Annotated in this window: 43 protein-coding genes, 1 pseudogene and 1 riboswitch (2 of these 45 cut by a window edge); of the genes and pseudogenes, 35 read left to right on the top strand and 9 right to left on the bottom strand. The window is 46.9% G+C overall.

The annotated features are described in order from the left end of the window. The 6 genes from V2P20_RS10860 to V2P20_RS10835 form a co-directional block, all read left to right on the top strand. Positions 1-223, top strand: the 3' end of a protein-coding gene (locus V2P20_RS10860; RefSeq protein ID WP_331818207.1) for a protein-L-isoaspartate(D-aspartate) O-methyltransferase. Its footprint begins 524 nt before the window's first position; the window shows 223 of its 747 coding nt (coding positions 525-747); its start codon lies off the left edge, out of view; it ends in the stop codon at positions 221-223. Next, positions 224-2,656, top strand: a complete 2,433-nt coding sequence (locus tag V2P20_RS10855; protein WP_331818206.1) for an SAM-dependent methyltransferase — start codon at positions 224-226, stop codon at positions 2,654-2,656. A gap of 141 nt (positions 2,657-2,797) precedes the next feature. Beyond that, a complete protein-coding gene (locus tag V2P20_RS10850) occupies positions 2,798-3,232 on the top strand; it encodes a hypothetical protein (protein ID WP_331818205.1) in 435 nt (144 codons plus the stop codon). A 743-nt stretch (positions 3,233-3,975) separates the two neighbouring features. Further along, entirely contained in the window at positions 3,976-5,733 is a 1,758-nt protein-coding gene (locus tag V2P20_RS10845; protein WP_331818204.1) for a GMC oxidoreductase, read from the top strand. An 18-nt stretch (positions 5,734-5,751) separates the two neighbouring features. Then, entirely contained in the window at positions 5,752-7,497 is a 1,746-nt protein-coding gene (locus V2P20_RS10840) for an alpha/beta fold hydrolase (protein WP_331818203.1), read from the top strand. A gap of 12 nt (positions 7,498-7,509) precedes the next feature. Next, positions 7,510-9,162, top strand: coding sequence for a hypothetical protein (locus V2P20_RS10835; RefSeq protein WP_331818202.1), 1,653 nt, complete (start codon positions 7,510-7,512; stop codon positions 9,160-9,162). Between the two features lie 305 nt (positions 9,163-9,467). Here V2P20_RS10835 and maiA read toward each other — a convergent pair whose 3' ends face one another. The 4 genes from maiA to hppD are packed head-to-tail and all read right to left on the bottom strand — an operon-like array spanning position 9,468 to position 13,253. Beyond that, complete coding sequence (maiA, locus tag V2P20_RS10830) at positions 9,468-10,118, bottom strand: maleylacetoacetate isomerase (protein ID WP_331818201.1); 651 nt, start codon at positions 10,116-10,118, stop codon at positions 9,468-9,470. Further along, positions 10,109-11,116, bottom strand: a complete 1,008-nt coding sequence (locus tag V2P20_RS10825) for a fumarylacetoacetate hydrolase family protein (protein WP_331818200.1) — start codon at positions 11,114-11,116, stop codon at positions 10,109-10,111. Before V2P20_RS10825 ends, maiA begins: the two co-directional genes overlap by 10 nt. Continuing rightward, complete coding sequence (locus V2P20_RS10820; RefSeq protein ID WP_331818199.1) at positions 11,086-12,201, bottom strand: homogentisate 1,2-dioxygenase; 1,116 nt, start codon at positions 12,199-12,201, stop codon at positions 11,086-11,088. The genes V2P20_RS10825 and V2P20_RS10820 overlap by 31 nt, the downstream gene beginning before the upstream one ends. After that, positions 12,201-13,253, bottom strand: a complete 1,053-nt coding sequence (gene hppD, locus V2P20_RS10815; RefSeq protein ID WP_331818198.1) for a 4-hydroxyphenylpyruvate dioxygenase — start codon at positions 13,251-13,253, stop codon at positions 12,201-12,203. The genes V2P20_RS10820 and hppD overlap by 1 nt, the downstream gene beginning before the upstream one ends. A 146-nt stretch (positions 13,254-13,399) precedes the next feature. On the opposite strand from hppD, the gene V2P20_RS10810 reads away from it, so the two are divergent. After that, a complete protein-coding gene (locus tag V2P20_RS10810) occupies positions 13,400-14,311 on the top strand; it encodes a hypothetical protein (protein ID WP_331818197.1) in 912 nt (303 codons plus the stop codon). Positions 14,312-14,403: 92 nt separating this feature from the next. Here V2P20_RS10810 and V2P20_RS10805 read toward each other — a convergent pair whose 3' ends face one another. The 3 genes from V2P20_RS10805 to V2P20_RS10795 form a co-directional block, all read right to left on the bottom strand. After that, the gene (locus V2P20_RS10805; protein WP_331818196.1) at positions 14,404-15,468 is read right to left on the bottom strand and encodes an acyltransferase; all 1,065 of its coding nucleotides are present in this window, start codon (positions 15,466-15,468) and stop codon (positions 14,404-14,406) included. 317 nt (positions 15,469-15,785) lie between these two features. Then, on the bottom strand, positions 15,786-17,741 hold the full coding sequence (locus tag V2P20_RS10800) for an acetoacetate--CoA ligase (RefSeq protein WP_331818195.1): 1,956 nt from the start codon (positions 17,739-17,741) through the stop codon (positions 15,786-15,788). A gap of 17 nt (positions 17,742-17,758) precedes the next feature. Further along, entirely contained in the window at positions 17,759-17,995 is a 237-nt protein-coding gene (locus tag V2P20_RS10795) for a hypothetical protein (protein ID WP_194969414.1), read from the bottom strand. A 728-nt stretch (positions 17,996-18,723) separates the two neighbouring features. On the opposite strand from V2P20_RS10795, the gene V2P20_RS10790 reads away from it, so the two are divergent. The 24 genes and pseudogenes from V2P20_RS10790 to V2P20_RS10675 all read left to right on the top strand — a co-directional run bounded on the left by V2P20_RS10790 (position 18,724) and on the right by V2P20_RS10675 (position 49,221). Next, a complete protein-coding gene (locus tag V2P20_RS10790; protein WP_331818194.1) occupies positions 18,724-20,139 on the top strand; it encodes an undecaprenyl-phosphate glucose phosphotransferase in 1,416 nt (471 codons plus the stop codon). Positions 20,140-20,474: 335 nt separating this feature from the next. Then, a riboswitch (cyclic di-GMP riboswitch) is annotated at positions 20,475-20,563 on the top strand. A 40-nt stretch (positions 20,564-20,603) separates the two neighbouring features. Next, on the top strand, positions 20,604-21,149 hold the full coding sequence (locus tag V2P20_RS10785; protein WP_331818193.1) for a VPLPA-CTERM sorting domain-containing protein: 546 nt from the start codon (positions 20,604-20,606) through the stop codon (positions 21,147-21,149). Between the two features lie 123 nt (positions 21,150-21,272). Continuing rightward, complete coding sequence (locus V2P20_RS10780; RefSeq protein ID WP_331818192.1) at positions 21,273-21,803, top strand: polysaccharide biosynthesis/export family protein; 531 nt, start codon at positions 21,273-21,275, stop codon at positions 21,801-21,803. A 30-nt stretch (positions 21,804-21,833) separates the two neighbouring features. Then, positions 21,834-23,087 (top strand): hypothetical protein, encoded by a 1,254-nt coding sequence (locus tag V2P20_RS10775; protein ID WP_331818191.1) that lies wholly within the window; start codon positions 21,834-21,836, stop codon positions 23,085-23,087. Between the two features lie 8 nt (positions 23,088-23,095). Further along, positions 23,096-24,811, top strand: coding sequence for a Wzz/FepE/Etk N-terminal domain-containing protein (locus tag V2P20_RS10770; RefSeq protein WP_331818190.1), 1,716 nt, complete (start codon positions 23,096-23,098; stop codon positions 24,809-24,811). A gap of 783 nt (positions 24,812-25,594) precedes the next feature. Further along, positions 25,595-26,524, top strand: a complete 930-nt coding sequence (locus V2P20_RS10765; protein WP_331818189.1) for a CpsD/CapB family tyrosine-protein kinase — start codon at positions 25,595-25,597, stop codon at positions 26,522-26,524. 857 nt (positions 26,525-27,381) lie between these two features. Continuing rightward, on the top strand, positions 27,382-28,956 hold the full coding sequence (locus tag V2P20_RS10760; protein ID WP_331818188.1) for a hypothetical protein: 1,575 nt from the start codon (positions 27,382-27,384) through the stop codon (positions 28,954-28,956). Positions 28,957-29,175: 219 nt separating this feature from the next. Then, on the top strand, positions 29,176-30,555 hold the full coding sequence (locus V2P20_RS10755) for a hypothetical protein (protein WP_331818187.1): 1,380 nt from the start codon (positions 29,176-29,178) through the stop codon (positions 30,553-30,555). 247 nt (positions 30,556-30,802) lie between these two features. Further along, on the top strand, positions 30,803-30,985 hold the full coding sequence (locus V2P20_RS10750; protein ID WP_331818186.1) for a hypothetical protein: 183 nt from the start codon (positions 30,803-30,805) through the stop codon (positions 30,983-30,985). Between the two features lie 359 nt (positions 30,986-31,344). Next, a complete protein-coding gene (locus V2P20_RS10745; RefSeq protein ID WP_331818185.1) occupies positions 31,345-32,721 on the top strand; it encodes an oligosaccharide flippase family protein in 1,377 nt (458 codons plus the stop codon). A 24-nt stretch (positions 32,722-32,745) separates the two neighbouring features. Continuing rightward, positions 32,746-33,249, top strand: a complete 504-nt coding sequence (locus tag V2P20_RS10740; RefSeq protein WP_331818184.1) for a serine acetyltransferase — start codon at positions 32,746-32,748, stop codon at positions 33,247-33,249. 2 nt (positions 33,250-33,251) lie between these two features. After that, positions 33,252-34,226 carry a glycosyltransferase family 2 protein gene (locus V2P20_RS10735; protein WP_331818183.1) on the top strand — a complete coding sequence of 325 codons (975 nt, stop codon included), beginning with the start codon at positions 33,252-33,254 and terminating at the stop codon, positions 34,224-34,226. Then, entirely contained in the window at positions 34,216-35,229 is a 1,014-nt protein-coding gene (locus V2P20_RS10730; protein WP_331818182.1) for a glycosyltransferase, read from the top strand. Before V2P20_RS10735 ends, V2P20_RS10730 begins: the two co-directional genes overlap by 11 nt. Further along, complete coding sequence (locus tag V2P20_RS10725; protein WP_331818181.1) at positions 35,207-35,791, top strand: serine acetyltransferase; 585 nt, start codon at positions 35,207-35,209, stop codon at positions 35,789-35,791. Before V2P20_RS10730 ends, V2P20_RS10725 begins: the two co-directional genes overlap by 23 nt. Before the next feature lie 107 nt (positions 35,792-35,898). Beyond that, positions 35,899-36,399 carry a helix-turn-helix domain-containing protein gene (locus tag V2P20_RS10720; RefSeq protein ID WP_331818180.1) on the top strand — a complete coding sequence of 167 codons (501 nt, stop codon included), beginning with the start codon at positions 35,899-35,901 and terminating at the stop codon, positions 36,397-36,399. Between the two features lie 12 nt (positions 36,400-36,411). Beyond that, positions 36,412-36,882, top strand: a pseudogene (locus V2P20_RS10715) (transposase); the annotation flags it as partial. Between the two features lie 282 nt (positions 36,883-37,164). Continuing rightward, positions 37,165-38,397, top strand: a complete 1,233-nt coding sequence (locus V2P20_RS10710; protein ID WP_331818179.1) for a glycosyltransferase — start codon at positions 37,165-37,167, stop codon at positions 38,395-38,397. After that, positions 38,384-39,670 (top strand): glycosyltransferase family 2 protein, encoded by a 1,287-nt coding sequence (locus tag V2P20_RS10705; RefSeq protein ID WP_331818178.1) that lies wholly within the window; start codon positions 38,384-38,386, stop codon positions 39,668-39,670. The genes V2P20_RS10710 and V2P20_RS10705 overlap by 14 nt, the downstream gene beginning before the upstream one ends. Position 39,671: 1 nt before the next feature. Continuing rightward, complete coding sequence (locus V2P20_RS10700) at positions 39,672-40,769, top strand: WecB/TagA/CpsF family glycosyltransferase (protein ID WP_331818177.1); 1,098 nt, start codon at positions 39,672-39,674, stop codon at positions 40,767-40,769. A gap of 15 nt (positions 40,770-40,784) precedes the next feature. Then, positions 40,785-42,335: a VPLPA-CTERM-specific exosortase XrtD gene (xrtD, locus tag V2P20_RS10695; protein ID WP_331818176.1), complete on the top strand. Its 1,551-nt coding sequence runs from the start codon at positions 40,785-40,787 to the stop codon at positions 42,333-42,335. Between the two features lie 303 nt (positions 42,336-42,638). Further along, positions 42,639-45,038 carry a tetratricopeptide repeat protein gene (locus V2P20_RS10690; protein WP_331818175.1) on the top strand — a complete coding sequence of 800 codons (2,400 nt, stop codon included), beginning with the start codon at positions 42,639-42,641 and terminating at the stop codon, positions 45,036-45,038. Positions 45,039-45,334: 296 nt separating this feature from the next. Next, complete coding sequence (locus V2P20_RS10685) at positions 45,335-46,573, top strand: GTPase (RefSeq protein WP_331818174.1); 1,239 nt, start codon at positions 45,335-45,337, stop codon at positions 46,571-46,573. Between the two features lie 2 nt (positions 46,574-46,575). Then, on the top strand, positions 46,576-48,042 hold the full coding sequence (locus tag V2P20_RS10680) for a GTPase (protein WP_331818173.1): 1,467 nt from the start codon (positions 46,576-46,578) through the stop codon (positions 48,040-48,042). Positions 48,043-48,303: 261 nt separating this feature from the next. Continuing rightward, positions 48,304-49,221, top strand: a complete 918-nt coding sequence (locus tag V2P20_RS10675) for a DHHA1 domain-containing protein (protein ID WP_331818172.1) — start codon at positions 48,304-48,306, stop codon at positions 49,219-49,221. Between the two features lie 1,061 nt (positions 49,222-50,282). Here the strand turns inward: V2P20_RS10675 and V2P20_RS10670 are convergent. Continuing rightward, positions 50,283-51,596 (bottom strand): hypothetical protein, encoded by a 1,314-nt coding sequence (locus tag V2P20_RS10670; RefSeq protein ID WP_331818171.1) that lies wholly within the window; start codon positions 51,594-51,596, stop codon positions 50,283-50,285. Between the two features lie 373 nt (positions 51,597-51,969). On the opposite strand from V2P20_RS10670, the gene V2P20_RS10665 reads away from it, so the two are divergent. Together V2P20_RS10665 and V2P20_RS10660 are read left to right on the top strand one after the other, a co-directional pair. Beyond that, positions 51,970-52,191 (top strand): hypothetical protein, encoded by a 222-nt coding sequence (locus tag V2P20_RS10665; protein ID WP_331818170.1) that lies wholly within the window; start codon positions 51,970-51,972, stop codon positions 52,189-52,191. 362 nt (positions 52,192-52,553) lie between these two features. Then, positions 52,554-52,742: a DUF6726 family protein gene (locus V2P20_RS10660; RefSeq protein WP_331818169.1), complete on the top strand. Its 189-nt coding sequence runs from the start codon at positions 52,554-52,556 to the stop codon at positions 52,740-52,742. A 77-nt stretch (positions 52,743-52,819) separates the two neighbouring features. Here the strand turns inward: V2P20_RS10660 and V2P20_RS10655 are convergent, their stop codons facing one another. Then, on the bottom strand, positions 52,820-54,058 hold the full coding sequence (locus V2P20_RS10655) for an aminotransferase class I/II-fold pyridoxal phosphate-dependent enzyme (protein ID WP_331818168.1): 1,239 nt from the start codon (positions 54,056-54,058) through the stop codon (positions 52,820-52,822). Between the two features lie 413 nt (positions 54,059-54,471). On the opposite strand from V2P20_RS10655, the gene V2P20_RS10650 reads away from it, so the two are divergent. Together V2P20_RS10650 and V2P20_RS10645 are read left to right on the top strand one after the other, a co-directional pair. Continuing rightward, complete coding sequence (locus tag V2P20_RS10650; protein WP_331818167.1) at positions 54,472-57,396, top strand: UvrD-helicase domain-containing protein; 2,925 nt, start codon at positions 54,472-54,474, stop codon at positions 57,394-57,396. Positions 57,397-57,662: 266 nt separating this feature from the next. Then, positions 57,663-57,671, top strand: the 5' portion of a protein-coding gene (locus V2P20_RS10645; protein WP_331818166.1) for a glycerophosphodiester phosphodiesterase family protein. The gene runs 912 nt beyond the window's last position; only the first 9 of its 921 coding nucleotides appear in the window; the start codon lies at positions 57,663-57,665; its stop codon lies off the right edge, out of view.

The following is a 57,671-nucleotide window of genomic DNA, read 5'->3' as shown; positions in this document are numbered from 1 at the left end:
GCCGTCCGAGTCGCCTTTCGATGCGATAGTCGTCACCGCCGCGGCCAGCCACATTCCGCCGCCGCTGATCAAGCAGCTGAAACCGGGGGGGCGCATGATCATACCGGTTGGCAGCCGCTTCATGGTGCAGCATCTGGTGCTGGTGATCAAGGATGCGGACGGCAAGGTAACGACCCGGCAGATCCTGCCGGTTTCCTTTGTGCCGCTGACCGGTGAGCACTAAATGACCGAAGCAAAACCGGCCCGCTCCTACCTGTTGGCGATAGCCATTATCTCGGCGTCCGCGCTGGCGTATGAGGTATTGCTGATGCGCCTGTTCTCGATCATCCAGTGGCACCATTTCGCCTATATGATCATCAGTCTGGCGCTGCTCGGGTATGGCGTCAGCGGCGTCTTTCTGGCGCTGAACCGCGATGCGCTGCAGCGCCGGTTCCCGGCCGCGGTCACGGCCAACATTTTGTTGTTCAGTTTTTCGGGGCCTGTCTGCTTCGCCCTGGCTCAGATGATTCCCTTCAATCCCGAAGAGATTCTGTGGGCGCCGATACAATTGTTCTATTTACTTTTACTGTATCTGCTGCTGATGTTGCCGTTCTTTTTTGCGGCCAATGTGATCGGTCTGTCTTTTTATCATTACCAGACCCGCGTGTCGTTTGTTTATGGGGCGGACCTGCTTGGCGCCGGTTCCGGCAGCATCGGCATTATCCTGTTGCTGTTCCTGCTGTTTCCCGAAAAGATACTGACCGTTTTGGCCGTGCTGGGCATTGCGGCGGCGGTCATCGTGTCGCATTACAGTTTTCGGGCGCAGCCGGAAGAGACGAAATTCCGGTTCAGTGCCGGCATTATTGTTGGTTTGGCGGCGACTGTGGCGATGACCGGCTGGCTTAGGCTGAATGTTTCGCCGTACAAAGGCGAGAGCCAGATGCTGAGAGTGCCGGGCACGAAAGTCATCGATCGCTATTCCAGTCCGTTGGGCTTGATAGATGTGGTAAAAAGCGCCATTACGCCGCTGCGCCACGCGCCGGGGTTGAGCCTCAATGCCACGACCGAACCGCCCGAACAGCTGGCCGTCTTTACCGACGCCGACAATATGACCGCGATCGACCGTTACGACGGCAATCCGGAAACGTTAAGTTATCTGGACCAGACCACTTCGGCACTGCCTTATCATCTGCGCTCGCTGCAGAATATCCTGATCCTGGGGGCGGGCACCGGCAGCGATATCCTGCAGGCGCATTATCACACCGTTCAGCGTATCGATGCGGTTGAACTCAATCCGCAGGTAGTCGGCCTGGTCGAGAAAAAATACGCCGATTTCGCAGGCCGTATTTACCAGAATCCGCATGTCAGCCTGCACATAGGCGAGGCGCGCGGATTTGTGGCTACCAGCAATGAACGCTACGACCTGATCAACATTTCCCTGCTGGATGCGTTCGGGGCCTCGGCGGCGGGGCTTTATGCGCTGTCCGAGAGTTATCTTTATACCGAACAGTCGATACAGGCTGATCTGCGGCATCTGTCGCCGGACGGCTATCTGAGCATCACCCGCTGGATCAAGATGCCGCCGCGGGATACGTTAAAACTGCTGGCGACGGTCGTGAATGCGTGCAAGGCGTTAAAGATAAAAGATCCCGAGCAGCGTATTGTGCTGATCCGCAGCTGGCAGACTAGCACGCTGCTGATTAAAAACGGGCCTTTTTCAGATCAGGAAATCAGTAATCTCAAGCAGTTCAGCAGCGAACGCAGTTTCGACCTGGCTTATTATCCCGGCATCAAGCCCGAAGAGATCAATCGCTTCAATATCTTGTCGCAGCCGTATTTCTATCAGGCGGCAACAGCCCTGTTGGGTGCTGGCGGCGAAGCTTTCATAGATGATTACAAATTCAATATCGAACCGGCGACGGACGATCGGCCTTACTTCTTCCATTTTTTCAAATGGAAGACCCTGCCGGAGATTGTGCCGTTATTAGGGCAGGGCGGCATGTCGCTGCTGGAAAGCGGTTATCTGTTGCTGGTCGCCGCATTGCTGCAGGCTGTGCTGGCCAGCCTGGTTCTGATTGCGCTGCCGCTGGTCCTGGGCAAAGACAGACTGGGCATAAAATCCGGCATCCAGGGCTATCGGCAGGTTGTGGTTTATTTTGTCTGTCTGGGTCTGGCTTTTTTCTTTATTGAAATAGCCTTCATCCAGAAATTCATCCTGATTCTGCATCATCCGATTTATGCCGTTACGGCGGTATTGTGTACGTTTTTGCTCAGCGCCGGCGCGGGCAGCCTGTTTTCAAAAAGATTATGCGATCACAAAGCAAAATCGATGGTTCGATGGCCGGTAGCCGGTATTGCCTTGTTCAGTGCGATCTATATCCTTGGTTTTGAAGCCTTGACCGGCTTCTTGCTGGAATTGGGCGGCAGCAGCCGGCTGGTGTTTTCGATATTGCTGATCGCGCCGCTGGGCTTTTTCATGGGCATGCCGTTTCCGATGGGGATGGACAGCCTCGGACGGACCGCGCCGGCGCTGATTCCATGGGCCTGGGGCATCAATGGCTGCGCCTCCGTCATCAGCGCCATACTGGCGACGCTGATCGCCATGCAATTCGGTTTTACCGTACTGGTTTTTATGGCCCTGCTGCTGTATGTGGCTGCGGCGTTCAATTTTCCGTGAATGAAGGCAAGCGCTTTTTCCCCGCCTGACATTAAATTTGATCTTGGCATCCGACTCGCCCTCTGCAATAAATTCATCAATGGTTCAGATTTGCGGTACTATGTTACTGTTTCAGATCATTATTTACTGAGAGTGAGACTCATGCGAAACAAAGCAATTTTATTCGGTTCCTTGTTGATGGCGTCCGGCGCGGCGCTGGCTGGAGATAGTTTACTGGAAGCGGTGACCAAACAATTGGCAGTCGATGCCGCTAACTCGGCGGAGCCGGAGAAGGCCAAAAGGGCGGCTGAAGCCCAGCAGCTACTGCAGCAAGCTCAGCAGTTAAAAGAGAATGTTAAAAATACGCCGAAAGCCGTTAAAGAGCAGACGCTGGATGCGGCAAAGGAAACGGCCAGGCAAAGGCTGGAGCAGGCCAAGCCCGAACAAATCAAAGCCATAGAGGACGGTGCGGCAACCGTACAGCAACTGAAAGTTCAGGTTGAAAACGCGCCTCAGACTACCGAACAGGCTGCCGAGGCGGCCAAGACCAAAGCCAAGCAGAAAGCCGCCGAGAAGGTGCTAGAATTTTTGCGCTGATTGTTGTCATCAGATTTACTACGAACAGAAAGGCCGGTTTATCCGGCCTTTTTTATTTGGCAATAAGGTCGGCGTCATGCTGAAAAACGTCAGACTAAGCATTGTCTGGCCGTGAAATCGGCTCAGGCAATGACACAGCCCTATCTGCCCACTTTGATAAATTGGCAAGACTCGCATTGATCAATAAAACAGCAAAAAACCATAGGATATACAATGAATATCCGTTAAATCAGGGGGTTACGAATAGCTTTTTTTATTGATGAGAATGAGTATATAATCCAAAGATCAAGTAGAGGCTATCTAAATTATGAACATCTCAAAGCCCTCAGCAGGCATGGGGATAAATCAGCGCCATCAGGTTTTTACACTAGAAGTCTCTTAAGCTTATCTGGAAATTGCAACGAGAAAATTTCAAGGGAAATCCCGTTTTAGTTCATGGGGCTTGTTTCAGCGCAGATTCGTCATCATAAGTCAGAATCGCAGCGTCTCCAGAGTTACAAACAGCCGGCCAATCGATTATCTGCGGTTAAAGCTTGCAGAATGTTTTTTAATTCGATTGCAAGTATTTGCCGCCAAATCAATTTCATAGCCTCTTGCTCAGGAGGTTATATCGTTTTTATGGAAGTAAGGGATATTGCTTCTCCAAGCAATAGCATTTCAAGGACCGATCTCGCAGGGAAATTTACGCACAATAACAATAAACGCAACGCGAAACGCATTGCATAAGCGACTATGGAGATATCATGAGCATGCAAAATAAGAAATATGAGGCGGTTATCATCGGCAGCGGCTTCGGCGGGGCTATCAGCTGCTGTCGGCTGGCGCAAAAATGGAAGGGCCAGGTATTACTTCTGGAGCGCGGGAAGCGCTATCCGATGGGATCGTTCCCGCGCTCACCTCATGATATAGCGGCCAATTTCTGGAATCTGCCCGATGATCGGGCGCAACGCCCCGATCCCATCAAAAAGCGCGATTTGCGCGGGCTGTTCGATGTCCGTACATTCGACCGCATGGATACCGTGGTCTGTGCCGGACTGGGCGGCGGCTCCCTGATTTATGCCAATGTATTTCTTGAGCCGCCGGAACAGGTATTCGAACGACAATGGCCGAAATCACTCAATAAAGCCTTCCTGCAGCCGTATTATGACGTTGCCAAGTCCGTGCTGGGAGCACGTCCGATTCCGTCATGGAGCGATGAACCGCGCCGCCGCGTCATCCGCACTGAACTGTTCCAGCAATTTGCCCAGAATCAAGGACGTGATTCAAAACTGGCCGATCTTTGCGTATTCTTCGGCAACGACTTCCAACAGCCGACTCAGATCGGGCTCCAAGAAAAAAACCGCTATGGCGCCGTGCAGACTTCATGCACTTACTGCGGAGAATGCGACGTAGGCTGCAATACCCATTCAAAAAATACCCTCGATCTCAATTATCTTTACGTCGCCGAGCATGTGCATAAAGCGCAGATACAAACCGATTGTCTGGCGGAGAAAATCGTGCCGCTGAATGAACGGGGCGAGGAGGATTCTACCGCCAATGGCGCGCATGGTTACCGCGTGTATTATCGCCATCTCGACGATGGCCCTGCTTACGTCGATACCCAGCGCATCGTGATTTCCGCCGGTACGCTGGGCTCCGCCGAGCTGCTGCTGCGCTGCCGCGATGAACACGGCACGCTGCCTCGCCTCAGCCAGCAGCTGGGCAAGCGTTTTTCCGGCAATGGCGACTTTCTGTCATTCGTTGTGGACGGGAAAACTCCGGCTAATCCCAATTATGGGCCGGTGATTACCCAGTACACTGATTACAATCTGTTCAAACAGCATGATCCCGACCGGGCCTTCGTGCTGGAGGACGCCAGCTATCCGGCGTTTGCGGCATGGCTCGTGGAAGGCTTGCAGCCGAGCCTGAATCCGATCGGCATGCTGAAAAGAATAGGGCGTATCCTGGAAACACTGTGGAATTATATCTGGCAAAACCTGAGCGGGGGCAAGTGGACAGGGTCCGTAGGCAATTTGCTCTACCAGGTGCTCAAGGACGATGTGTCCTACCGCAGCAGCGTCTTATTGTGCATGGGGCTGGATAAAGGGGACGGCGTACTGGCGCTCAAAAACGGCAGACTGGACCTGGACTGGCCCCAAACGACCAGCATGCCATTGTATGAGGCCATTCTCGACGCCGGCAGAAAATTCAAGTCGTTCGTCAAGTCCTGGCTGTTTACGGCGTTGCCCACCTGGAACTGGCCGATGCGCAACAACGTCACCGTGCACTCGCTGGGCGGCTGTATTCTTGCCGACAGTCCGGAGCAGGGCGTCGTCAGCGCCAATGAACACGACCGCGGCCAGGTTTTTGGCTATCAAGGGTTGTATATTGCAGATGGCTCGGTGCTGCCCAGCGCCGTTGGTTCTAACCCGATAGCGACGATTTCAGCCGTATCGGAATGGATCGCCGAAGGTATTACCGGCCTTAAACCCACCGATGACCTCGGTATCAACCAACGCTAAGCCACAGGAATATCCGTCATGAATACGAATACACAAGCTCCTATTGCCTTTCAATTCACTGAGGAGATGAAGGGCTATCTCGCCGCCGGTCAGACCTCTTTCGACGATGGTTACAAGCAAGGACAGGCCGACGACTCCTACTTCATGTTCCATCTGACGATCAAGACTGACGATGTGGATCAGTTTCTGGCGTCGCCGGAGCATCGGGCGCAGGCGATCGGTTATGTCGAGGGCGATCTGGTCGGCGGACGCCGTCCGGTGCTGCTCGGCGTATTTAACCTGTTCGTGGATACCAGCGATAGAAACCGCAAGGAAATGCGCTACCGGCTGTTTTTCGAGAATGCTGAAGGCAAACCATTCACGCTGAGCGGCTTCAAAAGTATACAGAACGACGTCGGTCCGGATGTGTGGGGCGACACCACGACCTTGTTCACCAATCTTTATCAGGGCCATTTACAGGCGGATCAGGAAGCCGGCGCGACACCTTACGCCTCCGGCATTCTGCACATTCAGCTGGCCGATTTCATGCACCAGCTGACCACGATGCGCGCCGATGCGCCCACCCTTCCGGCTCGGCTGGGTGCAGTGGAGCGTTTCGGCCGGTTCTTTTTCGGTGCGCTCTGGGAAACCTACGCGCCGTCACTGATGCCAAAGGCAGGCGCCTTCGAACGCGAGATTCCGCTTTATACCACGGAAGGGGTGCACGGCGCCGAGATCACCACGCACCCTTTCACTACGGCCGATGGCTTAGGCTTGAGCCTTCTGCGTTTCCAGAAGGCGCCCTGCGACGATGTCGTAGTCATCATTCACGGTCTGACCACGTCCAGCGACATGTTCATCATGCCGGAACATTACAACCTGGTGCAGTACCTCCTGGACAACAATTTCACCGATGTCTGGACCTTGGATTACCGGATGAGTAACCGGTATTCCTATAACCTGCACCGCAATCGCTACAACATGGACGACATCGCCCAGTACGACCATCCTGCGGCCATTGCTGCGGTGCGCCGGGCCGTCGGCGAGGGGCGGCGCATCCACGTTATCTGCCATTGTCTGGGGTCGGTGTCGTTCATGATGAGTCTGTTCGGCAAGTCAGTCACCGGTATCCGCAGTGTCATCGCCAACAGCGTATCGCTGACGCCGCGCGTGCCGGCCTGGTCGAAAATCAAGCTTAACGCAGGCCCTTTCCTATGCGATTATCTGCTCAGCGTCGAGTACATCAATCCTTACTGGCGGCGCGAGCCGGGCTGGTCGTTGGGAAAAGCCCTCGGCTGGCTGATTTCCGCCTTCCATCGTGAATGCGACTCACCTGAATGCCATGTACTGAGCTTCATGTGGGGCACGGGTTTTCCGGCCTTGTACAACCACGACAATCTGCTGGATGTCACCCACCGGCGCGGAGGCGACTTGTACGGCGGCGTCGGCGTGCATTACTACCGGCATGTGCTCAAGATGGTGAACGCCAATAATACGGCCGTAAAGTTCGAGACCGGCAATCCCAAGTATCAAAACCTGCCCGACGATTACTTCGCTTATGCGGACGAGATCGAAACGCCGGTGCTGTTCATGACCGGCCAGCAGAACCGCGTGTTCACCGACTCCAACATCGTCTGCCATGAGCGTTTGGAAAAAATCGTTCCAGGCCGGCACCAATTGCAGGTATTTCCCAACTATGGCCATCAGGATGTGTTTATGGGCAAGAATGTCCATGTGGATATTTTTCCGCGCCTTCTGGAATTCCTGGAAAGTCAGAGAAATTAGGAGATCATCGTCATGAGCACCATCCCTGCCGAAAAAACTGATCTGCCTAAAGGGTTCTATCTGCTGAAAGAAGCCGGTTTTTCCGATCCGGATGAGCCAAACCGTCCCAACCGGTTATGTATCTGTTTCAGCGATTTGCATTTCACTGACGGCACCGTGGGCAACCAGAGCGCTGACGATGTCGTCTGGGAAGAGGTTTTCGACAACATCGTCGATCTCTGCGGGCATTTCAATATTGATGAACTGACCATTGTACTGGTGGGCGATGTGGTCGACATGATCCGCACCCAGCGATGGGCCGAACACGGCGTATATCCCTGGCAGCGCCAAGATCCTCAATTCAAAACGATCTTGCACGAGATTCTGCAGGGCATCATAGAAATCCACACCCGGCCGCGAACGCCCGGCGAGAAAACCGGTTTTTTCCATTTGCTCAAGGAGTTTCAAGGCTCACCCGAACAATATTCCTTTAAAAGTGAAAAGCACGAAAATAAGCCTTGCCGGGCAAAGGTCAGGACGCTGGTTCTGTTCGGAAATCATGACAAGGAAATCCTCGCCGACGGCGAGGCGCTGAAACTGTTTTACGAAAAGTGTCTCAATCAGCCTGTGGAAACCCTGTCGGATGATTACCGGCGTTGGATCGGCAAGATGTATTTCGATAATGAAAACCATTATTTCGATCTCAGCAGCGTTCCCTGGCTGCCGTTTTATTGGGCGGATCGTGGATTCCGGCTGCTTGTGACCCACGGCCAATGGCGGGATCAAGACAACAGCCGCTCTTTCAGCGTTCAAGGTCCGGAGCCTGGCTGGACTGTCGGGGACGGCTGGCAGCTCGATTTATGGCGGAGCATGGCCTATAAACCGTTCACCGAAGCTTGTTTCGGCGATACGGTCGCCGCCGGATTATTGTCGGGATTCATTTTCCGCGCGAAGAAAAGATTGGCCGCAATGGAAATAGATTTGCACGCGCTGAATCCGGATCAGGAAAAAAGCATCCGCCGGCTGGAGAAGGTTCTGGAAGAGCTGGATCTTTACCGGCCTACCTTTACGGCGATACAACGCATTATTGAGGAGACGCAGAAACTCAGAAAGGAGGATAAATGCCTAAGTCAGGTCAGAAAGATCATTGAAGACGAATTGCTGAATTCGGTCCATGGCTGGCTCAGCTGGGACTTTACATTTGACAGTGCCCCAGCGACACGCCGCTGGATACTGCGCACTGCCAAGCCGGTCATGAATGTGCTGAAGCTGCTCAACGCCAGGATCGAGCTGGGATTCATCTACGTGGTCATGCGATTATTGGCCAAATTGCAGAAGTGGCAACGGTCTGCGCCTTCTTATAAGGAAATGTTGGCGTTTCCGTCATTTCTGGACGAATACCGCAATTACGGTTTCCGTATTCACGGCGAAGGACATACCCACATTCCCTTAGAGGAGGAATTGGATTTTGATATGCCGGAGAAGTCGCAGAACTATACCTATATCAATTTCGGCACCTGGCGCGATCAAATGTTGCCCAAGCAGAAGCAAGGGTATCGGCGCCGGGGGATCGGACGGGCTTTGATACTGTTCGATAAAGCCGCTGAAAGCCCAAACGGTCCGCGCAATTTCTCTTACTGGGTTCAGGATCTTGTAAGCTGGGGGGATCGTCAGGATAAACTATAACTGATGTTATGCACGGGTGGTTTTATCCCGTTTGCCGCGCTGCGCACCGCAGCTTTTAGCGGCTGGCAGGCTCATTTGGAGTCTTCCAATCTTCGTAGGGTACGCATCGCGTACCTTTCCAGACTTGTGGTGTACCGAAAAGCCCTGAACAGGTACGCGGTGCGTACCCTACCGTGGATTTTGCCTTGATCTTGGCAAAGCAGGGGGGAGGCTGGGTTGCTAAACCCAGCATTTCGGAGCTGCCCATGCCGGGTTTCCGCATTATTAAAAGTGAGGCGCACAAAGGCGAAGCGCATCCAAAACGCTTATTTTACCGCATCAGGCTGATTTTCAGGCGCGGCATTCAGGAAAGCGGACTGCTGCATGCAGTTTTCATAAATATGGCTGATCAGCGGGAATTCATGCATCGGGCAGTTAAAGCGCAAGGCGTTGTAAACCTGCGGAACCAGAAACACATCGGCCATGCCAGGACCGTTGCCCAGGCAGGACAGGCCATTGCAGTCATGCTGTTCCAGCAGCAGTTCCATGGCCGAAAAGCCTTTCTGAATCCAATGGCAATACCAGGCGTGCTGCGCATCATCGTAATTCAGCGTCTCCTTGAGATATTGCAGCACGCGTAGATTGTTCAGCGGATGGATGTCGCAGGCGATCAGCTGTACCAATGAGCGCATATAGGCGCGGTCAACGGCCGACTTGGGCAGTAATGCAGGGGTTGGGTAAACTTCTTCCAGGTATTCGACAATCGCCGAGGACTGAGCCAAAACGGTGCCTCCATCGATCAAAGTCGGCACCAGACCTTGGGGATTGATTTTCAGATAATCCTCACGGTGTTGTTCGCCGCCGTCTCTCAACAGATGCACGGGGCGGATTTCATAATCGATCCGTTTGATGTTCAGCGCAATCCGTACCCGGAACGAGGCAGAGCTTCTGTAATAGCTGTACAAGATTATGGACATGGCTTGACGACCTGCTCGATAGCACCAAAAATGGACTGTCCCTGCGGGGTCAACATCTCTATTCTTACCCGATCGCCATAACGCATGAACGGCGTCACGGCCGTACCGGACTCAATGATTTCAACGACACGCTTCTCTACAAGGCACGAATGTCCGGCCGATAGGTCATAATTGCTGACCGTGCCCGAGCCGACAATCGTGCCGGCGCCCAGGCACCGCGTTTTGGCGGCATGGCTGATCAATCGCGCAAAATCGAACTGCATGTCGGCGCCGGCATCGGCCTGGCCGAATAACTGATTATTCCAGTGTACGGTCAGCGGCCGATGCAGTTTATTGTCCTGCCAGGCGCCATCCAGTTCATCAAGCGTCACGGCGACAGGCGAGAAGGCGCTGGCCGGCTTGCCGTGCAGAAAGCCGAATCCCTTGGCTAATTCCCCTGGAATCAGGTTGCGCAACGATACGTCATTGACCAGCGTAATCAGCTGGATATGGGCGGCGGCATCAGCCGCCGAGACACCCATCGGTACGTCATCGGTAATGACGGCGACTTCGGCTTCAAAATCGATGCCGTAATCCTCACTGGCGGCAACGATAGCCTCATGCGGGCCGAGCAATGTATCGGAGCCGCCCTGATACATCAGCGGGTCGTCGAATAAACTGGGCGGCAAAGGTACGCCTCTGGCTTTGCGCACACGCTCGACATGGCTCAGGTAAGCGCTGCCGTCCAGCCATTGATAAGCTCTGGGCAACGGAGCGGCCATTTGCTCCGGTTCAAACGGCATGGAGGCGCAGGCGCCGCTGTTCAGCAGTTGATACACAGCTTCCAGCCTGGGCCTGATGTCACGCCAGTCGTCCAGCGCCGCCTGCAGCGTCAAGGCGATATCGGGCACCATGACGCAGCGTGTCAGCTGCCTGTCGACGACAATCAGCGTGCCATCCCGATATCTTGTTTTAAGCGTGCCCAGTTTCATTTCCAGGAATCCACGTACTCGGGCCATTCGACAGCGGCGGCCTGCTCGGATACGGTCAGCGCATCGCGAGTATCGACCATGACGGCCACCTCATCGGTCATGCCGCTGCGCTTGCTGTCGGCGTTCTTTAGCGCTTTCGGGTGCGGGCCGTGCGGAATGCCGCTCGGATGCAGCGTCAGCATGCCCGGATAAATATGATCCCGGGAGAAAAACTGGCCGTAATGGTAAAAAATCAACTCGTCATAGTCGTCGTTGCTGTGGAAGAACGGCACATTCAGGACATGGGGATCGGACTCGAACGGCCGCGGCACAAACGTGCAGACGACGAAACGGCTGGCGACAAACGTGCTGTGCGCCGACGGCGGCACATGATAGCGATGGCTCATCAACGGCCTGATATCGAGCCAGTTCAGGCGCACCGGCATCAGCGTGCCGTGCCAGCCGACCGCATCCAGCGGGTTGAATGGGTAGGTGATGGTGCTCAATTGCTGCCGGCGCTTGACGATGACGCGCCATTCCTCGTTATCCTGCTGGTCGATAAAGGCGTCATCGATGGCCGGCGCGTCCAGCACGGCCGGGTCGAAAATCGCCTGCTGGCTGACCAGGCCTTTGTCCGGCAGCTGGTAGCTGTCATTGGTGGCCTCGATCATCAGTGCCTGGATCGGTTCCATCACGTTCATGCGCCATTGCGTGCCGCGCGGCAGCATCAGGTAGTCGCCTTCGCGGAAACTCAAATGGCCGTAATCGCAGAACAGATCGCCTGAGCCCTGATGGATAAAAATCAGTTCATCGCCGTCGGCGTTGCGCACCAAATGATCCATGCTGGTCTGCAATTTCAAAAAACGGATCTGCACATGGGCATTGCTGAACAGCAGGCTCGCATGCCAGGGGCAATCGGTAAGCGAGGCCAATTTCTTCGCATCGAAGGCGCGCGGCCGCAGAGGGCCTTCGATCGATTTCCAGCCTGTGGGCGGGTGGCGATGGTGCATTTGCGTCGCCGGCCCGTAAAAGCCTTCCTTGCCCAGTTCGCGTTCGAAGGTGCCGGCCGGCAGGTCGGCATGCGCCTGCCGTGAGGCGCGTCCTTCTGTTTTGGGTATGCGTATCCAGCTCATCAGATGACTCCGCGTTTGATCTGGTCGAGTTCAATCGCTTCGAAAAGCGCCTGAAAATTGCCTTCGCCAAAGCCTTCATTGCCTTTTCTTTGAATGATCTCAAAGAAGATCGGCCCGATGACGGTATTGGTGAAAATTTGCAGCAATAGGCCGATGCCGCGCTCCGGCGAGCCATCGATCAGTATGCGGTCGCGTCGCAGCCGCTCCAGGTCTTCTTCGTGGCCCGGCACGCGCCGGTCAACGGCCTCGTAGTAAGTATCGGGCACATCCATAAAGCCAATGCCGTTGGCGCGCAGTTGTTCCACGGTGGCGTAGATGTCATTGGTATGCAGGGCGATATGCTGAATCCCTTCGCCATGATAGGCATCCAGGTATTCCTGAATCTGGGATTTGGGATCGGTCGGCTCATTGACCGGAATGCGTATCTTGCCGCAAGGGCTGACCATGGCCCTGGACTTTAAACCGGTGGCTTTGCCGTGAATATCGAAATAGCGGATTTCGCGGAAATTGAATAACCGCTGGTAAAACTCGGCCCATTTGTCCATGCCGCCATGGTAGACATTATGGGTCAGATGATCGATGTCGGTAAGCCCGAGGCCGGCAGGTTTTAACTCGACGTTTTCAAACGGCACGAAATCGACATCGTAAATGGAATGATCGCCGTAACGGTCTACGAAATAGATCAGGCTGCGGCCAATGCCCCGGATGGCTGGAATATTCAGTTCCATAGGTCCGACATCGCTGCGCTGGGGTTCCGCGCCGAGGCTAATCACGTGGGCCAGGCATTCGGCGGCATCCTTGACGCGAATCGCGAACGCGCAAATGGACGGGCCGTGCACTTTGGCAAAAGCCTGGGCAAAACTGCTGGGTTCGTGATTGATAATAAAATTGATATTGCCCTGCCGGTACAGTACGACATCCTTGGACCGATGCCGAGCGATGGCGGTAAAGCCCATCTGCATAAACAGATTTTCCAGCTCTCGGGTGTCGGGCGCTGTATATTCCACAAACTCAAAACCATCAGTGCCGACGGGATTGGATGCACTATTCATGGCACTATCTCCCTCGCAATCTATACACCCTAAGATTAACTTAAGTGCCATTAGTTTCCAGGCCACCTGATGCTGTTGTGGTGTGCAACTTATCTCATAGAGATTTAGTCTTAGGTGACAACCACTTTAATATTCAGAGGTGCATCATGCGAGACGTTGCTTGCGAATCGTTGAAAAGCCTTGCACAACAACACCATATCGAAGGATTGAGCCTGTCGTCCCTGGCGGCTCTCAGTGAACACCAAATCGGGTATTCAATCGATAAAGCCAGGCAGTTCCTGAAATTTCAGCAGCGCATTAATAAGGAACTGCTTCAGCACCGGGTGATCATGCACAATCCCTATACGCTATGGTTTGAACAAGGCGACCAAAACCTGAACCAGATTAAAGCGTTTATCGTTCAGTTTTCCGTATTTTCCAACCAGTTCCTGATCGCTCAACTCAACAAGATGATTCATGCCGATACGCTGGAAACCATGCGGGCATCGAAAGAAATCCTGGCCAACGAACTGGGCGTCAGCTTCAAATCCACTGTGCAAAAAACCGATGATCATGATCTGGGGTCTACCGACGGCAGCATAGAAGGCAGTACATTTCATTTTTCCGCAGGCCATTTTGAATGGTTATATGCCATCGCCAAAAAGCTGGATCTGAATTTTGCCGATATAGGGCAGCCGAAACACGGCACTGATGCCACGCTGTTTTTCTGCAATGAATTAATCCGGCTATACGGCGGCGATAACTACCAGATTTCTCAGGCAGCCAGTTACGCGGTAGAAAACTGGGCCGCTGCCGGATTCTGGGGGCAATTGATCACTGGTTTTAAACGTTTCAGCGAGCGGACTGGCGTTAAGCTGCCCTTAGGCTTTTTTGTCTGGCACGATAAACTGGAAGCCCAGCATGCCACGCACACGCAGGAAGAACTGGAGGAACTCTATTTTACCCAGCAATTGGATGAAGACCAGTTCATTCATTACGGTTGTGAAATGCTTGATGGCGTTGCGGCATTTTGGGACGGGCTGGATGAGCAGCGGCGTGAATTGATGACTGCCCATTAGCAGTCATCAAGGGTCCCTAGACTGGACAAAATCTTTTGCTTTTATCTTTAGGTAGCTGCTCAACCGTACGATTTATGCCATAAAACTTTAATTCAACGGAAGGATTTCCGCAGATCTTTAAAGAATCGCTCTACATATTTGTCCATTATTGCTGCATAAGCTATGGCTAAAACTGCAGAAAGCGCAAATATAATTATAGGCGAATTGGTATGGGGGTTGATCAGTTTAATAAAAATATAGTGTATTAAGTAGATGGAGTACGAATAGACGCCCACTATTTTAATAGGTCTTACATTTAGAAATTTGAAAGGGGTACTGCGCCAGAATTTAATTGATAGGTAAAAAAGTGGCATTAGAGCGATGCCTTGTAGAGAGTAGCGAAATGTTTCTCGGAACTGTGGATCTCGGTATAAAATTGTGAATGCAAGCGCTATGAGGCTGATGATGAAAACAATTTTGTGATGTTTTTTCATCATAGCATGTCTCTCGGTGGGGAATGCTGGATTCTTGACTAAGGCGAGAACACAGCCGTAGAGAATAGAATCAAAGCGTGTATCTGTTGCATAATAGGTTCGGTTTGGGTTGAAGTCCACTGCTCCTGAAAGATGAACTCGCCAAACTAAAGCGCCGATGCAGGCTGCTGCAAAAATGAAAGCCATATGACGTCCTTTCGTTTTTGTCAAAATCACGGAAACAATTAGAGGGTACGCGATATAGAAGTGTTCCTCAACGGAAAGAGACCACAAAATGCCTGTGCCTTGCGGAGTTGTACTTCCTGGATCGAAAAAGAGCGTATAGTAATTGGCAAAGTAGAAAAGTTGAGCTAAGAAGCCTTGCCAAGTTATTCCACCTGGAAGCAGTTGAAATAATGTTAATCCGTAGGCGATGAGCAGAGTTATTGTGAGAGTTGGGACTAATCGGAGGATGCGACGGATATAGAAATTGCAGATATTGATGGCCTGGTCCCGACGATATTCTTCCATTATTAAGGTAGTTATTAGGTAGCCACTTAAAAAGAAGAATAAGGTAACGCCTAAGCCGCCAGGTATGATTTTCCCCCATCCCGCATGGCTTAAAAGAACGATTAATATGGCTAAGGCGCGCCATCCGTCAAGGGAGGGTATATTTGCTTTTGAGGTTACTACTGTCTCTTTCATTATGTACGAGTAATGTTGTTGATTAGGTTTTCGCTGTTTCTATGATGAAAAGCGTCTGCGCAGGTGCAATCAAATTATTGCCTAATCAAGAGTGAATTTTGATTTTGTAATATATTTTGCTTTTTTAAAACATAAATTATATTTAAGTGCTGGTTTTTGAGGAACTTATTACCAGAAAAATTGACAGAAGACCTCCGGTGGTAGCGGTTGTGTCATTGATAACAAAACTTCTATTTTGAAAAGGCACACTCTTTTTTCTTGACGTTACTATAGCTAACTAGCTCTTATTCACTTCAAATATTTTTTATTGAATCGGCTCATCGAAGCAATGACACAATCCGGCTAAACTGCTTGAGCGCTTCGGGATTAGCTAGCGCCTGTTGATTCTTGACAGGACGGCCATGAATGATATCGCGCACCGCAAGTTCAACAATTTTGCCGTTTTTGGTACGCGGAATGTCGGTCACTTGCAGGATCAGGGCAGGCACATGGCGAGGCGAGGCATTCTCTCTGATGTGCTGCTTGATGGCTGCTGTTAACTGATCGGTTAGCTGTATCCCAGGACGTAAAACCACAAACAAAATAAGCCGGCAGTCTCCATGGTAATCTTGCCCGACGACTACACTCTCCAGCACTTCATCGATTTGTTCTACCTGCCGGTATATTTCCGCCGTGCCTATCCTGACGCCTCCCGGATTCAGAACGGCATCGGATCGGCCGTATATGATCATGCCGCCCTGATCGGTTAAGGCAACGTAATCGCCATGGCTCCAGACACCGGGAAATTTTTCAAAATAGGCCGCATGATACTGACGTTGTTCCGGATCATTCCAGAAACCCACCGGCATGGACGGAAAGGGCGCCGTGCAAACCAGTTCGCCTTTCTGTCCCTGCAGCGACCGCCCCTCATCATCGAAGACATCGACCTTCATGGCCAGGCCCCGGCACTGAATTTCACCGCGCCGCACAGGCAGAATCGGGCATCCCAGCACAAAACAGGAAATAATGTCGGTACCGCCTGAAATCGAGGACAGGCAGACATCGGATTTGATCGACTGATAGACAAAATCAAAGCTATCCGGCGCCAGCGGCGAGCCGGTCGATAAGATCGTTCTGAGCGAGGCCAGGTTATGTGTTTTCCGGGGCTTTACAGATGCTTTTTTAAGCGCATCGATATACTTGGCGGAAACTCCGAAAACATTAATCCGGTACGCATCGATTAAATCAAACAGGGCATCGGCGGCAGGGTAAAGCGGCGAGCCGTCATAAAGCACCAGCGTAGCGCCGGATGCCAGGCCTGAAACCAGCCAGTTCCACATCATCCAGCCGCAGGTCGTGTAATAAAACAGACGGTCGCCGGCATGAATATCGGTATGCAGCCTGTGTTCCTTGATGTGCTGGATCAGCGTGCCGCCAACTCTGTGGATAATGCATTTCGGAGGGCCTGTCGTGCCCGATGAATAGAGAATGAAAAGCGGGGCATCAAATGGCCGTTGGGCAAAGGCAATGGGGCGGTCATCCGGAAAACTGGCCAAGTAATCCAGCCAAAGCGCCACCCGATTTTCATTCGTTCCCTCGAAATTGTTTAGCACGGGAATCAACACCAGTTTTTCAATGGATGGCATGGCCTGGAGCAGCGGCGCTATCTGGCCGGAGCGGTCAAAGACCTTGCCGTTAAAAAAATAACCGTCGCCGATAAACAATATTTTGGGAGTGATCTGGCTGAAACGATCCACGATACCGGCCACGCCAAAATCCGGTGAGCAACTGCTCCAGATTGCTCCCAGACTCGCTGTGGCTAGCATCGCGATAATGCTCTCAGGCCGGTTCGGCAGAATGCCGGCAACCCGATCGCCCGGTCTAATACCATCGCGACGCAGTGCCTGCGCGAGCTGTGATACGCGGCGGTATAGCTCGTCATAAGACAAGCGTTGGCTTTCTCCGTTTTCGCTATGGAAAATAATGGCATACTGATTTTCATGGCCTTTAAGCAGCAGATTTTCCGCGTAATTAAGCCGCGCCTCGGGAAACCACCTGGCGCCGGGCATTTTGCCGGCATCCGCTACAATTTGCATCCCTTTATGACTAGCGATAATACCGGCAAATTGCCACAACAGATCCCAAAACGCCGCCGGTTCGGCAATGGACCAGCGGTATAGATTTTCATAGTCTGTGACGTTAGCCCCGTAGCTTTCTCGTACTCTGGCTATAAAAGCGGTGATAATGGCTTTTTCCCGCCTTTCTAGTGAAGGCTGCCACATGACCGGATTCAAGTCGTCACCTTCCTGTACTAATGCTCGCGAGCTACAAAACCGTATTTGCGCATTTCCTGCTGGACAAACTGGTTAAACTGTTTTTTTTCTATATTATTCGCCAACTTATCCATGCTCCATAACGAGGCGGCTTCTACGCCGTATTCGGCTAAGAGTCTGACATATTCGTGAGCGATGCTCCGAAGTTTGTAGTTCTGAAAATCGACAACCACAACGGCGGCGGATTTTGCAGGTACAGCGTTGCCTTTGTTCATTTGTCACCTCCAATACCTTACTAACGTTTTTAATCGTCCATGACTAATAGTCCCCGGAAGCGATAGGGCCAGGCGTTTTTTCGTTATTCGCAAGGCAAAAATGCAAAGCATCCGCTATCGCGTAGTGCCATTTGTATCCATAAGCGCATAAATGGAATGATGTTTGTAGCCTCTGGCCGGGAAAACAAAAGGCGACTGGAGGCATTGCCGGCAATAGTAGTCGCATGATTCTATTTGTTTGCCTGATCCGGGCGACAGATTGCTCCATGTTGGTCGCATTAAGTCATTTATAGCCTCATATCCAAAGCAAACATTCAGAAAAATGCGATTTCCTGCAGTAATAACATCTTTCGCCTTCTTATAGAGCACTCGGCTCATCGATAATTCCCAAAGGCATGACGGGCGAGCATTGAATCAGCATTTGTACATATAATGGCCCATCATTTTATGCACTAATTGATACACCTAAAAATGAAAGCTATTAATTAACCAAGTAGCAGAATATTTTTTGATACTCATCAACTTTCTATTAAAAAACATAATTTTAAATTCAAAAAAGTCGACTGGTTCGATACGGCATAAAAAATGAAATTAAACCTGTAGGTTAAGTTATTAAATAGGTACAGATTTCCAAGAGTTATCTTGTAGCGATATTTGAAATGCCTTAGAATCATTAGGATATCTAGTGTCCGTTTTTTTATTACCTCTTAAAATTCAATAACTTTAAAGTGAACAACACTCATAAATTCGGAATTATCCGCCCTCATAGCAATAAGTTAATAGCATTGGCGCGATTGCTGGACGTTATTGTTATTGGATTGACCTTATGGGCCATTCTTGATATCAACGCTACTGAGTGGGACCGCAAGCAAACTTGGTGGCTTCTGATTTCGATCGTAGTTTTCGGTATCTTTGCAGAATTTAACGAGTTGTATCGGCAAAGCCGAGGGCTATCTATCCACACTGAAATAAAGCGTATTCTTTTTTCATGGTTCTGGGTATTGGTTGTAATAATGGGGATTGATCAGGCTTACCCCTTGGTGGATCCTGTTTACAGATATTATTTTTGGATGTGGATTGGGGCGGTGCCTGTGGAGATAGTCTCCTGGCACATTATTGTCAGCAGTATTGCCGGCATAATCAGAAAAAAGGGAAGAAATACCCGCCGGGCAGCGATTGTCGGAGCAAACCGGTTAGGTGTTGAGTTAAAAAATATATTTGCCGAAGAAGAATCGATGGGGCTGCATTTTGTCGGCTTTTATGATGATGAGCAGGAAACAGAAATTGATGGAGGCGCCTTAGCCGAAAATAAATTGAAAGGTAATTTTCAACAATTGATTAAAGATGCCAGAGGCGGAGCTATTGATATTGTTTATATTACACTTCCCTTGCGGACAGAGCTGAAAATTAAAGAATTGATAGAGCAATTATCGGATTCGACTGTTTCAGTTTATTATGTCCCTGATTTATTTGTGTTTGATCTGTTAAGATCCAGTTTGCATCATATAAAGGGTATACCTGTCATAAGTATTCGTGATACCCCTTTTTACGGGGTTGATGGCGTTATAAAAAGAGCCTTTGATATAGTGGTCAGTCTGATTATTCTAATATTAATTGCAATTCCGTTACTAATCATTAGCGCTAGTGTCAGAATAAGCTCGCCTGGAGCCGTGATATTCAAACAGCGTCGATACGGAATTGGAGGCGAGGAAATAGTCGTTTGGAAGTTCAGAACGATGACTGTCAGCGAAGACGACAACAATATTAAACAAGCTCGAAAGAATGATCCCAGAGTAACAAGACTGGGCGCTTTCTTAAGACGTACATCACTGGATGAATTGCCCCAATTTATTAATGTTTTACAGGGGAAAATGTCAATCGTTGGTCCCAGACCCCATGCGGTAGCGCATAATGAATGGTATCGCGGACAAATAAAAGGCTACATGCTCAGGCATATAGTAAAACCGGGGATAACCGGATACGCACAGATAAACGGTTATCGGGGAGAAACGGATACCTTAGACAAAATGGAAAAAAGAATACAATATGATCTGGCCTATATAAGAAACTGGTCTTTGTGGCTGGATATTAAAATTGTAATACTGACTGTCTTTAAAGGTTTTTTGGGAGCGAAAGCTTATTAGCTCTATGGTATAGAATGTTATTTGAAAGATGTAAAAAATTATATAGAAGAAATGTGAAAAATTATATAGACAAATAAGAAGTTTTTTATAGAATAGAGCCCATAAACATAACTTAATTGTCTTATTTGCCGTACCGGACGATATAATGTTTTATCGTTATGTAACGTCAAAACCTTTTTTAAAATACATAGTAATTTTTTGTTCAAGGTTATATAGATAACTGTTTTTATTATGTTTATCTTCTGGCGCGTTGCAATTGACCGCTGGATGCTATCAACGAATTGGAACGGTAGTTGTTAATTTCGTGACCAACCGCCCGGTTGGCACGGTTCATGGAAGATAAAGGCTAAACCTGTTGTGAAGCAGGGGCGGAAAACCACGAGTCTTGGTTAGGTGGGTTTACCAAGATAGTCGGGCTGCAAATTATGATACTTAATTTATAATTTGTTGTTTCAGAGGTTGTTATGAAAAAAATATCTTTAGCAGGTCTGTTGTTCCTGTTTTCTATTTCAAATGCAAATGCAGCATTATTGAATATTGGATTCGAAACGGGAGATTTTTCTGATTGGACTTTAATAGGAACGGGATCTGTCAAAAATGATTCTGATCATCCAGAAGGTCAGTATTACGGCTCAATTACAGGCAATAGCTCCTTAATACAATCCACAGATTTCTTTGGTGGAGAAACTATTGAATTTATGTGGAAATTTGTAGCAAATGATTATTTGCCATACAACGATTTCGCGTTTTTCGTAGGCGATCAATATTTTAAATTATCTGATGTCGCCACAGTCGGTGATTATGGCAACAGCGGATGGAATAAATTTTCATACACAGTTGCAGAGACTTATTTCGGTCCTATAATGTTCGGCATAGCTAATGTTGGGGACTCTGGCTTGTCTTCCGAATTAAAACTTGATAGTGTTTCTGCGGTGCCTGTGCCAGCTGCTATTTGGTTGTTCGGTTCTGCAATCATGGGTTTAGTCGGCTTTTCACGTCGCAAAAGCTAATTCAGCACAATCTGTTGCATAAGGAAATTAATTTTTCCATTATACTAAAAGGGGCTCAGTGCCCCTTTTTTTAATTTCACAGAATAGTAGTAAAAAATTATGTTATTTTTTATGAGAATTTTTTTGTTGTTGGCAGTTTCCATTTTTTTTCAGACTGCGCATGCCGACTCTAACCAATATACGGTTAATTCCGGTGACATCCTTGATATCTCGGTCTGGAATGAAGAAGCCTTGCAAAAGGAAGTGCGGGTTTTACCCGATGGCAGCATAAGTTTTCCGCTAGCGGGAAGTATTTCAGTTGCCGGCAAATCGATAAGCCAGATACAGTCTATTTTGAAAGAGAGGCTCGCAGAGCTTATTGCCGATCCAGTAGTCAATATCTCGGTCAAGTCAGCTGAGGGTAATTCCATCTATGTCATCGGCCAAGTGAAAAAACCGGGGCAGTTCGTTATGTATCAGCCGATGGATGTCATGCAGATGTTGAGTCTTGCCGGCGGCCTGACAGCGTTTGCGAAGGCTAACGATATTGTCATTTTGCGCCGTAATGGCGACAAATCCGAATCGATCGCATTTAAATACGGCGAAGTAGAAGATGGCGACAAATTGGAAAACAACCACTTGTTGCGGAGTGGCGATGTAATTGTAGTGCCCTGATTGCGCTCTGTTTAAAAGTATATTGAGCACATGAAAACCATATCTCAACAAGAGGGAAGAAAATGTCGCGGCCATCGCAAAAGGATTGCGCTGATTGTCGGCGCGAGCGTTTTCTGTTCCAGTCTTGATGCCGCAGAATGGATAGTTGATGGCATTGTCAATCAGTCGTTATCTTATAACGACAATGTCAAAATGTTATCCGAAAACCCGGAAGGGTCCCTCGTTTACTATTTAACGCCTACGCTGAATTTTGCCCGTAAGACAGAAGTGTGGGATGTGCAAGGTAGAGCCAGTTATGGTGTCCAGCATTATACTGACATAGAAGAGCTCGATCAGAATCCACAGGACTATGGCTTAAGCACCGAGTACAGGACCGAACGCAGCCTTACGGGGGTAAGTGCGAGTTATTCTGTCGTGCCCAGCCAGAATTTTGCAGAGCAGGACACTGGTAATTTTGCAACCAATGCAAGACGCAACAACCTGACAGTCACGCCGACTTATTCATACAGATTCACCGAACTGGACAGCCTGATCAGTTCAGCGACCTACTCAAAATCAACCTATTCCAGCCCTGGTTCTGGTGATAACGATAATGTCATTAATAGTTTTAGTGACAACGAAGTTAAGTCGATTAATGTGGGCTGGCAACGGCAGTGGAGTGAATTATTTTCGCAGTCCATTTCCGCATTTTATTCGAATTACAATTCGACAGGGCAAATAAACTCGGAAAGCAACAGTTATGGGGTAAACCTGACATCGTCCTATCAATTATCGGAAGAATGGCAATTCAACGGCACCATCGGCGGACGAATCACGGACACAAACATAGATACAGTAATCATTCCCGGGCTATTGACGGCGGCAAGTCAGGACACATCGGCAGGTTTCCTGACAGATATCGGTGTGCACTACAAAGGAGAAAGTCTGTCGTCAAATTTCGGCTTAAGCCGATCGCTGGTTCCTTCAGGCCAAGGGCAATTAACCGAGCAAACCCTGGTCAGCCTTGATTTTTTATATCAAATAACCGAAAGGCTTTCCAGCGGGTTGACAACCAGTTATCGGGAGACGGATTCAGTCAGTGGTATTAATGGTGGATTTGGGCAGAGCCGAACAAATATATGGGTTTCACCTAATATTAACTGGGAATTGACCCAGGACTGGTTATTATCGGCATCTTACGCCTACAGAAACCAGGACAGAAAAAACCCGGACAGCACAGCGGACTCAAATATATTCATGTTGACCATTAATTACAACTGGCCCGGTTTAAGTATTTCAAGATAGAGATTGTAATGGAAGAAAACGTTAAAACCCTGAAAGATTACCTGCTGATAGCGCGCAGACGAAAGTACCTGATTGCCGTCACTGCGCTCTTATTATTGTTTGCCAGTGTAGTGGTTACATTGATTCTACCTCCAGTTTATCAATCCCAAGCTACCATTCTGATTGAGCAGCAACAAATTCCAACCGATCTGGTTAAATCAACCGTTACCAGTTATGCTGATGAGCGTATCAACCTGATTCAGCAACGGGTTATGACGACCGAGAATTTAACAAAAATCATTGACAAATTCGATCTGTATCCGAAGCAAAAGAAAAAATTGACGTCAGCGGAACTGGCGGAAGAATTCCGGATGAATGCTCACTTGGAGCTTGTTAATGCCGACGTAATTAATCAAGGGAGACTCAGCAAGGCAACGCTCGCATTCAAATTATCATTTGATGATAAAGACCCATTGCAGGCACAAAAAGTAACCAATGAACTGGTTACCCTGTTTTTAAATGAAAACGTTCGTGCCAGGACAGAGCGGGCTGAAGAAACAACCGCGTTTCTGGAAGAAGAAACGCAGAAATTCAAAATTGACATTCAGAAGATTGAGAATGAACTGGCTGAATATAAAGAAAAATACAGGGATAGCTTGCCCGAATTATTGCCGGTCAATTTATCAACAGTCAGCCGTATAGAAAGTGAAATTCAGCAATTGGATTTGCGAGAAAAGATGCTTGATGAGCGAAAAATCAGCTTAAGATCGCAAATGGTCGTAGCCAGCCAAGGCGCGCTTCCATCGGCTTCCGATGGAAGCGCGCCGAAATCCCTTGCAGAATTAAAACTGGAACAGGCACGCTTACTAAGTAAGTATTCGGCCAATCATCCGGATGTCATGCGAGTTAAACGGCAAGTCGAGATCCTTGAATCAGGAGAAAATCCTGAGCAGTCAGAGGTAGATAGTAAATTGCAGGAAGCGAAACAGGAGTTGGTAGAATTACGTCAGCAATATTCCGATAACCATCCTGATGTCAAGGCTGCTCAGCGCAAGGTTGCCGAGTTGACAGGCCCGCAGAGTCTATCCGCTGCAAAAAAGCGGGCGAATCAAACTATTAGTGATCCAACGCTTTTGCAAATTAAGAGTGAAATTGATGTGGCTGAAGTTGAACTGGCAAGCATTAGAATACACCGGGCCGAATTGCAGGAAAAATTAAAAGCGTTGGAAATCAACATATCACAAACTCATCAGGTTGAACGCGGTTATTATGAATTGATGAGAGATCTGGATAACAACAAGGCTAAATACAATGAACTCAAGGCAAAACAGCTTGAGGCCAAATTGGCGCAGACGCTGGAAGAAGAGCAAAAGGCTGAAAAATTCAGCTTGATAGAACCGCCGCTTCTGCCGAATAAACCCATCAAACCTAACCGGTTGAAACTATTATTCATAGGTTTTATAGCTTCGATAGGGGGCGGTTTTGGAGCGGGTCTTCTGAGAGAAACGATGGACGATAGCATCAGAGGTCACCGTTCCTTGGCGCATATTGTCGGTGCGGAACCACTAGTCGTGGTGCCCTATATTAAAAGTCAGGAAGACATCGATCGAACCAGAAGAAACATTATCAATTTCAGCATAATAGCAGGCGTATTACTGCTGGGCATGATAGTATCAGTACACATGCTTTATATGCCGCTTGATATTTTATGGTACAAAACCTGGAACCGCTTGGGGCTTATATAAATCACTGGTATTACGCATCAGTTGGATTGAGACGGATTTAAAAAGTACCGTCAGGCGACGGTGGTTTGAATTCAACTGTAGGGTCGAATTCATTCGACCCGAAACGCTTTCCCGAGTTATGGGCATTAATAAATAGTACGAATACCCGCAAGGGGCACAAGTAAATTCGCACCTACGCGTACGCATCACTAGTCATGCGACGAGTTCTGCTGTGAGATCGATCTCACAACCTGTCGTCAGCGCGCAGCCAGAATAAAATAAAGCCCATGCGTAACATTAGTAAATTATAATAGTGATTTCATAACTGATTATATAGTTGGAATTTATAATCAACTATTTAAATAAAAATCGTTTAAAAAGCTTTTAACAATAAGAAATTACAATAATTATCCGGTGTGGAATATCTAGGGAAGATAAGGAGCAGTACTGTTTTAACTGATATTATACGTTTAGTTGAATTTATGTCGGCTTAATAAGTGTCGTTGATACGATGATTATTCAAATTGGATCACTAAATGTAAGGTCGAATTTATTCGACCCGAGACAGCATGGAATATCTGCACTAGTTAGGTAGTGTAAGTGGGTCCGCATAAACTCGAACACTTGTATCGTCTTTGGCAAGGAAAGGTTCAAAAGCAGCGGTAAGCGCTCAAAGAGGCAAGCAAGATAAAAAGTAGCACAAGTGTTTAGGGCATCAGTGTTTAAGCCTATTATCTAAGGCTTTATAGCGATAAAAGGCTACACTTATGTAATTACATCTATATTCTCAAGCATAAGATGAGCGTGGATGTAGAATTCCAGAATAAACGAGCAAACAGTGAACATGGGGCAATAAAGTTGGAACACATACAGCAAGCTTTAGATAAATATAGAAAATCTAAACAACCCGAGGTCAAGGTCGCCACTCAGAAAACAAAAAAATTTCCCGATGAGCAAGCTATTGTCTATGCGAAAACCAAAGTACATGCCGCCAATCAGGAGGTGTTGAAGGAGCGCAGAGTAGTCTCCATGCTGAAACATGACCCGGTAGCGGAAGTGTTTCGGATGCTGCGTACAAAAGTCCTCAAACAATTGCGGGAAAACAACTGGAACAGTTTTGCCATAACTGCTCCGACGCAAGGTGCAGGAAAATCGATGATTGCCGCTAATCTGGCCATCGCGATGTCTATGGAAGTCAATCAGACAGTCCTGCTTGTCGATCTCGATTTAAGATTTCCCAAAATTCACTGGTATTTTGATCTGCAAGTCGAGCAGGGCCTGAGCGATTACCTCACGTCCGATATACCTTTATCCGATATCCTGGTTAATCCAGAAGGCTACTGGTTGAGTGGTATTAAGAACTTAGAAAGCGATATCCCCTTATCCGATATCCTGGTTAATCCTGGATTTGAGCGTCTAGTACTGCTGCCAGGCAAAGGGCAGGTAACAGGATCTTCAGAAATGTTGTCAGGCCCCAGAATGAAGAGTCTGATCAACGATATAAAAAACCACTACGAATCAAGAATTATAATATTTGATTTGCCACCCGTCCTGGTCACTGATGATGTTTTGGTCAGCATGGACTATTTCGATGCGGCGTTACTGGTGGTTGAAGAAGGCGGCAATACGCCCGAAGAAGTCACTAAAGCATTGCGGATGCTGTCTGGTACTCAATTGTTGGGAACGGTATTAAATAAATCGGAAACCATGCCTGATCATCAGGGGTATTATTAGTTATTTCAAAAGCCAGATTTTATTAGGGTTAGTGCAAATGGCTTGGATATTTTTTAATCGCTGAATACTTTGCGTAATTATTGCATAGTTAGTCGTTGTAATAGATTGCAAACATTGTTTGATGAGCATGGGTTAACTCATTGTGTTCAGTTTACTGATTGGTTGGGGCAAAATGAGATTGCAGAAAGTATAGGTAAATCTGACGTTTTTGTTTTTCCAACTATTCGAGAAGTTGGGGGGTAATGTTATTGTTGAAGCAATGGCTTCCGGGTTACCCTGCATTGTTCCGGACCATGGGGCCCAAGCGAATTAATTACTGAGAAGATTGGCGTCAAAGTAGCATTAACTGAAAAGGAAGCATTTATAAGCAAATTTGCTGGAAATATGGAAAAACTGGCCGAAAATCAAGATACGCGATTAGAGTTTGCTAAGCAGGCAAGATTAAAAGCTCTAAATGAATATGACTGGCGGGAGAAAGGTAGGGAGATCGTATCAATTTATAGCAAATTGAGAAGCAAATAACCTTATATCCATAACGGCTAGTGCATAATAAACATTATATTATCCTATCCTATATAAAAGTCTGATGTGCCGGCTGATAGGCTGATTTTTAGTATCATCAATAGTGATATAAAATTTATTTGAAAACACTGATTCACCACATGGGCTATGGCTCCAACAATTTCTCCAGAAATGACGACTTGTGTGTTAGGCAAGTTTGCCATAAATGCAAGTAAGCTTTTCGCATTGAGTTAATAGTCGAAATACATGAATAGTTATGAGCTTATATTTCGTCGCGTATTTAAATTTATAGTCATCTTCTGAGTGAACAGTTAAAAATTAAAGAGGAATCAATTATGTTGTATAGGTTAAAAATCATAGCTACGGTCGCCTTATGGGGGGTGGGTGTTGTATGGGCTAATGCCGGTGATTTGCCTGGTACTTCTTTGTCAACCGCATCTTTACCAGTTGCTTCTAAATGCCAATCCAGTATAGGTATTAATATAGAAGGAATTAATTACTACTCTGTAGGAATGCCATACGTTGATTTAGCGAAAATGTCTATGGGTTGGATTAGACCATGGAGATCATCATGGGAAAATATACCTTTAGACTTTGATGAAAATGGATATTTGAAAACTGTTGATCAAGGTTCTGCGCAAACCATTATTCATGATGATGAATGGGGGCGTTCTTCTACGGATAGTCGATATATTCTTCTATATGATGGCGAAGGTGAGCTGGATTTTAATTTAAACAAACCCAGAATAATAAGTAAAAAACGTGGGAGAATAGAAGTCGAATTGGCAAAAGGCAGATTGGGCTTAGTTCAAAAATCTACAAAAGCAGATGATCATTTAAGAAATATAAGATTTATACCAAAGGAGAACGAAGAGAATTATCAGAACAAGACAGTCAGAGATGTATTTATCAATCAATGGAAAGGCGTAAGTGTAATGAGGTATCTTGATCTACAAGATACTAATCATTCTAAAGAAGTTAAATGGCAAGATCGGAAGAAACAGGGCTCTTTGGGTGCAGGCAGTAGTTCCATAGAAGATATTATACAAATAGCCAATGAAACAGATACCAATCCCTGGTTGCTCGCACCTCATATGGCAGATGATGATTACTTTAGAAACATGGCTCTGTATGTCAGAGACAATCTAAAGCCGAATTTGAAAATCTATATTGAATATACCAATGAGGCATGGAACAGTAGGTTCCCACAGGCTCAATATCTTACCGCATTAGCCAAGCAGAATAATACAACACGTTATGCTGAGTATGGTAAACGTTCCCTTGAATTATTCAAAATTTGGGAAGATGTATTCGGTGGTACAGAGCGACTGATTAGAGTTGTCTCAACACAGTTTGTGAATTCATGGGTATCGGAACAAATCCTTGCAACACCAGGATTGGCAGGACATGCAGATGCATTGGCAGTCGGATATTACTTTGGGAATGAGCTAGGCTCTCCAGATATGGTCACTAAAACCATGGAGATGACGGATGATGAAATTCTTGAATATTTGGAAACAGTAAGCATACCAAAAACCAAGTCTTATTTAGAGCTACAAAAAAATGTAGCTGATAAATACAACCTGGACTTAATTGCATATGAAGCAGGTCAGCATCTTGTTGCAGTTGGACAACATCCCGATTATGGAATACTGCTAGACAATAATGAACTTACTGAGAAGCTGATAAGAATCAATAGAAATCCAAAAATGAAAGATCTTTATTTAGCATTTTATGATAATTGGGTAAAAGTTGGGGGTGATTTATTAACTTGGTTTGCGACAACTGGTAAACCAAGTAAGTGGGGAACGTGGGGATTGCTTGAATACATGGGACAGAGTCCAAATCAGGCACCTAAATACCTAGCAGTTCAACAAATTTTAAGCAACAATGCCTTTTATTGCAAATAAACTAGTAATAAGTCATGCTTAAAAATTATATTTTGAACTTCAGAAAACAGCTTGTGTTCATGGTTCGACTATTCAACAAACTCTTGTCTGTCTTATCGTGAGCTTAAGCAGTTAAATCTCTTGCTGTACATAGGTTTTGTTCGTTAAACCTTGCAAGGTCTCGCGTCACTTACTGCGCCCGGCGGGTCAAAAAATTGTTTGAAAATGGAATAATTATAAATGGGTAACTGGTTTGCCTATACAACACTAGCTCTATGGCCATTGATTTCTATTAGGCTATACCGTACTAAAACAGTACAGGCAGCGACTTTATGGACACTGTTAGGTGGATTTATGTTCTTGCCCGTCGGTACGTCAGTCGATTTGCCGATGATTCCACCGTTCGATAAAAATTCAATTCCTGTTTTATCAGCTTTTCTGGGCTGCTGGTTTGTGACAAAACGACGCGTTTCAATCCTGAGTGGACGCGGTTGGGTAAAATGGCTGGTAATTTTATTCATAATTGAGCCTTTTATTACGGCCGAATTAAACAGCGATGCTATTTTTATAGGTGGACGGTTTTTGCCAGGGATGACAAGCTATGATGCGCTCTCGGCAATGGTTAATCAGTTTATTATTATCATCCCATTTTTTATTGGAAGACAATTATTTAAGACTTGCGATAATCAACTGTTAATGTTTAAAGCGCTGGCTTTGGCCGGATTAGGATATTCAGTGCTGATGCTGTTTGAAGTGCGCATGAGTCCACAGTTACATACCTGGGTCTACGGTTATTTTCCACATAGTTTCGGACAACAAATGAGATATGGTGGTTATCGACCTGTTGTATTTATAGGGCATGGCCTACGGGTGGCGTTTTTTGCCGCTATAACCTTAACTTCGGCAGTGGTGATCTGGCAACTGAAAGACAAAATACGCCAGTTTTCATCGGCAGGTGTGGCTTATTACCTATTATTAGTATTGATACTGTGTAAAAGTGTAGCGTCAACTATGTATGGCTTTGCCGCGCTCCTGCTTATAAAGCTAGCTAGCATTAAAAATCAGTTGCGTATCGCGACATTTTTAGTATTGATAGCTTTGCTTTACCCTACGATGTCGATCATGAACATTTTTCCGCATCAGGCCCTTATAGAATGGGCAGCTTCCGTCGATGCAGATCGTGCCCAGTCACTGGGTTTTCGGTTTGATAATGAACACAAGTTGTTAGAACATGGTCAGCAGCGATTTTTCTTTGGCTGGGGAAGTTGGGGGCGCAATCGGGTTTATAACCAGGAAAACGGTAAAGATGAATCAGTCACAGATGGTCGGTGGATTATAACCTTTGGTCAATTCGGCTGGCTTGGATTTATCGCTGAATTTGGCTTACTAGCTATTCCGATATTTAGTGCTGTATCGGTCTCAAAATTAGTTAAGTCCCGGCAGGAATTAATAATGCTGGCGGCCCATGCATTGTTAGCTAGTTTAGTTATCATTGATCAGTTACCCAATTCGTCATTATCGCCTTGGGTATGGTTATTGGTAGGTATATTGCTCGGGCGTTCCGAAGCACTTTTGCAAAAGTATCGGGAATACATGCGGTCAAGCAGCGCGTTATTGTAATGAATAATATATATATTGAACACAAACGAATTTTCCGCTGTAGGAGTATGTTCTTAGTCTTTTTTCTGTTATTTCATATCGAAATGATCTTTGTGTCGACTATTGCTGACTTTTTTATTGGTGTTAATTGGGATGCGGAATCTTGTTGATCTCTATTTATAATTGCCAAATTTTTTTAGTCATTAACAGTCATGTTCGGCATGGTTTATTGATTGCTGAGAGTTGGATTTTACTCCTGGCGCTGTGCATGGCAGCGAAAACTTTTCGACAGAGAAATTATCAATCGATTGCCGTCAGCAGCGAGCCAATTGAGGATAAATTTTGCATATCTGGATTTAAAATTTATGCTGAACATGCTGCTTATGATTTGAGCCAATTCACTGCCAACTTGATATCCGTCACCCCCATGCCTGCATCGGCTCAGGATTGAGCTTATTGAAGCAGAGTTTCTGTCAGGCAATTGTTTGAGGCTCTCGGGCACAAGGTTATTGCATTCGATTTATTTGGCAATGGTTAGTATGTCCAATGCGCACGCAATTTCTTTCAATGAACTTTATGAGATACGTGTGCAAGTCGGTGCGATTGCAGTTCCGTCTCATTGAATTATGATTTTTCATATTGGTGAAAAAGTAGTGTGGGTGTTGAAGATGCTCTATCAGAGAGCATGGTCTATGACTGGACACTTTGTCGAGTCAAACCACGGTAGAAAGGGTGCAGAGATAGCTCGATAGTTATTACCAATGAACATTGCTTACAATAAATAGGCTCTACACTCGATTCTTAGTCAATATGAAGACAAAAAAAAGCTATTCTTTGAAAAGTAATTCTGCACGAGCCTCATTTTGGACAATTATAAACTTCGTAGTTTCACAGTTGTTAAGGTTTTTTTCCAATCTCATTCTAACGCGGTTATTATTGCCAGAACTATTTGGTTTAATGGCAATTGTTACTGTAGTTCGCGTTGGTGTTTATATGTGCAGTGAAATTGGCCTTAAAGTCAATATCATTAGGCACGAAAATGGAGAGAGTCCTGATGTCCTAAACACTGCTTGGACTATACAGGTTATTCGAGGCGTAATACTTTGGGGGGTAATTTCTTTTATTGGGTGGCTATTATTTTTCTTGACAGATAAAGGGATGATACCGCCTGATTCAATATATAGCGATAGTCGACTACCTTCATTGCTAGCGGTTACTGGTGTGGTAGCATTTATAACAGGATTTGAATCGACAAGAATTTGGCTGGCCCAGAGAAATATGATGCTAGGGCGGCTTAGTTTGTTGGATTTGTTCTCACAATTTGTAGGATTAGTAGTAATGATTGTGTGGGCATGGGTCTACAAAGATGTATGGGCTTTGGTTGTTGGTACTATTGTCAGTGCATTTCTTAAAACTGTACTTTCACATTTTGTTTTGGTTGGAAGTAGCAACTATTTTTATTGGGATAAAAAAATAGTTAATGAGTTTCTTCATTTTGGCAAATGGTTGTCTATATCAGCAATGGTTACCTTTGTTGGACTCAATGGCGATCGTATGATTCTTGGTGGCGTTATCTCTGCTGAACAGCTTGGGTTTTATACGGTAGCTTATTTTTTAGCAACTTCGATGAAGGATTTACTCGAAAGCTTAACATTTAATGTCTGGTACCCTTTACTTAGCAAGGTTAATCGGGAAGAAAGAGAAAAAGTTGTAAATATCTATTATGGTATTCGACAGAAGCTAGATATTGCGATATTTTTTATTGTAGGGTTACTATATGTAACTGCGCCTTTGATAATAGAAATATTATATGATGATAGATATCAATCAGCTGGTTGGATGTTGCAGATATTAGCAATTACTATTATTGGCTCTGGTTTTCGGCTTGGTAGTACATTGTTATTATCAATGGGTAATCCTAAAATAGGTACATATGCAATTACATTAAGAACGGTTGTATTGTTGTGCATGATCCCATCAGGCTATAATTATTATGGTATAGAAGGTGCAATATGGGCTATTGCGGTTAATCCTTTGTTTGAAATGCCAATTATTCTATGGTTTTTTTCAAAATATAAAATTATTTCATGGTTCAAAGAAATAAAATATATACCTATTTCGGCTGTAGGCTATTTTTCTGGAGTAATATTTTTAGATACTTATAACTATATGAAAGAGATATTTTGATAGATTTATTCAGAATATATAATTATGAAAGAGAGTAAAGTTTCTTCAACAATACCTGATTGGGGGCGAGAGGAATGTCGAGGTTTTTGGGATCCAGGAAGAAAATTATTGGCATCTATTCGTCGGTATCAACACGTTCAAGATAAAACAGGTCTAATTTTTCGAATAATTGGCAAGATAGCAGTTTTGCAGCATCGTTTATGGAGTGTAATATCGGGCGCTGATATTCCTTTGAATTCAAATTTAGGCGGAGGACTTTTAATTACACACCCTAATGGGATAGTTATTCATCCTCAGGCTAAAATAGGTCCCAACTGCTTAATATTTCAGCAAGTCACAATTGGCTCTAGAGATGGTGGTATTCCATCTATCGGTGGACATGTTGATATTGGTGCTGGAGCGAAAATTTTAGGGGATATTATAATTGGTGATCACGTTCGTATAGGAGCGAATGCGGTGGTTATTGAAAGTGTGCCAGAAGGCTGTACTGTGGTTGGGATACCAGCAAAAATTGTTAACAAAGGATAATTATGGACGATAGTCAATTGCGTTTAGTAGTAATTATTATTAACTATAAAACCCCTCAGCTTGTATGTTACGCACTTACCTCGTTAGCTGGACAGATAGATAAAAGTTGCGACAGAGCTGTCGTTGTTGATAACAAATCTCAAGATAACTCCGTTGCTGAGATTTTAAATTTCGTTGAATCCAAACAATGGACCTCTTGGGTAAATGTTATCCCATCTGAAGTTAACGGCGGATTCTCGGCAGGCAATAACCTAGGTATACAGTCAGCGAAAGCAAAATACTATTTATTGTTAAACAGTGATGCGTTTGTTCGTGATAATGCAATTAATGAGTTATTGAACGCTGCAGAGGCTAATCCAGGAGCTGGGATTATTGGTCCTAAACTTGAATGGAGTGATGGGCAACCGCAGACAAGTTGTTTTTATAACTTAACTCCTTGGAATGAATTCTTAAAAGCTGCATCGACAGGAATTCTGTCTAAGACATTAAAATATTTTGATATACATGAAGTTGCTATGCCAATTTGCAGTAGTCCAGCCACTCCTGAATGGATAAGTTTTGCATGTGTTTTGATCCAGGCAAAAGTCATTGATGATATCGGCTTAATGGATGACGGTTACTTTATGTATAGGGAAGATAACGATTATTGTAGAAGAGCAAGAAATGCTGGATGGAAAATACTATATTGGCCTCTTGCTCGTGTGGTGCATTTGAATCAGGGTTATTCAAATAGTAAAAAAATTGTGCGATTACCAGCTTATTACTACATGTCTAGGAGCCGCTATTTTTTGAAATATTATGGCAGGTCAGGATTGTTTGCTGCTAACGTGTTATGGATCTTAGGTAGAGGGATTTCTTTACTTAGAGAATTTATTGAAAGAAAACAGCCGGTTGTACATCCTAATACGTGGAAAGATATTTGGATAGGCAGCTTATCAAAATTCGACTTCCGCGTATTAGATAAGCTTGGAAGATAATTTACTTTGCGATAGAACAATGACGCTTAAAGACAGAATAGGTATAGTAATAATTGGCCGTAATGAGGGTAAACGTTTAGTTTTATGTCTTAAATCAGTTTTACAATCGGGTGTTCCAGTTGTTTACGTCGATTCCCAATCTACCGATAATAGTGTGTATAACGCACAACAATATAATATTCCAACATTAATATTAGATAAAACAAAACCGATTAATGCTTCCAGAGCAAGAAATGAGGGGTTCAAATTGCTTTTGGATAAGAAGCCTAATATCGATTATATACATTTTATTGATGCTGATTGTGAGCTGGATAAAGATTGGCTTGAACAAGCTGTTTTAGCACTTGATATGAATCAAGAATGGGCTGTCGTTTGTGGCCGATTGAGAGAAAAATTTAGGAATAACTCAGTTTATATGCGACTTTGCGATATGGATTGGTTTACAAGTCCTGGTGAAATTGATAAATGCGGCGGTATCGCGACAATTCGTAGATCAGTGTTTGAGTCATTATCAGGCTTTAATGAGGATTTAATAGCTGGAGCAGACCCTGAATTGTACTTCAGAATTCGAAACGAGGGTTGGAAAATATATTGTTTACCATGTGAAATGGGGACGCATGATTCAGCCATGCTATATTTTTCTCAATGGTGGAAAAGAAGCACAAAAGTTGGCTTTGGGTATGCCAATGCTGCGGATTGGGGTGGATGGGGTAAACAGTATAGAAGTGCTCTAGTTTGGGGTGCATCTATTCCCTTTATTATTTTATGTGGGTTGCTATGGACGAATTATAGTTTAATTTTATTGGCTTTATATCCAATTCAAGTAACGCGAATTTTAATAAATAATAAAATTGAAGAATTATCTGTTTATGATAAGTTTATTTATGCTTATTTTTGTGTTTTAGCAAAATTCCCACAAACTCAAGGGATTTTAAAATTTCTAATAAATAATAAAATTTTTAATAGAAAACAGGTTATTATTGAATACAAAGCTAATAGCTAAAAATAAACTTATGAATGAATTTAGTGAAATTCGGAAAAAAGAAATCGAGCAAGCATGGAAAGCGGACTTAAGCAAATATCCTCCTAGACCATGGCTAAAAGAGGTTTCTATTGTTGCTATTGCTTGGTATCGGTATGGTCAGTCGGTTGATAATATGTCTGATGGAATACTGAAAAATATTCATTTAAAAATTTATTGGCTTATTTTTCATATAATAGAAATATTAATTGGAGTTAGTATTCCTAAGTCTGCAGAAATTGGTAGTGGATTAAGGATTTATCATTTTGGAAATATTTTTATACATAAGAATGCAAAGATAGGAAGAGATTGCATATTGCGCCAAGGTGTTACTATTGGTAATAGATATAATGATGACATGGCACCAATTATTGGAAATAACGTTGAGTTAGGTGCGTATGCACAGGTTTTAGGCAACGTACATATCGAAGATAATGTTAAAATAGGCGCTATGTCAGTTGTACTAAAGGATGTGTTAGCTAATAAGACAGTTTGTGGCAATCCCGCAAGGGTAATAAGTTCGACAAATACTTTATCCTCTTAAAAGTTTTGGATAAGAAAATAGAATTAATAGTTTAATCCCTCTTAAGTAGTTAGCCGTAAAAAACCGGGTAAAATTGAGGCTCTATAATTTCTGTATTAGAGGGCTAAATGAAGTTTGTGAAGGGGTTAAGCAAAGCCAGGCAACTTACCTTATTGGATGTGTTCCGGTATGCTCCTTGGCCTCGTTTCCGACAACGCGCTCATGCAGTTATTTTGAGCAGTAAGCGATATAGCCTGGCACAAATAGCGGATATTTTTGATGTGGATCGGGACACGGTATCTGGATGGCTCAGAGCATGGGAACAACTCGGATTATCGGGTCTTCGCGATCAAGAACACCCAGGTCGACCGCGAAAAGGCCCGAATGAAGACCGTGAATGGTTATGTGAAGCGATTAAAGAAGCTCCTCACCAACTTCGGCTATTGAGGAAGAAATTTCAGGAGCGCACAGGATACACTACGCGCTGGCTGAAAGAAAAAGGTTTGGGGTGGAAGCGTTGCCGCCGTAGCTTGAGGGCTAAGCGAGATCAATCTGGATTTTTAGAGGGAAAACAGATATTGGCAGCCTTCCATGAACGTGAATTAGCGGGCGAGCTTGATGTGTTTTAACTAGATGAAAGTGGATTTAGTTCACGATCTTGCGTGCCTTATGCTTGGCAACCGCGCGGCGAAACCTTATGTCTGCCTGCTCATGTGTTTGGTCGTACAAATGTTATCGGTTTTATGACTAGGAATAATGAGGCCTATTTCCATGCAGTGGATGGTTCAGTGACGCATCGGGAAATTGTCGCGGCAATGAATAATTTTGTCCGTTTGCGCCTTCCTGAAAAATTAACCATCGTCGTCATGGACAATGCTACTGTACACCGTAAAGCAGCGAAAGAAGCAAGCTGGGAGTGGTTGGGGCAGCGTGTTTGGGCCTGGTTTCTGCCTGCATATTCTTCAGAACTGAACCCGATAGAAATTTTATGGAAGAAAATTAAATACGAATGGCTTCCTTGGGCTGCATACCATTGTTTTGATTCAATGTGCTCAGCGTTGAGCGATATATTCGAAAATTTCGGTAGAAAATACCGGATTAATTTTGCTTAGGTGCTTACTAATACCTTCCGTCAGAGGATGAATGTCATGGATGCGCTGGATTAGGCTATTAGTCAAGTTTAGCTTCATTTAGATTGTCAATCTTGCATCCATCGGATCCAATTACTTGCATCGTATCTACTGACTAATGGAAGCATGTTATGGGTCGGTCGAGAGAAGAGTTACTTGAAGATGTACTTGTTTTTTATGCACAAAATTGGCTTCATACATAGTCGTTTTCTTGCGTAATTATTCTTAATATTCATATTAGTTAATCTTTTTTAGGATGCTCTCTTGCGTGTAGCTTACTTTATTAATCAATACCCCAAAGTCAGTCATAGTTTCATCCGACGTGAGATACAGGCACTTGAAGTATTGAATGTATCTGTTCTCCGTTTTGCATTGAGAACAAATCCCGAAGAACTAGTGGATAAATTTGATCAGTCTGAGCTGGGCAGAACGCATTATATTCTTTCCGCTCCAGCTGGAGATTTTTTGCTTGCTTTGGGTTCTTGTTTGTTAAGGCAACCAAGAGCTTTTCTCAAATCATTGTTCACTGCGCTGAGGTTGGGTTTAAGGTCTGATCGTGGTGTCTTCAGGCATTTGATTTATTTTGTCGAAGCCTGCTTGTTGTTTAGATGGCTTAAAAAAGCCAATGTTGACCATGTGCATGCGCATTTTGGCACTAATTCCACCATGGTGGTGATGCTGGCGCATCTGTTGGGTGGCCCGGGTTACAGCTTTACGGTACACGGTCCTGAAGAATTTGATAAGCCTGAGTTTCTCGCTTTAAAAGAGAAGATTGAGCATTGCCGTTTTGTAGTAGCTATCAGTTCTTACGGGCGCAGCCAGTTGTTCCGCTGGGTTCCAATGGAGCAATGGCCGAAAGTCAAGGTTGTGCATTGTGGGCTTGATGAGGTTTTTTGGGACAATAAAGAATCTCAAGTTTTTACAGTCTCAGATCAGTTGGTTTGTGTTGGACGTCTGTGCGAGCAGAAAGGGCAGTTGTTATTGCTGGAAGCAGCAAAAGCTCTGGCTGATGCAGGTTATTCTTTTAGCCTCGTGCTGGCGGGGGATGGCCCAATGCGAAGTGAGTTGGAGCAACGCATCGAATCCTACGGCTTGACTGATATCGTCAACATTACAGGTTGGGTAAGCAACGAGCAGGTTAGGGAGTTGATATCATCATCGCGTGGGATGGTTTTGCCCAGTTTCGCGGAAGGTTTGCCGGTTGTTATTATGGAAGCGATGGCGCTTAAAAAACCGGTCATATCGACTTATGTGGCGGGAATACCCGAATTGGTTCAGCATGGGGAGAATGGCTGGTTGGTTCCTGCTGGTGATGTTGAACAGCTGATTTCGGCCATGCGGCAATTGCTGGATGCGGATGATGAGACTTTGTTAGCAATGGGCTCCAAGGCTTATGAATCTGTTGCAAGAGAGCATCATATTGTCAGGGAGGTGGAGAAGTTGGCTGGATATTTTAGAGAAGTCACTGAAATGGATCGCAGCGATGCAGGTAATTAACTTTTTAGCGGCATTTATAACATTCTTATTAGCATTGCCGTTATGGATTGTGATTAGTGAATGCTGGATTGCTCTGTTTGCTGGTAAAAAGCAAGATGATCATCAGCTTATTCAAACCAATTTATCTAAAGCCACTGTATTAATTCCAGCGCATAATGAGGCGGCGGTGATTGCCAAAACCTTGAGGAGATTGATTGAACAATTTGCTATTTCATCAGCTGAAGTTCTTAGTGATTCCGAAAATGCCTTTTCCATACGTGATAATCTTGAGAAAGAAGATACTTCTAAAGGCTACCCTAGAATTATCGTGGTGGCTGATAATTGTACAGATAACACAGCTGAAATTGCCCGTCAGTTTAATGTCACTGTATTAGAAAGAAAGGATAATGAGTTGAGAGGTAAGGGTTATGCCTTGGATTTTGGTATTCAGTTCTTAAAAAATCAATCGGAAATTGATGTTTTAGTGGTACTGGATGCGGATTGTGAACTGAAACCGTTAGCTATAGAAAAGCTCGTGCATAGATGCTTAACTTTGGATTTACCAGTTCAGGCAATTTATATGATGTGCTTGCCGGAAAAAGCATCTTTTAAACAACGCATTGCCGGTTTTGCCTGGCTGGTAAAAAATAAAATCCGCCCGCTTGCGGTTTCGCTGTTAAATCTGCCGGTTACGTTGACAGGCACGGGCATGGCTTTCCCCTGGCATCTTATGAATCAGGTCAATCTGGCTCATGGCCATATTGTCGAGGACATGCAGTTGGGCATTGATTTAACGCTGAAAGGTTATCCGCCTCGGTTGTGTCAAAATGCTGAGGTATTCAGTTATTTCCCTGAGCAGCAATCGGCTCAAAAAACACAGCGCACGCGTTGGGAACACGGTCATTTGATGACTATCATTGAACAAGTTCCCCTGCTTATTAAACAGGCAGTTATTGATCGTAACTTGAAATTTTTGGCCATGGCCTTGGATGTTGCCGTTCCTCCGCTGGCATTGCTGGTTTTGCTTTCGTTGGGTGGAATCGGGCTGTTATCAATCTTTTATGCAATTACTAATTGGTTGTTGCCAGTCGGATTACTGCTGGTCAGTTTTGTTCTGTTTGCACTTACGATTCTTGTTGTTTGGTGGCGGGAAGGTCGGGCATTGTTAAGTCTTGCCGATCTGTGCGCAGTGCCCATCTATATTGCTTCCAAGTTGTCTGTTTATTTTTCATTTATCTCGGGACGTCAGAAAGACTGGGTGCGGACGGAGCGTGACGGTGGCGGAGAGCTGTAATATGAATTTTTCCAGGCCTGTGTGGTGTGTTTGCGGATTGCCCTTTGATTCCTTGGGTATGACGAAAGCTGTTGATTATGTAAAGAAAGCAATAATAGAACAGCAGCCTTGTTTTTTATCGACGCCCAATCTCAATTTTTTGATAGGAGCGCAATCAGACAGGGCATTTCGTGAGTCAGTTATTAACAGCGATTTATCTGTCGCCGATGGCATGCCGTTGATTTGGATGTCCAGATTGCTAAAAATTCCATTGCCGGAACGTGTAGCAGGCTCTGGGTTGATAGAAGCGTTGTTTGCTGAAAAAAACACGCCTCCTATACGCGTGTTTTTTTTGGGCGGAGAGCCTGGGGTCGGTGAGAAGGCCTGTCAGATCATTAATCAGGCTAATGCAGGCTTACAGGCCGTAGGGCATTATTGTCCTGGGTTTGGCTCGATCGAAGAAATGAGTACCAGTGATATTATTGATGAAATCAACCAGCATGAGATTGATTTTCTGATTGTTTCTTTAGGCGCTAAGAAAGGGCAGGCCTGGATTGAGAGAAACAGGCATCAATTAAAGGCACCGGTGATCAGTCATTTGGGAGCGGTTATTAACTTTTTTGCCGGCACGGTAAAGCGTGCGCCGGTCTGGATGCAGCGTGTCGGACTGGAATGGTTATGGCGTATTCTGGAAGAGCCCTTATTATGGAAACGCTATTTTTTCGATGGTTTACGGTTTGCAAAATTGCTCTTGAACAACGTGATTCCTTATGCCATTTGGATACGTTTAAATCAAAAAAAGTTAAATGAAAGCAAACCCGTTGTTATTAATACTGAAGAAGACAGATATACGATTAAAATTTATTTGATTGGAACCTGTATTGATAAGACAATTGCCGCGTTAAGGCCGGCTTTTAAAGAATGTGTTTCAAAAAAGAAAAATGTAACAATTGATTTACAAGCTGTGCCGATAATTGATGGGGCTTTTTTAGGACTTTGTCTGTTGCTTTATAAGCATTTAAATCAACAGGAATGCCAGTTGAATTTCCAGAATATTAATCAGCAAAATATCAGGATTTTTAAATGGAACTCAGCCCAGTATCTAATTCCACAACTTTAACGCTATAAAAATATAATGAATAAGGCGCTTGCCATCTGGAAATTTGATTATCGATATCTGGCGTTAATCTGCTTTGCTTTATTACTGTTATTGACTGCATTTGCCGGCGGGTTACAGGAGTTGCTTGTTCGCTGGGAAAAGCAGGAGGAATATAGCCATGGCTATATGCTTCCGTTGATTACGCTGTATTTTATCTGGCAGCGCAGGAATCTCATTCAACAATCCGATTTTTCGCCTTCCTGGGTGGGATTCGGCATTGTTTTATTGGCGCTGGCCGTATTTATGGTAGGCGAGATCAGCGCGCTTTTTATACTGATTCAGTATGCCTTTATCGCCGTATTGATAGGTATTGCCTTGTCCATTATGGGCTGGCCGGCAGTCAAGCCGGTCATCGTGCCTATTCTGCTGCTGGCCTTTGCCATTCCGCTGCCGTATTTTCTTGAAGCCAGCCTTTCCGCCAATTTACAGCTGTTATCCTCAAAACTGGGCGTGTATTTTATTCGCTGGTGCCAGATTCCGGTTTATCTGGAAGGCAACATTATCGATTTAGGCAGCTATAAATTGCAGGTTGTGGAAGCTTGTAGCGGGTTGCGTTATCTTTTTCCGCTGATGAGCTTGGGCTTTATCTGCGCCTATATGTATAACACGGTTTTCTGGAAGCGCGCTCTGGTGTTTTTATCGACTATTCCGATCACCTTGTTCATGAATAGCTTCCGCATAGCGGTGATTGGTGTTCTGGTTGATAACTGGGGCTCAAGCATGGCAGAAGGCTTTCTGCATGACTTTGAAGGCTGGGTCGTTTTTATGGCTTGTCTGGGGATTCTAGTAGCGGAAATGGTTTTATTGTCCAGGCTTGATGCGGATCACCGGCCTTTTGCCGAAATTTTTGGTCTAGCGGTCGACCCATCTGTTGGTGATATGGCAGAGGCAAAAGTCAGGCCATTATCACGCCCTTTTTTTGCGATCATTGCCGGTCTGGTTGTGGCCGCTGTTACGGTATTTTCAATCGATAAGCGGGCAGAGGTCTTTCCCGAGCGCAAAAACTTTCCGTTGTTTCCGATGCATCTGTCAGGCTGGCAAGGACAGCAGGCCAGCATGGAAAATACCGTTATCGATAAGTTAGGTTTGTCGGATTATATCTTGGCCGACTTTAAGCAAGCCCAAGGCGCACCGGTAAATCTATATGCGGCTTATTATGCATCCCAGCGTAAAGGAATTTCTCCGCATTCGCCGCGTGTCTGTATCCCGGGCGGCGGTTGGCAGATTGCTGAGATTGAGCGAAAAAATCTGGGGCTTCTCGACGTCAATCGGATTGTGATCAAAAAAGGCGAAATGACGCAGTTGGTTTACTACTGGTTTCAACAGAGAGGCAGAAAGATGGCGAATGAGTATTTAATGAAATGGTACTTGTTCAAAGATGCGCTGTTGTTAAACAGAACCGATGGGGCGCTGGTACGCCTGACTACGATGGTTAATCCCGGTGAAAGCCTCGATCTTGCCGATCAGCGTTTACAGGGGTTTGCCAAAGAGGTTTTGCCGGTTCTGCCGCAATATATTCCTGATTAACTGATGTTGCGTAAGAATCGATCTATGTTCTGTTTTAGTTTTACTGCGAACATTCCGGTATTTGATTCATATCTGCAGTGTAGGTGCGAATTAATTCGCACTGCCTATTGCCCGCCTATATCTCGGGGGGTGGTTTTGGGTCGAATGAATTCGACCCTACAACTGCGCAAAATTAATTCGATCGGAAGCAGTTCGATGCAGTGCAAATATACTTCGGATATAAATAAATTTGCCCGGCGTGTGTATACAGTCCATGCGTAATATCAGTGAATAAATTTCAATTTTTTAAAAGAAGGTTAAGTGATGCAATTAGTTAGAGCTCTGTTATTGACCGGAGTGGCTTTGGGTTTCCAGGCCTGCGGCGACGCGACTGAAAAAGCGCAGCATTATTTGGACAGCGGCAAGGAATTTTACGGCAAGGGAAATTATGAAAAGGCCCGGGTCGAGTTTAAAAATGCGTTGCAAATTAACAATAATCTTTCGGATGCCTACTTTCATCTGGCGTTAATGGATGAAAAAAACCAGAATTGGAAAGGGATGTTTGAGAATTTGTCGCAAGTGGTCAAGCTGACGCCCGATCATGTTGAAGGCCATAAAAAATTGGGGCAGCTATTATTGTTGTCCGGCCAGACCGATAAGGCAGCGGCTGAAGCAGATGCAATTCTTAAGTTGAATCCTGATAATGCCGATGCTCATGTGCTGAAAGGAACGGTTTTATTACGGCAAGGCAACCAGAAGGCGGCTTTGGAAGAGGCGGACAAAGCGCTGGCTCTGGCTCCAGGCAATAGCGATGCCGTTAATTTAAAAGCTGTTGTGTACATGGAAAGCAAGGATTTTACCCAGGCGCTGGCTATTGTGGAGAATGCGCTTAAAGTCAATGCCAATGATTTGGCGCTCACTATGCTGAAATTGCAGATTGATATCAAAACCAATAAACCGGAGGCGGTGGTAGCGGATTATCAAACTTTGATTAAGAGCAATCCCGATAAACTGGATTTCCAGTATGCGCTGGCCAAATACTATGATGAATCGGGAAAAGATGCCGATGCCAGGTCGGTTTTGCAAAAAGTGATTGATGAACATCCCGATGATTTGAAATCAAAACTGGTTTTGGTTGATTACCTGCATACTAAAGACCCTGCCGAAGCGGTTAAGGTGCTGCAGGGCTATATCGCGCAGCAGCCCGATACTGCCGGGTATTATCTGCCGCTCGCCAAGTTGTTGATCAGCCAGAATAAATGGGCGGAGGCAAAAGAGTCGCTCAATTGGCTGATCAATAACAAGTCGGAAGACAAGGAAGGCTTGGCAGCCAAGGTGCTGCTGGCAAAAGTAGCCTTTAGTGACAAGGACCGCGATTCGGCGCAGAAGCTGATTGATGAGGTGCTGTCGGTCAATGCCGGAGACTATGACGCCTTGTTGCTGCGGGCCAGAATCAGATTGCTCAATGAGCAGACCGACCAGGCTGTTTCCGATTTACGCGGCATATTGCGCGATTATCCGAAGTCAGATGAAGCAATGGTTTTGCTGGCTCACGCTTATAACAAACAAAATGCCCATGCGCTTGCCGATGAGCACTTCCGTAAAGCGCTCGATTTAAACCCCGGCAATTTTGACGCAGTCATGCCGGTGGTGGCGCAAATGATCAAAAGCAAAGACATTGCCCGGGCTGACGAAGTTTTGCAGAAAGCACTGGCGGTTAAGCCGGATCATGCCGGCGCTTTACAGGCTTTGGCCCAGATCAGATTGATGAAGAAGGATTGGTCGGGAACCCAGAAAGTCGCTGATGTGATTTCGACCAAGCCAAAGGGCGATGGCTTCTCCAAATATCTGAGCGGCAAGGTCTCGGAAGGACAAGGGCAGTATCAGGACGCGATCGCCAAGTATAGGGATGCGCTGGCTGTTTCTCCGGGATTGTCTGATGCCTTGGTGGGATTGATGCGCAGTTACGAGGCATTAAAACAACGCAAAGACATGTTTGCGTATCTGGACGAGTTTATCAGGGCCAATCCGGAAAATTCTTATCCATTGATCTTGAAAAGCCAGTTGTATGTGCTTGATAAGCGCCCGGATGAAGCACTTAAACTGTTGTCCGGAGCGACTGAGAAGTGGCCCAAGGCAACTGGATTTTATGAAGCCATGGCCGGCATTCATGCCGCCAATCAAGAACGTGAAAAAGCTATTGCAGTAATTCAAAAAGGTTTGGGAAATGATCCTGACAATATCAGCTTAAGAATGATGCAGGCCGCTATCTATGAGAAAAGCAACGATTATGATAAGGCTGTGGAAAATTACGAAGCGGTGATTGCCAAGAATCCGAATGTTGATGTTGCGGTGAACAATCTGGTTTCATTGCTGCTCGATCATTATAAAACCAAGGAAAATATTGATCGCGCCGTAAAACTGGCTGCGCGTTTTGAGAAATCCGAACAGCCCTATTTTCATGATACTTACGGATGGGCGCTCTTAAACAGTGATCGCAATGACGAGGCGCTGAGGGTGTTTAAGGATGTTGTTGCCAAAATGCCCGAAGTTCCTGTTTTCAAATATCATTTAGGCCTTGCTCATCATAAGCTGAACAACAGTTCTGCCGCCATTGCCGAACTGGAAAAAGCGCTGGCGATAGGCGAGAAACAAAAAAGCTTTGCCGAGAAAGAGGCCGTGGAGAATTTGTTGAAAGAAATTAAGGCTGAAAAGCCGGTGTAGCTGAAAAAACACTGGTTTACCAGTATCGCCGTTATTTCCATGTGTAGGGTCGAATTCATTCGACCCAAGACAAAAAACGTGTACCGGCCTAGGCAGTGCGAATGAATTCGCACCTACGCGAACATTTGCCTGCTTTCGCCTGAAAAATTGATGAATGGAACTGGCTAATAAAATTATCGATCATAGAGAAAAGAGCGTAGATTGTTCATGGACGATTCCCATTGGGTTTGCTGGAGAAACAAAGCATGCAAAAGATGGGTGCTCGCGTGAGTTTTTTATACATTTCTTAAAGTTTTATGTCCAAATTCACCAACTGGAAATCCTGGTCGGGAAAAATCAGCAACCCGTTTTCGAATGCCTCCGTCTACATAGACAAGATCGTCAAGCCTCAAGTCGATAAGGCTGCGGAAGATAAAATAAAAGCCATCCATGAACGTTTGCCGGTTCCGGTATTCTGGCTGTTGGGCAAGACGCAGAGCGGCAAAAGCTCCATCATCAGGACATTGACCGGTTCATCCGCCGCGGAGATCGGTAATGGCTTCAAGCCGTGTACGCGCACGGCCATGTTGTTCGATTTTCCCGATGCCGAAACTGCATTTCTGCGTTTTCTTGATACCAGAGGCCTGTCCGAGAAGGGTTATGATGCCAGCGAAGATATGAAATGGTGCGAACAGCAGGCGCATCTTGTGATCGTCGTGATCAAGGCCATGGATCATCAGCAGGAAGCGGTCCTGGCTGCACTAAAACAAGTTCATAAAGCGCATCCGAAATGGCCGGTCATCGTGGCTCAGACAGCCTTGCATGAAGGCTATCCCAACCGGGCCATGGCGCATATCCTGCCTTATCCTTTTGCTGACGGCCGAATCGGCGAGTCGGTGCCTGCCGATCTGCGCCGTTCGCTGTTAAAGCAGCGCGAGTACTTCGCCGGCATTAATGCGACATTTGTGCCGCTCGATTTCACCTTGCCGGAAGATGACTATGCGCCGTCGGATTATGGCCTGGATGCCTTATGGGCTGCCATAGAGCAGGCCTTGCCATTGGGTCTTCGGGCCATGCTGGAAGACCATATCGGCGATATCAATGATGTGTACTGGCAGGCCGCGCATCCGCATGTCATCGGCTATGCAATCTCAGCCGGGCTGGCCGCCGCGATTCCGGTGCCGGCAGCCAGTTTGGGCACCGTGGTTGCAATTCAGAGCAAACTTTTTCACAGTATTGCCCATGTGTATGGCTTGCCGCTAACTAAGCAGAGCATCAGGGAAATCGTCAGTGCTGTTGGCATGGGGGCGCTGGCGCGTATGGGAGGGCGTGAACTGCTCAAGCTGATTCCGGCTTACGGACAGACAGTCGCGCTTAGTGTTGCCGGTGTTTATACGGCTGCCGCTACCTATGCCTTGGGTAAAACGCTGTGTTTTTATTTCAGTAAAGCTCAGCAAGGCAAGGTTTTAGACGCAGATAAGTTGCGTGAAGTATTCAATGCGGAATTAGCCCGCGGCAGGGAATTGCTACGCAGTTCCATAAAGAAACAGGTTTAATAATGCGCCTTCCTACAAACTGGCTTTGGACCATTGTATTCCTGCTGTTGATTTTGCCATGGCTTGCCTTAATCGGGCTGGGCATTTTTTGGTTGTGGCAACACCACTATCTGGTCACAGGGTTCGTAACACTGGCTTCGTTTTACGGCGCGGCCACACTTTTGAACCACTGGTTGAAGCACCGGCAAATAGAGCCATTCCAATTGCCGGATGTGCAGGCGGATCAGCGTTGGTCGCCTGCCGCAGAGACTATTTGGGCTGAAATTGATAAGATGGCGGGCGAGATCAATCCGGCCGATTATCCGTTGACCGATAGCGCGCGTTTGCTGCTACTGGCCCAGCAGGTCATCCGCAAAGTGGCGCGGCATTTCCGGCCCAAAGCGGGTAAGGCTGAACTCGATATCCCGCTGCGCAATATCCTGTTCATTACCGAACAAGTCAGCCGCGATATGCGGCAGTTGCTGGATGAGAAGGTTCCGTTCAGCCATTTGCTGACCATCGATGAAGGCCTGAAACTCTGGAAATGGAAACAAAGGCTGGAAAAAGGCCACTTCATCTACCGCATGGGCAGAATGCTGCTCAGCCCTGCCACGGCCATACCGGCTGAACTGTCCGGTTTTTTTCAGGGCAAGGTTGCGCAATATCCGAAAGGACTCCTGGAGCAGTGGCTGCTGCGGACGTTGATAAAGAAAACCGGTTATTACGCCATTGCGCTGTATAGCGGACAGTTAGCGCCGCCGGTATTGGCCGAGCCGGGGCCGCCGCCTGAATCGGCGCCCGAAACGAAGCGGCCTTTACGTATTCTGGTAGCCGGGCAATTGAAAGCGGGAAAATCCAGCCTGATCAATGCATTGCTTGGCGAACTGCGTGCCGCGACGAATGTGCTGCCTCTCACTGACGAATTGACCGTCTATAAACTGGCGCAGGATGACAGCAGTGAACTGTTGATCTTCGACAGCCCAGGCTATGGCGATAAAATTCATTGGTTCGAGAAAGAGCCGGAGCGCGCGCTGGGCGGCTTTGATCTGGTGCTGCTGGTTTGTTCGGCAATACAGGCAGGGCGCGAAGCCGATGCCCAGTTTTTGACCGATTTGCGCAATTGGTTTGATCAACGGTTGCACCGCAGCATGCCGCCGGTCCTGGCGATAGTCACGCACATCGATCAATTGCGCCCTTTGCGGGAATGGCAACCGCCCTATGATGTGCAGGCGCCGCAAAGCGAGAAAGCGCGCAATATCCGGGATGCGCTGGACACGGTCTCCGAAGCCTTGCACATTGCCGTGTCTGATTGCATACCGGTCAGCCTGCAAACGGGCGGCGTCTATAACATTGACGCTATCTGGGCGGCTCTTGCGGATAAATGGCCTGAAAGCAAACGCGCCCAGTATTTGCGCTGTCTGCCCGAAGGCAGGAGCAAAGAGAAATTACGCCTGATATGGATGCAGATGGCTAATTTGATCAGAATATAATAAAGTGAAGATTGATGTTCAGGATTCGGTTAAAAATAACTTTTCGATTTGTCGGAGCTTATGTAGGGGCGACTTCATTCGCCTTGGGCGAATGAAGTCGCCCCTACACCTGCTGCTCGTCAAAATTCAGGGAAGTTATTTCTCGCTCTATCCTTAACAGAAGCGGGCGTTGGGGCTGGGGTGTGGAACGTTGGTGCAACAGCGGCATGAGGGCGCCGCCGAGTCTTCACATGAGTTTTAGCAGTTTTTAAAATAACAATAATGATAGAAAAATACGAAACCCTGGTCATTTATCACGCCGATTGCCTGGATGGGCTAGGCGCCGCCTGGAGCGCCTTTTGCAAGCTGGGCAACCATGCCCGCTACATTCCCGCACGCCATGGTGATGAGTTCCCGGCCTTTGAAGCGGGAGCCGTGATTTACATACTGGATTTCTCCTATCCGCCCGAACAATTGCTTGCGGCCTCGAGACGGGCCGGCCAGATCATCCTGATCGATCACCATATTACCGCCATGGAGCAGTGCGAGGCTTTTTTTCATAAAAGTCTCTCCGCGGATCTTTTCGCTTCGAAAACCCATGAAGCACTGCCTGAATCTGAAGCCATGGTTCAGTCTCTGCCGGAAAACCTTGCCTTACATTTTGATATGGCGCAAAGCGGCTGCGTACTGGCTTGGCAGCATTTTTTTCCGGGACGCCAGCCGCCCAAAATCCTGCTGCATATCGAAGATCGCGACCTCTGGAAATTCAAATTAGCCGGTACACGCGAAATCACCAGTGCGCTTTATGAGCGGATGCCGATGACGTTGCCCGAAATGGGCACAATCGATCTGGATGAGCTTCTGCAAATTGGCGGAATATACGTCGAATTCCACCAGAAGATAGTAAAAAGGCTGGAGAAAATTGCGCACCCGGTCATGTTGAACGGGCAAAAAGGGCTGGCCGTTAATGCGTCATCCTCTTTCTCCAGCGAGCTCGGGCACGTTTTGGCCGAGAAATCGGGGACATTCGGCATGACTTATCAATATGACGGCCGGAAGCAAAAATGGCAGTTTTCACTTCGCTCCATCGGCGATTACGATGTCGGCCATCTGGCGCAGGCTTTCGGCGGAGGCGGGCATAAGAATGCCGCAGGTTTTGTATTGGATGACAATCCGTTTATCAAGAGGAAGGGCATTTGATACTACAGTTACCGATTATCTTTCTCCCTCCGGTAGTAGTGGCGGGCGGCAAGATAATTTACAACTGTAATACTAAGACATGTTGTTTTGCTGGCGATTTGGCAAAGGCGATTGGTTTATAAACCATGCAATGACATCAATGTCACTCATTACAACGCAAGACCCAATAAGAACAATCCAACACACAAGAACATTGATTGTGAGAATTTTTAAAATTGCCCAATTAACCATGACTGCTTATATCGGCTGATAATCAAGGTAAAAAAAGCCCCTGATCGGGGCTAAAACAGTAGGTCTGAAAGCAAATGCTTAGTCAATCCATGGCGACTTCAAAAGCCTTCGATTTATATATTACAGTGAGTTTGTTACAGTTTGATAACAATGTAATTTTTTGACAAATATAGTGAGCCCGGTTGACCTTTAAAAACGAACCATGCCGGCGCCGTTAGGATTCAGCATGGGGTGTCGGATTAGCTACGAACCTTTATATCAAGGCTTCAAGACATAAACAAAACACGAAAAGTTATTGGAATTAACGTTGCACTTCTTATCTGTGGGCTCACAACTGTCATCAAAATGTAATTATTGCCAGACATAATAGACGATTAGTAGTTTAAAAATGCCAGTTTATGTACCGTCAATTCTCCGTGTTGCTTCGTTTCCTGATCGCTAAATACAAAAGAAAAAAAATTAATCGGCCTTTTTTCGAATGTTACGCCGTTATGCTTCTGTGCTCTCTTAGTGCTGAATTTATGTTGGATTTCATAAATTGATCCAGCATTGCAAGGAATTCATAAAGAAGAGCTATTACATAAATATCGGGGTTATATGCAGTAATAATTGAGCTGCATCTCTTCAGGCGACCCAAAATTTCGATTTTTTCATAAGACTGAAGATGGTGTTTAAATGAGCACCGGATTCAGTTTTTGAGAATAACCGAATTAATCTCTGTAGAATGCGCCATTGTTGGATTCTTGCTTGTTTGACATTCATTTGTTGCCGGGCAGCATGCATTTAAGAAACGACGAAAAAGCAAAACGGTAAGGCGCAAGTTTTACCTTTTACTGGCCGCCGCGATCGAGGCTGCTTAAACCGGGCGGCGGCAAGACAAGAAATCCCTCGGGCACCAGACTGGTCGCCAACATCACTTCATTGATATCGCGATGCTCGGACCAAGTCTGGGACTGCCTATGTTCGGGATCGCGCCAGAAAGACTCGATCCTTTCGCCAAGAGGCATGTACTGCATCAGCTCACGCAGCCGCAGGCGCACGAGTTTATGCAGCCGTAAGCGCACGCCATCGGCTGTGTGCGGCTGAATCGGATCGCGGCTGGCCGCTTCGCCCATCAGACGCACTGCTTGCAACCCGATCGCCAGGCCGAGTTCGCGAAAGGCGAGCCGATGTTCCGCCGGCAGCCGCAGCTCGCCGCTCGCGGCGTAATATTTCAAACCTTTGAGCGCTGCCTCGAGCATGGCTTCAAGAAGATGCAGGTCCGCCATACTTCCTTGCTGCAGCAATTGCTCCAGGCGGTAGGCGTCCATTAGCAGGCCGCCAATCCCGAGCGGGTCGGTTGTTCTTAAATCATCCGCGGCAATCATGGCTTTAGCCTGCCGGATCTCATCGTTGAGCCTGGGGCCGTCGCCCGCTTGCGGGAGTCCGGCAGCAGTGGATTGAAGCTGAATGTATGTGATATATGCGTCCAGCGGATCATGTTGGCCCATAGAGGAGACGAGCGGGCGCTTCAGGTCGATGCTCATCTTCCAGTACATCCGTCGCGGACCGCCTGCGGAGGGAAGATAAGTGAAAGCATGGTGCGCTGCTTCAGCGAGTTCCTGCGCCCAGGCATTAAACTGCGGATTTCCCGTCGAACGCGTCAATTGGTCGAGCGCGTGCATCCATTTGGTCAGGTAGTGAAAGTACTGGCCGTCGCGGTCCCACTCCAGCCGCTCGTCGAAGGCCTGATCGGGCCTGCGCTCGGGAAGCTCTTTGCCGATCCGAAGCCCGCCGCGGGTCGGGCGTTCCTCCCCCGTGCGCTCGTTCAATCCGCTGATCCAGCCCGTGCGCGAATCATCAGCATGGTGTCGCCCCAGCGTGTGATGCACGCGGTCAACCAGGCGCAGAGCCAGTTCCGTGTAGCGCTTTTCCCCGGTCGCCCGCGACAGGCCAAGAAAGTTGCAAACCGCGAAGGCGTCTGTCCACAGGTAGCGCCGCTGAGGGCGCTCGGAGCTCAGCCCTGTGCGTTCCGCAAAACCGGTCATCAGCTCGATAGCTTCTCGTACACGGGAATCCGGCATGGTTCTGGTCTCCTCTTGCGGATTTGCAACCGCCGTCGCGAGTGCAAGAAATAAGATCATCAGGCAGGCGAAACTGCGCATCGGCGATGCTTTCCTACGGTGTCTTTACTGTTTGATATTCCATATCAGCACTAAGCCAAGCTTATCTGTTGGCCGCAAAAAAAGCCCCCAATTAACGGGAGCGAGGTGGCTGCTAGAGTGCTGCTATGATCAAGTTATCTGCTTCTATCGACATCGTGTAACTGTTAGCGTTTCGTCAAGCCGTAGCCGATGCGCTCCAAAAAAGGTGAACGCGCCAGATACAAAAAAGCCAGTCACAGTATCATCATCCGGCCGGTTTTGGAGAACTGGAGCGGACGGCCGGCAAAAAAATACCGGCAGCCGACTATGCAAAACATGACAAGCCAATGGTCTCAGGTTAATTCCAAAAACAGTGCAACAAGGAGCGATAGCCATGAGCTATATTAAAAATGCTTATAAATATCCTTATATTACCGATCTGATCAACAATGGCGGCGGACTAAGCCTGGAGTATATCGTTGATATGAAAATCATCGTTTTTGCATTTGACGAGGGCGGAGCTATCTGGCAGGGCAAAAGAAGTTACGCTTCCATTGAAGCGCTGCTGGACGATGCGGAAGCCGGGATAAAAAAATGGGCTGACGAGCGATGGTGATGATAACGCTGGCATATTTTTATCCTGTTTTTGTCAAAAAACTGAAAGACAGGCACTCGGGCAGGAATCTAAAACAAATGCAGAAGCCTTTGCCTTGAAGGCAGCCTGGTCAAAGCTGGCTAGTCAATTTCTTTCCATAACGTTCAAAACCGTCAGGCTAAACATTATTGCAACAGAACCGCCAAAAATACATTAGACTGCGCAGCTGATAAATTTTCTTCAACTTACAACTGCTGTACTGACAGGACCTGCGCAAGCATATCTACTTAAAATTTAAGTGAATCCAAATCTGAACTATTTTTCTTCGCTGAAAATCAAGAATGAAAAACTATCCTAAATTAATAAATTGCTGGAGACTAAAAATGAGCATAAAGAACATCGTATTATTGTTGGCCATGGCGGGTGTTATGCAAGGCTGTGTTTTGACTAAAATAGTGTCGGTACCGATGCGTTTAGGCGGCGCCGTGGTTTCGATCGTACCGGTTGTGGGCAATACTGCGCATGATGGGATCGATAAAGCGGCCGAAGTTGTCGATGATGTTCCAATTTGATTCATAGCTGGAACAGCACTCGACAGCACTGATTTCAGCACAAGTTTCAGGAGGAGTATTGGCCCTGATAACCGGGGTTAATACTCCTGACTCAACATCTTTATGGTTTCTTTATCCTGCGCCAGCGGAAGATTGCGGGCGACCGCCTTGACAAAACTGTGAATATCTTCGGCAGCAAGATGTCTCGTCAACGTAAATCGGATGCCCGATTTGCGATGCGAGACGGCCGGGTAAACGGCATGGTTCGTGTAAAAGCCTTCATCCTGCAGGCGTTTGGCCATGTAGCCGGCGGCAATGGGATGCCCCAGCTTGATGTAAAAAATGGGCGATTGCGATGAGGTCGCTGAAGGCAGATTGTATTCCTTGAGCAGAAGGTTGCACAGCGAAATGCGATCTTTTATCTCCTTCTGCAGGCGTTCGATCTCGGGCGACAGATGGATACGGGCTGAAGCAATCGCAGCGCCCAGCATGGGCGGCTGCATAGGACCCGAGAAAATCATGGGGCCGCCGCAGTTTTTAACCTGGCGATGCATTGAGGCCGATGGAAAGATCAGCACGCCGCCTCCGGCCGCGAATCCTTTGCACAGAGAGGTGGCGACCACCATACGTTCCTGAATGGGCATTTTATCGAGGACGTAACCCCGGCCATGCTTGCCGGTCCAACTCATGCCATGCGCATCGTCAAAGTACAGATGCAGTTGCTCGTAGCGCTGCAACAGCGCACCTAGAGCGTCCACTGGAGCCAGGTCGCCAAACATGCTGTAAATGCCGTCTGTCAGATACCAGATATGGTTATATTCAGAACTCAGCGCGCTGACGCGCTCTTCCAGAAACTCCAGGTTGCCGTGGGGCAGGATTTCGACCGGAACACCTTGCATCTGCACGAGTTTCGCAGCCGTTTGAACACTGTTGTGCGCCATCTGGTCGATAAGGATCGCATCGCCTTTTTGAATGAGGACGGGGAGGGCGGCTATATGGCCGAGCGTCGTCGTGGGCGTGACCAGCACATGGCCCTCGAACAGCTGCTCCAGCAGTGATTCCAGTTCCTGATAAGGCGTGGCGGAGAGATAGGCCCTTGAAACGGCAAACTGAGTGCCAAAGCGCATAACGGCATCGATAGTGCCTTGTCTAAGCCGCTTATCCAGTTCCAGCCCCAAATAACTGCAAAGCGCGAAATTGACCAGATGCCTGCCGTTCAGACAGATAGTCCTGCCATTGTAAAACGCGTCTTCAGTCGTATGTTGAGCCAGGCCATGATGAGCGCCTGCTGTTATTATTTCGTCAAAATCGGTGACCCAGCTTGATTTAATAGCCATTAAATAGTCCTAACTGAAGGGCGTTATTTTTACTGATCCTGCGGTCTGAGGGTATAGTAAATTTGCTTTTTTGTGACAAACTTCAAACATAGGCAGGGGCATGAAGATAACTTTGCTGATCTGCTGCAGCATCAGGTTTTTCCTGAGATCAACGGATTGTTAAGATTGCGCCACAGTCAACTTCGGCTGAACTAAAATTTTGGAGTGTGATAGGCAGCCCGGAAGAGGACTGTGACAGATACAAGGTTAAGCCATGAAACTTAACTCAAACTTAATAATCACCCTGGATTGAGGAAATAGCCGTGTTTTGAATGAAGCCGGTTATATCGAATAAAGACAACCTATTACTGTTAATAAAAACTATCCAATGAAATAATAGTAATTAGTTGAATTTTTTAATATCTAAATCAAGCTTGGATAATAACCTCACGCCTTATCAAACCGGCTTTTTAGCCAGGACATTCGCCGCGCACGCCCTGACTTACCGTTCATTGTCAGCCGCCAGGCAGGGCATCGCGTTATCGGGCAATGAAACCCGCACAATCCCGTTCCTGCGGATCGCGCCCGGCATAGCGATTGAACGAGGCTATTTCTGGGATGCGCTGGCAATTTATCTGGAAGACGGCCAGATCATTCGCTTTGGCGGCATTTCAAAGAAAAAGGCAGGCAATCTCCAAGTCGAATTGAACCAGCGAACCCGAAACTATATTAAAGGTTTCTATCAGACCATTATTCCCGACCTGAGACAGGCCAGTCAGCAAGCGCGTGCTTTATTCCATGGCCAGCGCTACATCCGGCAACCTGCTGCCATGCAATGGCTGAAAAACCATGAGCATTTGCGTGACGGCATTTACCGTTCGGATATTTCACATTACCTGTCTAGAGAAGAATATCAGCTGATCGAACTGGTCCGGCCCTTCCTGGAAAAGGGCTACGATCATATTGCTAAAATCAATGACAGCTACGTCCGGTCTCAGCTCAGGACATATCGGGACTATTTCGACCGGATTGAAAGCAATCCGTTGACGGACAGGCAACGCAAGGCCTGTGTGATCGATGAGCAGCATAACCTGGTGCTGGCGGGCGCCGGAACCGGCAAGACCAGCACCCTGATAGGCCGGGCAGGCTATCTTTTAAAATCGGAGCTTGCAGCCCCCGATCAGATTCTGATGCTGGCCTATGCCAACAAGGCCGCCAAGGAAATGGAAGAGCGCATTCAGGCCAGGCTGGGCATCAGCACATTGACGGTCAAGACCTTCCACAGCCTCGGCAAGCAGATCATTACCGAAGTCGAAGGCGCGGTGCCGGCTATTGACAAAATGGCCGAAGACGAAGCGCTGAGAGCCCGATTTGTCGATGACCGGATCAAACAGTTTCTGCTCGACCAGCGCTATAAATCCCGGCTGGTCACTTACTTCACGCGCTTTATTTATCCCTATAAAAGCCAGTTCGCCTTTAAAACCGAAGGCGCCTACCATGCCTATATCCTGGAAAACGAAATCCGCACGCTGCAGGGCGAACTGGTCAAGAGCTATGAGGAATGCGAAATCGCCAATTTCCTGTACCGGCAGGGCATTGTTTACGAGTATGAAGCCAATTATCAGGTCAATACGGCCGGGCCGGATTTCAAAGCCTACCAGCCTGATTTTTACCTGCCTGAGTACGGGCTTTATATCGAGCATTTCGCCGTCAATGAAAAGAACGAAACCCCGCCGTTCATCGACCGGCAAAAATACCTTGAAGGCATGGCCTGGAAGCGCGCATTGCATGAGTCGCACAAAACGCAGCTGATCGAGACGTTCAGCTATCAAAAACACCAAGGCACACTCACCGATGCGCTCAGAACGCAATTGCTGGTGGCCGGCGTTCGATTCAGGCCGCTGCCGGATGATCAACTGCTGAGCCGGTTGCGCGAATTCGGCGAAGTATCCAGATTCAGCGAACTGATCGCGAAAGTCCTGGCCTTGTTCAAGGCCGCTTTCCTGTCCATCAAAGATCTGAGCAGCCTGGCGCGCCAGCATGAGGACAAAGAGCGCATGCTTGCGGCGGTGCTGCTGTTTGAGCCGGTTTACCAGGCTTACCAGCAGCACCTGCACGACAATGGCACCATTGATTTCGACGACATGATCGGCAAGGCCATCAGCTATGTCGAATCCGGCCGGTACCGTTCGCCTTACCGGCATGTGCTGGTCGATGAGTTTCAGGATATCTCGGCGAGCCGGGCCCGGCTGGTCAAGGCGCTGCTCGCGCAGCATGCCGGCAACAGCCTGTTTTGCGTCGGCGACGATTGGCAGGCCATTTACCGCTTTACCGGCAGCGATGTATCGATCACGAGGGATTTTGAAAAACACTTCGGCTTTACGGCCACGAGCGTGCTAGACAAGACTTTTCGCTTCAATAACAAAATAGGCGAGGTCGCGTCCCGGTTTGTCTGCCAGAATCCCGCCCAGATCAAAAAACAGATCAAAAGCCACCGACAGGTCGACGGGCCGGCTGTTTCGCTGATCAAAACCAGTACCGAGTCAACTGGCCTCAACGCGGCGCTGGCCAGCATCTCGCAAAAACAGCCTGACGGCGCCAGCGTGCTGATTTTGGCCCGGTTCCATTTCAGGCAGCCCGAGCTGTCCGGCCTGAAACGCCAGTATCCGCAGTTAAACCTGCAATTTATGACGGTTCATGCGTCTAAGGGCAGAGAGGCCGATTATGTGATTGTCCTTGGGATGGAACACGGCAAACAGGGCTTTCCTTCGGAGAAAGCCACGCATGCGTTGCTGGAACTGCTGTTGCCTGAAGCGGAAGACTATCAACATGCCGAGGAAAGGCGGCTGTTTTACGTCGCGCTGACGCGGGCCAGGCATCATGTTTATCTGATCGCCGACGGCAGCAAGGCTTCAAGCTTCGTCCGGGAACTGGTCAATGACAAATACGCCGTCCTGACCGATGAGTTTCAGGGTCACGGTTTCCAGAAGCAATTGGCCGACACGCTTTGTGAGCGCTGTCAAACCGGTTATATGGTTGTCCGGAAAAACCAATACGGCACTTTCTACGGCTGCAATCAATATCCGCTCTGCAGTCATACGCAAAAGGGCTGCCCGAAGTGCGGCAGCGCCTTGATTACGAAGGGACGCTCCAGGGTTTGTCAAAACAAGGACTGCGAGGTCGCCGAACCGGTCTGCCCGAAATGCGGCGGCAGCATGATCCTGCGTAAAGGCAAGTACGGCCAATTCTGGGGATGCGCCAATTACCGGCCGCATGCCGGATTTTCCTGCAATCATACTGAGCAGGCTGTAAATTCTAATGCAAGAACCGGGTTGCCGGACCGGGATTACATCACCTGATGCCATTCCGGCCGGAAAATATCAGTTGAATTGGACAGGTTTAAAAAGTATCGCTAGCGCGACGGTTGTTTGAATTCAGCTTTAGGGTCGAATTCATTCGACCTGGGACAAACCCCGTGTACCGGCCTAGGTAGTGCGAATGAATTCGCACCTACGCGTGCATGACGATTCAGGCGACGAGATCCGCTGTGGGTTGAATGAAAAGCGTAGCAAGCAGGAAAAAAACAGCCCATGCGTAACATCAGTTAACAACAGAGAGGATAAACATGACATTT

Source organism: Methylobacter sp. Wu1, from assembly GCF_036553575.1.
GTDB lineage: Bacteria > Pseudomonadota > Gammaproteobacteria > Methylococcales > Methylomonadaceae > Methylobacter.
This window is presented reverse-complemented; position numbering and strand designations above follow the sequence as displayed.

What these genes read in the sequence shown, in the direction of transcription:
- V2P20_RS10745 (WP_331818185.1), top strand. Translation starts at nt 31,345, where the DNA reads ATGAAGACAAAAAAAAGCTATTCTTTGAAAAGTAATTCTGCACGAGCC.
- V2P20_RS10735 (WP_331818183.1), top strand. Translation starts at nt 33,252, where the DNA reads ATGGACGATAGTCAATTGCGTTTAGTAGTAATTATTATTAACTATAAA.
- hppD (WP_331818198.1), bottom strand. Translation starts at nt 13,253, where the DNA reads ATGAATAGTGCATCCAATCCCGTCGGCACTGATGGTTTTGAGTTTGTG.
- V2P20_RS10670 (WP_331818171.1), bottom strand. Translation starts at nt 51,596, where the DNA reads ATGCGCAGTTTCGCCTGCCTGATGATCTTATTTCTTGCACTCGCGACG.
- V2P20_RS10660 (WP_331818169.1), top strand. Translation starts at nt 52,554, where the DNA reads ATGAGCATAAAGAACATCGTATTATTGTTGGCCATGGCGGGTGTTATG.
- xrtD (WP_331818176.1), top strand. Translation starts at nt 40,785, where the DNA reads ATGAATAAGGCGCTTGCCATCTGGAAATTTGATTATCGATATCTGGCG.
- V2P20_RS10775 (WP_331818191.1), top strand. Translation starts at nt 21,834, where the DNA reads ATGAAAACCATATCTCAACAAGAGGGAAGAAAATGTCGCGGCCATCGC.
- V2P20_RS10795 (WP_194969414.1), bottom strand. Translation starts at nt 17,995, where the DNA reads ATGAACAAAGGCAACGCTGTACCTGCAAAATCCGCCGCCGTTGTGGTT.
- V2P20_RS10785 (WP_331818193.1), top strand. Translation starts at nt 20,604, where the DNA reads ATGAAAAAAATATCTTTAGCAGGTCTGTTGTTCCTGTTTTCTATTTCA.
- maiA (WP_331818201.1), bottom strand. Translation starts at nt 10,118, where the DNA reads ATGTCCATAATCTTGTACAGCTATTACAGAAGCTCTGCCTCGTTCCGG.
- V2P20_RS10740 (WP_331818184.1), top strand. Translation starts at nt 32,746, where the DNA reads ATGAAAGAGAGTAAAGTTTCTTCAACAATACCTGATTGGGGGCGAGAG.
- V2P20_RS10820 (WP_331818199.1), bottom strand. Translation starts at nt 12,201, where the DNA reads ATGAGCTGGATACGCATACCCAAAACAGAAGGACGCGCCTCACGGCAG.
- V2P20_RS10770 (WP_331818190.1), top strand. Translation starts at nt 23,096, where the DNA reads ATGGAAGAAAACGTTAAAACCCTGAAAGATTACCTGCTGATAGCGCGC.
- V2P20_RS10655 (WP_331818168.1), bottom strand. Translation starts at nt 54,058, where the DNA reads ATGGCTATTAAATCAAGCTGGGTCACCGATTTTGACGAAATAATAACA.
- V2P20_RS10720 (WP_331818180.1), top strand. Translation starts at nt 35,899, where the DNA reads ATGAAGTTTGTGAAGGGGTTAAGCAAAGCCAGGCAACTTACCTTATTG.
- V2P20_RS10845 (WP_331818204.1), top strand. Translation starts at nt 3,976, where the DNA reads ATGAGCATGCAAAATAAGAAATATGAGGCGGTTATCATCGGCAGCGGC.
- V2P20_RS10825 (WP_331818200.1), bottom strand. Translation starts at nt 11,116, where the DNA reads ATGGCCCGAGTACGTGGATTCCTGGAAATGAAACTGGGCACGCTTAAA.
- V2P20_RS10705 (WP_331818178.1), top strand. Translation starts at nt 38,384, where the DNA reads ATGCAGGTAATTAACTTTTTAGCGGCATTTATAACATTCTTATTAGCA.
- V2P20_RS10750 (WP_331818186.1), top strand. Translation starts at nt 30,803, where the DNA reads ATGGCAGCGAAAACTTTTCGACAGAGAAATTATCAATCGATTGCCGTC.
- V2P20_RS10850 (WP_331818205.1), top strand. Translation starts at nt 2,798, where the DNA reads ATGCGAAACAAAGCAATTTTATTCGGTTCCTTGTTGATGGCGTCCGGC.
- V2P20_RS10755 (WP_331818187.1), top strand. Translation starts at nt 29,176, where the DNA reads ATGGGTAACTGGTTTGCCTATACAACACTAGCTCTATGGCCATTGATT.
- V2P20_RS10685 (WP_331818174.1), top strand. Translation starts at nt 45,335, where the DNA reads ATGTCCAAATTCACCAACTGGAAATCCTGGTCGGGAAAAATCAGCAAC.
- V2P20_RS10760 (WP_331818188.1), top strand. Translation starts at nt 27,382, where the DNA reads ATGTTGTATAGGTTAAAAATCATAGCTACGGTCGCCTTATGGGGGGTG.
- V2P20_RS10855 (WP_331818206.1), top strand. Translation starts at nt 224, where the DNA reads ATGACCGAAGCAAAACCGGCCCGCTCCTACCTGTTGGCGATAGCCATT.
- V2P20_RS10665 (WP_331818170.1), top strand. Translation starts at nt 51,970, where the DNA reads ATGAGCTATATTAAAAATGCTTATAAATATCCTTATATTACCGATCTG.
- V2P20_RS10700 (WP_331818177.1), top strand. Translation starts at nt 39,672, where the DNA reads ATGAATTTTTCCAGGCCTGTGTGGTGTGTTTGCGGATTGCCCTTTGAT.
- V2P20_RS10840 (WP_331818203.1), top strand. Translation starts at nt 5,752, where the DNA reads ATGAATACGAATACACAAGCTCCTATTGCCTTTCAATTCACTGAGGAG.
- V2P20_RS10680 (WP_331818173.1), top strand. Translation starts at nt 46,576, where the DNA reads ATGCGCCTTCCTACAAACTGGCTTTGGACCATTGTATTCCTGCTGTTG.
- V2P20_RS10805 (WP_331818196.1), bottom strand. Translation starts at nt 15,468, where the DNA reads ATGAAAGAGACAGTAGTAACCTCAAAAGCAAATATACCCTCCCTTGAC.
- V2P20_RS10675 (WP_331818172.1), top strand. Translation starts at nt 48,304, where the DNA reads ATGATAGAAAAATACGAAACCCTGGTCATTTATCACGCCGATTGCCTG.
- V2P20_RS10810 (WP_331818197.1), top strand. Translation starts at nt 13,400, where the DNA reads ATGCGAGACGTTGCTTGCGAATCGTTGAAAAGCCTTGCACAACAACAC.
- V2P20_RS10835 (WP_331818202.1), top strand. Translation starts at nt 7,510, where the DNA reads ATGAGCACCATCCCTGCCGAAAAAACTGATCTGCCTAAAGGGTTCTAT.
- V2P20_RS10690 (WP_331818175.1), top strand. Translation starts at nt 42,639, where the DNA reads ATGCAATTAGTTAGAGCTCTGTTATTGACCGGAGTGGCTTTGGGTTTC.